This window comes from Clostridium beijerinckii HUN142 (assembly GCF_000621745.1).
Lineage (GTDB): Bacteria > Bacillota > Clostridia > Clostridiales > Clostridiaceae > Clostridium > Clostridium beijerinckii_A.
In genome coordinates this window covers 138219-195889 of record NZ_KK211336.1, presented here as the reverse complement: position 1 = coordinate 195889, position 57671 = coordinate 138219, and the positions used below count along the sequence as shown (strand labels likewise).

The window sequence follows — 57671 nt, the reverse complement described above, 5'->3', positions numbered from 1 at the left end:
AATTACATATCTGATATGCAATTTCTGTAGGAAACACTTGGCACCCTCTTATTATTATAGGATTAAACCCTTCTCTCTCAACAGTTATATCATATAAACTGTAAGGTATTTGATTGCTATTAGGATTTAAGGAATATTCCAATGGTGGTGCTGGTAGTTCTATGATATTAGTTAATCCAACTACATTAGTAATTAGCTCAATATTTCTATCATTTCCTAAAGTAGATTGTCCTTTTACTGTTATTCTAGCTCTATCCAGTGGAATATAATCGTTTCCTCTGAAACATTGTACCTTCAAGCCACCTATTCTTGGTGTAGCACTTCCAGTGCTTGGTATCGTTCCAGTATTTGCTGGAGCACTTCCTGTAATGTTTCCTGAACCTAACGTAGCACCTCCAGTACTTGGTGTTGTGACATTCCCAGCAGAACTTCCTGTAGCACCTCCTGCACTTAAAGTGGCACCTCCAGCTGTATTTGGTATCATATTTTCGCCAGTACTACCCGTAACATTTCCACTACTTATATTCTCCATAACTTTCCTCTTTCTATTTTTTCAAGATATTATATTTAACAAATACAATATTTATTACTAAAAAATATATTTATGGTTAATAATTATTTACTGAAGGTGCATAATATCTATGTACTAGTAATATCTATGTACTCGTAATATCTTTTTTATAATGATTGACTTTCGGTATATATTAAAACAAATTTTAGGAGGTGTATTTTTAAATGATGACATACAAATTAGATGCAAAAAACGAACTTAAGCTAGAAAATGAAAAGAGGAGAAAAATATTACCGCCTGAACAAACCCTTATCAATCTTGATCTGCAGACTGGAGATGTAATGGCTGACATAGGCTGTGGCATTGGATATTTTACTATTCCTGCCTCTAAAATTGTAGGAAAAAACGGTAAGATATTGGCACTTGATATATCAACTGAAATGCTGCAAGATGTTGAATTAAAAGTAACTGAAAATAATATATCAAATGTCGAAATTATTTTAACAGAAGAAAATCACTTAAAATTAGAAAATAATTCAGTCACATTTGCTTTTGCAAGTAATATAATTCATGAAGTCAACGAAAAAGCGAAATTTTTAAATGAAATAAAAAGAATAATATGTCCTGAAGGGAAAATTGCTATCCTTGAATGGGAAAAAATTAATAGTGATTTTGGACCTCCCATTGAGCATAGGTTAGACAGGATGGATTTAATAAAACTATTAGATGAACTTAATTTTTCGACTATATCAACTATAGATATTGGTGAAGACTTTTACGGAATAATTGCTCAAAAATAAATTAATTCTTTATGTAAGAAAAGCACATATAAAATATAATTATCTTATATTTTATATGTGCTTTTCTTTATAAATTGTATTATCAAAAGAGCTCTTTTCTAAAGAACTTTTCGTATCTAGATTTCTAATCTAGCTCAATCGAATTAAATGGCTATACTCGTCCAAAATAGAATCTAATCGTTCACTTGCAACAATTACCTCAGGATCGAACAAATCAACTTTTTCCTTTATTATATTTAGAAGGTTTTGTTCCATCTTATAAATTTCACTATCTATTTTGTTTATAGAATCCATAATTAATTCTCCTTTATTTATTAATATGTTCAAGAAGCTTTTTTTATAATTTTATCATATAAACCAGTAGTATATGTTGCCAAAGTTGTTGCATAAGGAGGGTTTGCTTCTATGTTTCTACTGGTTTATTTTAATTTGTTTTGACAGTAATATATTAACCGTAATTAGTACTTATAATCTTTAAAAATATTAGAAAAAATAGTATTAATATAACATGTTTCCTATGTTTAGTTAATTTTCAATATAGTATTAAAGAAAAAATGAATTTCTGTCTTAAAAATAACTGATTATGAGTAGTCATTAATAAATTAAAACAATATATCCTGAAAACCTCTATTTTTACTAATTATAACTTGAATATATATTGTGATGTTTCATAAACTACTATTGATGTAAGATTTAAACTTATTAAATTGCACCCCCGGCCATTATTCTTCTCTTTTACCAGCCCCTTATTAAGTTAAGGGGCTATTTTTATTAAATTTAATATTTTTAAAATTATAGAATTGTTGTGCCTAATTTTGAATATTTTATTCATTTGAGGGCAAGCTATTTTTATATTAATTTTTGTGAAAAGGAGAATTTTAATGAACAAAATGCTATTTCAAACTCACAGAGAAAGAATTATATCATTTATTAAATTACTAAATAAAGATCTTGATTTAAATTTTACTGAAAAGGAAATTGAAGATGATAATTTTACAGATCTACCTAAAAAAAATAATGTTATACCATTCAAAAGAGTTGAGTGACTTTGATTAATCACTTAACTATAAAGAGACATTAGTATATAAGCTCTAAATAATATAATTAATTATTTAGAAAAATACTTAGTTTATATTGCCTGATAGTTTAAGATAGACTTCGATGACTTAAACTTTCAGAACATATATATTGCAATTGAGGTTCTACATTTTATCTTAATTGAGCTTTGGCTTACTAGAATTTTAAATGTACGTTTATTATTGCAGCATATATATACTGAATCTATATTTATTGAAGTAGTCCAAAATATCTAAATATAATAAGCAAAAAAAGAGTGTCAATTGTTGTTTGTTATATGTAAAAAAATTTAACAACATAATACTCACTCTTTTTTAATGTATTAAAGAAATATTTTATTACGATAATCTTCTGAACATTTCATTTCCTTTAATCTCTCTATTACTAAATTGTCCTCCCAAAAATGCATTGGGAACACTCTGTCTGTATCAGTATTCTTCATAAAATAATCAAATCCTAAATAAAACTGTTCTCCTTGCCTAGGGTCTAAAACTACAAATGCAGCATCAAAATGCCTATTCTTGATTTTATCAATTTCTTCTTCAAATCGTTCTCTTGCACTTTCATTATCCCTTTGATCTCTTCCATTCCACCACCATAGATTAAGATCTCCAGCATGATAAATTGTTTTATTCTCTGCTGTTACAATAAATGCTACTCCCTCATCTGTGGAATTTAAGGTCTCTATTTTTAAATCTGATATTTCAAAAGTTCTATTACTATCAATAAATTCTATTTTTTCATAAACCTCATCATCAACGCCATGAGTGTTAAAAAATTTTCGGCCAAATTTCTTCTTGATATCTTTTGAAAAAATATACACTACATTTGGATATTTGTTTAATAACTGAAAAATAGATATATTAAAATGGTCATGGTGATTATGACTTGAAAACACATATATTGTTTTTTCTGGATCAAAATCTGGAATCTTACCTTTAAAATAATCAAATATTAAGACCACTTTATCGAGTTCAACTGAAAAACAACTATGTTCAATATATGTAATATTCATTTGCATCATCCTTTTTTATAAATTTTATTCTCTATCAAAACGTAACTTTCTAATCTTAAATAATTCCTGTCATAACAACCACAAATATCAAAAATAAAACTGCTAACCCTGTGATCAATATCTTTACTTCTAACATTGAATAAAGTATTTTAATAAACTCTCCTTGTGTGAATTTAGTAGCTGTATTCACTTTTTCCTTATTATTGATGTAAAGAAATATGAGTACTACAATAATAAAAACTGCTATTAATAGGTACCATTTTGATACTTCATTATATCTGCCCCAGTTTGCTCCAAGAGCTCTCCCCAAGGATATAAATGTAGTAGTCCATATTAGTGCACCTAAATATGCACTAACTGCAAACTTCTTATATGGTACCTTAGTAATACCTGAGAAATAGCCTGTAATATGCCTTATACCTGGAATAAAATATGCTATAATCAACAACATACTGCCATATTTCTGATACCATATTGAAATCTTATCTAACCTATTCTTATTTAGATGAATATAACAACCATACTTCTCAATTAATCTTGTTCCTAACACTCTACCAATGAAATATGATATGGTAATACCTATTATAGCCCCACTTGTAGCCGTTATAATACTGATCAGATAACTCATTTTATTCATATAAACAACATATCCGCAATAAGTCATTAGTGCCTCACCAGGCAAAGGAAATGCTATTAATTCTAACAATAAACTTATCAATACTGTTATATATCCGTAATGATTAAACAATTCTATTACATAATCCAATAATCTCACTTCCACAGATTAATAATTTTCAGCATATCTTCTAATCATAAATCTTACTTTAATTCTTTATATATTATTAAAAAGTCGTTGGCTTGTCTGGAATCAATACAGTTATTATATTACTAATTATAACCTGTTTTCATTTGTTTTGTATAGTTTAATCAACTAGCATATATACCTAAAAAGCAATACTTATTCTCACTTTTAATACTTGTTTTACTGCCAAATTTCAAAATTAGTTAACACTTATAAATTAGATCAATTTTTTCTAGAACAAAATCGTAGGCGACTGTGGAAAGAGAATAAAAAATTATAAAAAGCCAACAGAACAAATATAACAATGTTATATTTGTTCTGCCAGCTTTTTAACCGCAAGGGGATAGTATCTATGGTATTACGAAGAAATGGCTTTCTATTATTCTAAATTACTAATTACTTTAACCCTTGTTCATAGCTTTCAATCATGTGTTTTACCATGTTTCCGCCAACATATCCATTTTGTCTTGAAGATAGGTTTCCCTTATCTTGATTTTCGTAATCATGTAATCCAACTTCTGAAGCAACCTCAGCTTTTAATCTGTTTAACCCTTGTTTTGCTTCTGGTATTAATGTTCTGTTTCTTCCACTATTATTTGATGACATATACATCTACCTCCCTTAATTAATATTTTGTTTTACAGTAATATATTAACCAGTATGATAAATTATAATCTATAAAAATATTAACAAAAATAGTACAGATAGCTTGTATTAGATAACTTTAGATAAGCTTATGTTTTACTTTGAATCCTTTACCATCATTTATGATATTTATTCCCAAAATATCGGTGAATTGTTTAAGACTTTTCATATTATTTATAAATTTAACATTTCCTTTAGCAATCAATTTTTTAATTACTTCTATTATGTCTTTTTTTTCAGCAGAACTTAGTTCCATAGAATTACTTAGGCACTCTCTATTAATATAAGTTAAAGTAGTCCATGCCTGTTCCTCTGATATACTGTTTATATCCATTAACACCCATGTAAAATCTTTTCTTCTACTATTTTCAGGATATGCAGCTTTAAAAAATTCTATAAAATGATTTATTGGCTTTGGATCTTTTTCTTTAACATACTTTCCAAGCTGTGATTTCAGATTATTCTTTAAATACATTATTGTATTTGGTTTTATAGAATCCTTTAAACCATCAATATGAGCGTAGATATAATTGTATGTATCTGTAATCTGTTCATCGCTTGCATTTCCCTTTTTTAATATCCTCGTCATATCAATGTATTCTAGTATACTTTTTTTAGAGTTAAGTTCTTTGTTATATAAGTTTTCCCAAATTTCATGTGCATTTAGTCCTTCAAATTTATAATTAACTAATGTTTCATCTTTATCCATATACAATCCCTTCTCTTTTAAATATTTTAACTTTTATATCTTAACATAGTTTCTACAAGTTATTCAAAATAACATTATTATAATACAGTATCTATTGCCAAATTCCTATAGAAGAGATTTTATATATGAAAAAATACTCAATATAAAATATATATAAATATTTTATATTGAGTATTTAAATTCCTATTATTAATCATTCTTTATTAATTAAGTTGTAGATACATCTAAATTGTCATATGCACGATTTAGCGTATATCCTCTTCCCCCAACTTCCCTAACGTCTGATACTGTTATAAAAGCGCTATAATCAATTTTATTAACAATATTTTTTACTTTTTGCAGCTTTTCAGCTGGAATAACTGTGCTGATAGCTTTAGCTTCAACTTTTGAGTATCCTTTTTCTGCATGCAATAAAGTTACTCCTGTATCTGCCTCTGAGATAATAGCCTTTTTTATTTCATCGTAATGATCGCTCATAATAACTACTTGTATCATTTCTTTTCCAAAAGTTAGAGTCTTATTCAACACAAAATAAGTTAAAAATACAACAACCAGGCCATACAATACATTAGTAACACTTGAAAATGTAATTTGCAAAGTTAAAATGCATAAATCAATTACATTTAAAGTGATATGAACTGGAGTATTAAATTTTTTATTTATTATAATTCCTATAATATCAATTCCACCAGATGATGCATTTGCTTTTAATATAAGTCCTGCCCCTATTCCTATTAAACATCCTGCAAGAACACATGATAATAATATATCATTGCAATAATGATGCAGATTTTCATTCTTTTCAAAAAAGTCCAAAAGAATAGGAAATAAAAATGTAGACACTAAAGTAGACAAAGCAAATTTCTTTCCTAAAAAAAATAATGCCGATAAAAATAATACAATGCTTATAATGTACACAACTATTGTCAAGCTTGCCCCAGTAAAATGATTTATCACTCTTCCTAATCCTGTAACTCCACCAACAATAATATTATTCTCTAATATTAATGTGCTAATAGCAAAAGCTATTAATATATTTCCTAGAAGAATGTAAATCAAACTATTGATTTTTCCTTTCATATTATCACCCCAAGACACAGAATACCATAATACTTGAAACAAGAATGTAATCTATGTTACAATCTCATAAAAGAAGGTGAAAAATTTGGATAAAATAAAAATTCCAGAAGAATTATATTATTATTTTGAAAAAGTTGGAAAATCATTAGCATACCATAAGAATGATATTATTTATATGCAGGATGACAACGCAACCCATTTATACTTAATAAAAAATGGTCGAGTAAGAGTATATTCTTCTTCAAAAGATGGCAGTGAAATTACAATAGAAATAGTTGAAAAAGGCAGAATATTTGGAGAATCTTCTTTCATTCAAAGTTCAAAACAGCCTACTACAGTAAGTGCAGTTAATGATGTTGAATTGATTTCTTGTTCATTAGAAGATCTATATCCTTACCTAACACAATCAAAAGAATTAATGATTCTTCTTTTTCAGTTGCTTTCAAATACATGTAATCACCTTTCAAGTCTGCTTAACCAAGCTTACTTTTATAACCGCTATGAAAAAGTAGCCAATTTTTTGTTGCAGCAGACAGCCGTTCCTAATAAAGATAAAAACATAAGTGAAGACTGTATTCCCTATTCTCATGAAGAAATCGCTTCTTGCATTGGTCTAAATAGAGTTACAACTACTAAGATATTAAACTACTTCAGCAAACTTGGATATATTAAACTAAAGTATAAAAAAGTAATAATACTAGAAAGGGAAGCTTTAATTAAATATGTAGAGTAAAAGGCTAGAATTATCTTAAAAATAGGCTATGCTTTAATATAATGTTGAAATATAGCCTATAAAAATTATAAGTGAGATTTCCCACCTACAATACTTAATATATATGAAAATTATGAAATATTTATATATATGTCTTTAAAGTGTAATTTTAAATATTTTTCCTTTCCTATGAAATAAATTATTATCACTATAACTTGAATATTCTCCTACTTCTACACCCAAACGATTATACATAGAAAATACCTTGGGATGACTTGATTTTAAATAAATTGCTTTATAATGTTTAGATTTATAATATTGTATTATGTTCTTCAACCACATTTCTCCATTTCCTCTGCCTTCTTGGGCTATATGAAAATAGTTGAATATCAAAATGTCTTTATCCTCTTCGTTTATATGTATAGGTTCTTTAAAAAACATCTTATAATCAAGAATGCCACCACTAACAAGAGCAACACCTAAACATTTTTCGTCTTTCTTCATAATATGAAAGTCCATATTTATATTTTCATTGCTTTTTACATTCTCAATTAATTTACAACAATGATAAACTTCATTATAATCATCCCACTCATTTTCTGCTTTAAACAGTAAATTTTGTATTATTGGTGCAAGATATTCGCTTTTAAATTCACTTGAAACTCCAAAATTAATACCATTAGTTTTACTAATAATCTTCATTAACGAACCTCCTTTTTTAATAATGCTCTTAATTAATTGCTATTGCTTACTTGATTTTAGTTTTTTTATAATACTTATTGTAACATAATTTACAAAATACCACATATGCTATACATACATTGGCTTTCTATTTTTTTCTTAACTTGTTTCCTCTTTTACGAGAGCGTCTTAGCATATTAGAGGGTTTTGTGCCTTTAAAACTTTCAGCAAAGAATACTTCATCTGCTTCAATAACACCATCAACGTATCCCTTACCTAAAAATGTGCTTATACAATCAAGAAGATAATATCTTGATTAGTAACAATTGAAGATTTGCTATGGACAATTTGAGAGTGGAATTTCCTTTAGAATCCTCCCTTGTTATTTTAAAGTATACTATTTCAAATCTACCATGAAGCAAAAAAAGAATGTAGTAGATTTGTTGTACACAAATCTAGCTACATACCCGAATATTATGGTATATAGATTCTTTCATAATTACAAAACAATGAAAATCTAAATTGCTATACAGTAAATGTATAACATCTACTCCTTTGTCACGCTCGCAAATGTCTCATTCCACTCTTCGATCTCTATCCTTTTATACAAATTGTCATTCACATAAATTGTTACTTCATCATGATTCGAATCTTCTATCTCTTCCTCAATAAAAAACGGCATCACTATAGGAATGCAATACTCCCCTTCTTCTTCAGGCTTACGACCCATTTTAATAAAAAGTTCTGCTACACCTGGATCTTTTATATGCACAATATTGCCTGGATACGTACCAACTATTTTAACTTCATCGCATGGCGTTGGCATCTCACCTGTCACAAATATATAAATTATCCCGTCTCTTCTATATGCAGTAGCTTTTTCTAATGCTCTCATCATTGTTCTGTATGGACTTATATCAAACATATCCTTCTCCAAAGAATTTATTAATAATTTATATTATGAATATAAATCTTAATAGGTACTTATCATGAATATTTCTTAATAAAATACCACAACATTCATGAGTGTTGTGGTATTAAAAAATATTTAAATGTTATCTAAATCATTAAAATATCTGCTCATTTTGCTCATAGCTAATTTCTTTGAAGCTCCTGATTTTCGCCACTCTTCAACCTGTTCCATGGCTTCATCAGGATTCTTTCCTAAGCCAACAAGTACACCTGATAATATAAATTCTTGATACAAGTGCTCAGAGTTAATCCCTTCTCTTGATTCTGTTAAAGCGCGATTAACTAGTGGAGCAATATAGCTAACCCAATCATCTGGAGTAAGATCATTTGTGTTATCTATATTTTCTGTAACAACTGTATCTTCTTGCCTCATTAAGCTTCTATTCATAGATGAATTATTTCCAATACTATTTAATGTAAATAGATAATTGTATTTTGAAGCATGTTTTAATTCGTCTGTAATTATATCAAATAATACATCCCTGTAAACTCCTTCAGGAAGTCCTCTCCTAATAGCTCTATATCTTTCTACTGCTGCTAACTCTCCAAATAAAGCTTTTTTAATACCTTCTAAATATGATTCAGGGACTTCAAAATTTTCTTCTTCACCCTCCATTGTAGCATCCATATCACCTGTAAAATCTTCATAGATCCCTCTAAACAACATATTATGTCTGCGTTCATCATCTCTAATAGATGATATTATTTCTTTCTCTTCATTTGTTGGCGCTTCACTAATAAGATAATCATAAAACAATTCATCTTCTCTTTCTCCTTGAATTGCTTTTTTTGCCCCCTGAATTGCTATCTGTAACTGATCATCATTGTTCATCTGATCATTATTACTCATTTGATTATTATTGTCTTCCATAAAATATTATTGATTCTCCTACAAATAATTAACTCACTTTCATTGTATTAATTTATAATTCATTTGTGCATTATAGATTAATAATTACATACCTATGCCAATAATATAAATTATCTCAATTCATAACTTACATTGCTATACATATAATACTATAACAACTATTTCAGCAAAAAATGTATAAATTCATTTTGAAACATCTTATGCTCATATTATTTGAGTAATTATCATACTAATTAACTATAAACTATTTGCAAGTAGGTACGATAATGACATTTATAGATAATCTGAGTCCGGAAGATTTATTGATTTTAACAAATGCATTTGCCATTTCATTTTCAAAAGATAAAACTGCTGATGAAATAAACGTACTTGGAAATTTCATTGTAGGGATAGGATGCTTAATGTTAACAATTGCATCTCAACAGCAATACTTAACTATTTTACAAGAAGCCAGAAACGCTAATGCTACACAAAACAACAACCGCGATAATAATAATAATAATAATAATAATAATAATGCAGCTGCTGACGATATTACTATAGGATAAAAAATCAGGCATACATTAATCTAAGATTAGTACGCCTGATACATAAGCTGCTGTGCTATCCAATTACAAAATTCAAATTAACTCTCTGTTTCTGTAAAATCATCTACTGGGAATATTATTCCACCTTTATGCCTAGCAATTGTTTGAACTTCACTAACTATTAAGCTATGGTCTAGCATTTTATAACATCTTTCCAAATCATTATTTTTGATAATATCCGAGAATTCAATAAATTCATTAACCATACGGTGCTCATAATTATTTTCATTTACTTCTGAGCTAGTTCCATCATTCATAAGTAATTCAAATCTCTTACAGACATTGGCTGGAGTGTCTTGATATATGCAGCCTTTATCCCCTTGAATATTATTTGCAATAGGTGCTTTACAATCTTTTGCACCAACACAAACACATTTAAATTTTCCATAGTCTAAGATTAATACTCCTGATGTATCTATTCCTCTCTCAATGTTTGGATAGTACTCAACATTTTCAGGTTTTCCAAACAAACCTACTACATAATGAATATTATAAATATTTAAATCCATTAATGCCCCACCAGAGAATTTAGGATCAAAAGCTGGTAATACATTTCCCTCTTTAAAGCTGTCATATCTGCTAGAGTATTGGGAATAATTGCACTGAACAATCTTTATATTCCCTAAAGTCGGAAGTAGCTCTTTTATCTTTTTATAGTTTGGAAAATATTGATTAGTTATAGCCTCAAATAAGAATAATTTCTTTTTCCTAGCTAAATCATTTAAAATTAATGATTCCTTATATGTTGATGTAAATGGCTTTTCAACTATAACATTTTTATCAGCGTCTAATGCTTTTTTAGCAAATTCAAAATGTAAGTTATTAGGTACACCGATATAAATTACATCTAAATCACTATTTAGTAATTCATCATAATCACAAAAAACCTTTTTAATTCCATACTTATCTTTTAATTCATTCAACGTATCTTCACTTCTTGGAGTTCCGCAAATAGCCTCTAATTCTACATTTTCTAAAAGATGGCTAATTGAAAGAAAATCTTTTACTATCATTCCAGCTCCAACAATTCCTAATTTCATATTAATTCCTCCCTTTTACTATTGATATCTCTTTAGTAACCTTATCAGTAAATACTAAAATATGCTTAACTAAATTCAATTTTCTTTTTAGTTTTTGCTTATTTACTAAAATATATTTTCCCTAATAATTGACTCAAATTCTTTTATTTATTAGATATCATAGTTACTTTTAATAGCATTATAACCTATAAAATTAATTTAATCATCCCAAACCAAACCAATTAATAAAATTCAAAGTTATTATTCTTATTATAATAGTATTTGAAGTAGTTCCTTTAACGAATGTATTTCATAGTTTGGATCTATTGATGATTCATTTACTGTTCCCTCCTTGCAAAGCCAACAAGTGTCAATTCCAGCGATATTTCCTCCCTTAATATCTGATGTGATGGAATCTCCAATAATTAAGGTTTCTGCCTCATTGAACCCTTTAATATGATCCTTGACGTAGTTAAAAAATTCAATTGCTGGCTTATTAGCGCCTATATCTTCTGATATAAAACAGTCTTTAAAGTATTGTGAAATTCCAGCACCATTTATCCTTGAATACTGTGTCTTCGCAATTCCATTAGTAATAATATATAAAGTATACTTTTCATGCAGTTTACTTAAAACCTCATGGACATCTGGCATTAACTGCACTCCTTGATTTAAATACGATCTATAGGTCTTCTCCCACTCTCCACCATCTATACTTCTTCCATACTTGGACATTAACTTAGAGAATCTTGTATTTAATACTTCATCTACTTTAATCTTACCGAGTTCAATATCAGCCCACATGCCTTGATTCATTTTTTTATAAACTTCATACAATTCTTCTGAATATATTTCACCCTTATCTCTAATTAAACTCTTAAACGATTCTTCTTCATTTGCATCGAAATCAAGTAATGTATTATCAACATCAAATAACAACGTATCGTATTTCATTTCATGCCTCTCCCTTCCATTTTATAGATATCCAACTCTAAAACTAGATTTATGTAGTAACTTACCGAAATCATAAATATTTTGTTCCGAAAAGCTATGAAAATATTGCTGAAGCTTCTAAGTAGCAGGTTGTATCCAGTTTAGCATGCTCCAACTTTCAGTTTGACAAGCTAAACTGGAACAACCTACAGCTAAGAACCTTTAACAGCTCATTTTCAAATGTTTTCTTCACAAATATATTTATGATTTCTAGTGAAGATACAAACTTAACGTATTAGCAACTTTGTAAATATGTTCATCTATATGGATAAACAATATATAACTTAGACTTATACAATAATTACCCGAAAGTATAAATCAAATTTTCAATGATGAATCCTTTATAGATAAACCAATTATAATCTATACTTGGGTCAATTGAAATTACTTAGTAACGAAGTGAGTCGACTTTCCTTCTCTATTTATATAGCTTAACTATTTTCAATCATTTTATTAAGCTCTATTTGCATCCATGAAAGATTATTATCTAATCTCTACTAAATTCACACTCATCTTACTAATTTCAAATATAAAAATAATGCCAAAAAATATCGCAATATTATTCTTGTTTGTTTACATATATGGTAATATAATACATTTAAATGCAAATACATTGCAACAAGGAGATTTATATGAAAACGAAAATAGAAATAATACTAGGATTCTTACAGTCTGGAAAAACTAACTTTATAAATTCTATGATTAAAAATTGCGATTTACAAAATGAAACTATTGTTGTTATCCAAGATGAATTTGGACAAAGCAAAATAAAGAATGAATTTACAAATTCAAATGGAAATATGAATATTATAAACATTGAAAATACTTCTAATGAAGAAATTAATGAAAAGTATATAAACAAAATTTTAGAAATATATTCTCCCCATAGAATATTTATTGAAGTTAATGGTATGAAAAATTCTAACTCTATAATCAATCTGTTCAATAATAAAAATTTAAGAAAGCTATGCAGAATTGACGATATCGTAACCTTGATTGATACGAAAAAGTTCTTCATTTATTTCAGAAATATGAAAAGCATGTTAAGTACTCAGATTTATAATAGCAAGACAATAATATTAAACAATATAAATAATATCGACAAAAAAGATTTCTTAAATATTCAGAATCAAATAAAAAGAATTAATGAAACTGCCAACTTATTAGAGCATGCGCCTTCATTAAATATTAAAGAAATACATCAAGATGAATATAGAGAAATTAGTAGTCATAGTTTTTCTGCAATTAAAACTATGTTTTATATGAGCCTTCTAATATTGTCATTTACGTGTTTTGCTGCATTATCTATTACTGATAGTAATGGGTATTTATTCTATGTGGACAAGTTTAAAAATTTTTATACTGTATTCATTAGCATATTAATTCAAGGTATACCATTTATCTTAGTTGGAAGTTTTGTATCAGCTATAATACAAATTTGTATCCCAAAGGATACATTTATCAAATTTTTTCCAAGAAATATATTTTTGTCATGTGTTATTGCAGCTCTTGCGGGCTTACTCTTCCCAATATGTGATTGTGGAACTATTCCTGTTGTTAAGGGACTTATAAAGAAAAAAGTTCCTATAGCTGCTAGTATTACTTTCATGTTATCTGCCCCAATAGTAAATCCAATAGCTATAATTTCAACAGTATATGCCTTTCAAGGTATGAAGGCGGTTGTAATTTATAGGGTTGTTGCAGGCATAATAATCTCTATTCTAGTTGGTTTAATTATGCATTTTATAACTAGGAAAGATGATGATATATTAAGTATTGATAATGATGGATTAAGTTGCGAGTGCGGTTTTTGTAATGATGACTATGATTATTCAAGAAATAAATTTGAAAAAATCAGGGCAGTATTTATTCACACTGGCGATGAGTTTTTTAATATAGGGAAGTTCATGATCATTGGTACATTTTTATCCAGCATTTTTCAAAATATAATATCTGCCGGTACCAACATTCCAATTTTGAGTGGTAATATAAGCCCTCTAATTGCAATGATATTATTGTCTTTTATACTTTCAGTTTGTTCAACCTCAGATGCATTCATTGCTAAGGGATTTTTAAAACAATTCTCAGTTAACTCTGTAATGGGCTTTTTAGTTGTTGGCCCTATGCTTGATATAAAAAATACAATTATGATTTTTGGAAACTTTAAAAGAAAATTTGCCATAAAACTAATATTTTTTATTGTTGTAGTATCATTTAGTATTCTTATTAACCTTAGATTATAGATATCCAAATTTGAAATTATCTCTATGTGTGGCAAAACCAAAATTAGATACGAATTTGTTACAACGGACTAATGAAATTTTCGCTGGATAGTTCTAAGTGCAAAGTTGAACCCATTTCTGCATGCTCCAAAAGCAAGTTTAGGACAAGCAGAAAATGGAACAACCTTCAACTAAGAACCATCACAACTCAATTTCAAATGCCGCTTTCACAAACATGTATCTAATTTCTTGTATAATTCACAAAGATTAAGGTATAGGTATATATTTTGGTTTGAGTATCTATATATAACCACCAATGAATTCATGATTCTATGGATTATATTAATTCGCAATGAAAAGAATTCTAGTAATAATAGCATATATTCAATAGAAGTTGTGTACAGATCATTGACCTAGATTCAATAGATTTATAAAAGATGTGTCCAAATTATTAGTCTAAGTCCAAGAATATAAGAATATAAGAATATAAGAATATAAGAATATAAGAATATGGCAATTTTAGAATATCAACTTATCTTAGGCAATATATTTTATCTTAAGATACTCTTTAATTTGATATGGAGATGAAAATATGAAAAAAATTAATGCGGAAGTAGTTGCAAAAATATTAATACTATTAGGATTTTCAATATTCTATTTAAAAATTATTGTAAGTAATGAAATTCTCACATATGTACATCCAAGAATTATACCTTTTGCAATCTTTGGAATGATTTCAATGTTCATAATTACCTTATTTTTGATTTCAGATGTCTTTTATAATAATAGAAAAAAATTTAAAATTAAGAATCATTTTATTTTCATTTTTCCTCTGATTATGATACTTTTTATGCAAAGTAGTAGCGCAAATTCTGCCACTAAAAGCATTGATGCAAATGGAAAGCTTAACGAATCATCATCTACTAACAGCTCTTCCAATAATTCAAATAACAGCTTGCCTTCCCTTAACTCAACATATGAATTGTATAGTGGAAAATCCGAAAGTGATGGGCAAGGTCAAGTAGATAAGATTCAGCTAAATATTGTGAATAATATTATAGAAGTAAACATTAATAACTTTGTATCTTCTCTTGATGAGATTTTAGGAAACCCTAAAAAATATGAAGGCAAGGAAATAGAAATTTCAGGATTTGTATATAGAGATAAAGATTTAAAAGAAAATCAATTTATAATTGCACGATTTATGATGGTGTGTTGTGCTGCTGACCTTCAGGTTGCAGGAATTGAATGTTCTAGCAGTGATTCAAGTTCATATGATACTGGTACGTGGGTAAAAATAAAAGGCAAAATTAAAATTAATGCTTCTGAAGATGGAATAGACCCAGTTATAGCTGTTGAAACTATAGAAAAAGATCCCACTCCTGACACTTCTTATGTTTATCCATTTTAAAATATATGCTAATATAATTTTCAATCAACATAATTTCTATTAAAAAAATTATAATGAGTATAAAATAATAATAACCTAACGTAGAAAGTTAGGTTATTATTATTTTATATCTCTAAAACATTGATGTCACATTTCCAGTAAATTTATCTACATAATACCATCCGCCAGTTGTCACATATTCTCCTGTTGTATCATAGCAATGAATTACGTAAGAATTAGATTCATCATGATCATATTCAACTTTACTTGGAACATATTTTCCATTCGCTAGAAGATAATCTTTCACTTTCTCTACAGCTTCAATCGTTGAAATCTGAGTATTAGTGTTATTTATAGTGATATTTGAATTAAGCAGTGTTGTAATTCCTTGTTTTATTTTATATACATTTCCATTAGAAGAATCATAGTAATATTCACTAGTCTTGTTTCCTACTTGATCTTCTGCAGAAAATTTATATAAACTCTTATCACTTAATCCTATTTGATTAATGAATCCTTTATTCTCATATTTAATAGTTCCAGAATCATTATAAATATTAATTATATCATACATAACCTGAATATCATTTGGAACAACAGTAGTAGTCTTAGATTCTTCCCAAGCTCCACTATCATTTAGATAATACCATTTATTATTATCATTAATCCAGCCTGTTTCCATTGTTCCATTACTATCAAAATAATACCAGTTGCCATCAATTTTATCCCATCCAACTGAGTAAGCTTCTCCTTTAGTAAATTGCCATCCTTGACTGCTTTGTTTCCAATATGCATTAGCCATAGTAGAATTAGTAATTTGTATTGACAGGATAGTTAAGATTACTAAGGACAACTTTTTCACTTTATTCATTGCCATTCCTCCCTACACATATTACTATTACACCTTTTACCATGTGATGTCAATAATGCTAGTAGAATATAATAACTCTTAAAAAAGGAAAATACACGGATATCTGTTTCACATATTATATTTTCTTACCTTTTTTAAAACTTGTACTCAGATTTAGCTTTATAGATAAACAATTTAAGAATTTCATTTATACTTTGCAATAAATACTATACTAGAAAGCAGAAACATTTTTATGCAACAAGCATTGAAAATGAGCTGTTAAAAGCCCTTAATTGTAGGTTGTCCCACTAATGCTTGTCACAATGAAATTAAGAACAAGCATTAGTGGTGAAGTCTGCAATTTAGTGCTTTCAGCGAAATTTTCATAGTCCTGTGAAATAACAATGTTTCCCCTTTCTGTGGATTATTACATAAGTCTAAGTTATATATTGTTTATCTATAATTTCCAGAGAAAAAAGCAAAGCACTAAGAATCTTCTTAGTGCTTTACTTTTATTTATTATAGTCCTTGTTCATAGCTTTCTATCATTCTTTTTACCATTTCTCCACCAACGCTACCGTTTTGTCTTGAAGAAAGGTTTCCTTTATCCATGCTTTCATAATTGCTTAATCCAACTTCTGAAGCAACCTCTGTTTTTAATCTGTTTAATCCTTGTTTTGCCTCTGGTACTAATGTTCTGTTTCTTCCACTATTGTTTGAAGCCATATGAATCTACCTCCCTTAATTTTTTAATTTTGTTTGGCAGTAATATCTTAACCACTATCACAAAATATAATCTATAAAAATATTAACAGAAGTAGTACAGAAAGCTTGTATTAGTTAATTTTAGATATTCCTCCTTAAACTATAACCTCATATTTATTTTTAATAAGTGCTTTCATAGCATTATCCACATCTTTTTCCTTAACAAGGATATAATCAGTATCATAAGTTGAAATCGCAAATATGCTTATACCACTTTTCGCTAAAATCGTACTAATTGATGAAAGAATTCCTACTAATGAAAAATCCAACTGACCTTCAACCTTTAAAATTCTCCATTCTTTTTCGCATTTAACTTCATTAGGTATATCTTTTTCAAGGCATACTATTGATAATTCATCACATGTCTTTGTTATAGAAAAAAAATCACTGTTTTTTATCCATTCAGGAATTGATTCCTTTTTATTTAATCTGCACACTCCATATTTCTCTTTTAATAATATAATAGTTAATATCTTCTCCGACATATCTTACTTTCATCCTTTCTTCCATTTTCTAAACATCTTATTTCACACAAATTTATATCTCAAAATAAATAAAAAGAATAAAAAAAGCCAATAGAAATATTATTAGAATATCTCTCAGGCTTCTATCTTTTCATAAACACAACTAACTTTGCGTTTCCTCTAAACCTGTCAGTTGCATCTAACTTTTGGATCCTAAAAAAGCAATTAGGCCTTGATTATTACATGTTAAAATTATACTTATATTTTAACATAATGCAAAATTTAGCTCAATATCACATATTATTATATATATTAACTTCGCAAATTTACATTTATGAATTATACTAAGTTATGCTTAAAATACGTAAAATCTATTGCAATCTGCATTTTCTATTTAAACAAGGTTATATTAAATCCCTTATGATTACAATATTATTATTAATTATTTAGGTAATATCGAAATTGGAAATGCATGATTTTTTATTCTATATGAAAGATCAACTTTAGTATTGTCGTCTATTTCACTCATTTTATAGGTCCATACTCTTGTATTTTCATCAGCATCTTCTTCTGCATTGCATCCTATAATATTTCCTGGTACTTCAACCTCATTAATGAATTTTATATTTTTAATATAATTGTATACTTTTTCGTCATTCGTATTGTTTTGAATTAGGTTATCTATTGCTGATTTATTAAATTTTACATCGATTGTATATATATCCTCTTTTCCTTTTCTTCTTTTTAAATTCGTCATTGTTGCTAATCCACTTGAATTTATTTTTTCCTCTAGTTCTTTAATATCTTTAAACTCATACGTAATTTCTTCAATATTCATGTTATTTTCAAAATATTTATTAAAATTATATCCATTTTCTTTAGCCCATTCATGATCAATTACATCATTTTTTAATTTTGTTGATATAAAGTCGTCATATACAACTTGCAATTTTACTACGCCGGATCCATTTTCATTTATTACAGTGGAACTTCTTAAATCTATATCTCTACATCCAAGTAATATAATACCTAAGATTAATATAAGTGAATTAAAAATTGCTCTTTTCATTTTACTCATTAGTTTTCCTCCTAGATGCACATTTTTCTATACTACTATGGTACCCAAAGATAAATTGTATATGCATAGCCGCATCAATCTCGCTTACAAAAACCAACATTCTAAAACCATCCCCCTAAGTCTTTATCTTGAGAGCTCCTATTAATTGCAGTAGTAATTTTTACTAAGTGTGCACCTAAAAATATTGCTTGAATTAGATTACTTTTAAAAATACTAAAGGGTAGTGAACGAACAAAAATCGCAAACTACCCTTCATAAACTATTTTGTATGTATGAACTTTTCATAGCTCTCTATTTTATCCTCTCTGTTGGTATTTCTTATCCAATTATTGTATTCTAAAATAACTTTTTCTACTGTTGTTAAATCTAGCTTATTATTTCTTTTTCTCTTCATTTCTGCATACATATTAATTTTAATTATATTTCCCATTTCATTGCCCTCCTTTCTATATGATATAACTTTGATATTAATTTTGTGTGTACAAAAGTATTAAGAAATAGTTAAAATTTAATTATATCTTTTAACGTAAATAATTTTGAAACCGCTTTTTCTATAAAAATTTCTACAATATAAAATTTGGGCATAAGATAAATTCCTATACCCTAAAATTCTATTAATAACTTTCATAACTTTTTTCTTAAGTTAACTTAACTTTGTAGCATGTCCATTCTCATCAAAGTGATATCCGTATATATCTATATTGGTAATTAACTCACCAGTAGAATAAGTTAGATAATCGTATCCATCTACATTAAACCATCCAGTAACCATAGCCCCATCTGTTCCAAAGTAATACCAGTTACCATTTATTTTCTGCCATCCTGTCTTCATTGATCCATCACTAGGGTCTCCAAGGTAATACCACTTATTATTTTTTAATAACCATCCTGATTTCATTGATCCATCATCTGAATTTCCTAGGTAATACCAATAATCTCCACTTAGCTTCCAATCATAAAGCATCCAGCCTTCACTATCAAATAAATACCACTTTCCATTTATTTTTTCCCATCCATTCTTAGTATAACTTCCATCATTGTGCCTATACCACCACTTATTATCCTTTATAATCCATTGTCCTGGTTTAGTAACATTGCTTATTAAAACTCCATCAGTAAATGAATTTATGTCACAATCTTCACTTACACCTCTTATCCTTCCAGTTTCAGTATATTGATGACCTACCCTATTGGTAAAGAAATTTGACGGCAAATTCCAAGGATCATTGTTATAGTTAGCCTCCCAGAAAGGCATATCCTGTATAATTGATTTTGCATTAGTAAGATAACTTATAAAACTTGTATAGCTATAAATACCTAATGGAATAGACGTTAGCTGGCCAAATGCTATAACAAATCTTGTAACATAATCTCCAAGTCCGCTAAAGTTAGTTTCTACATCCATCATAGGCACTAGATCCCAATTATAATCCTTTATCTTATTATAAAAATTTTGGGCCTGTGCTTCCGGAGTACTTGTACCAACTAAGAAATGATATGCTCCCACCTTTAAGTTATTATTTTTACACCCACTATAAAACAATTCCATTTTGCTATCTATAAATGTTGCCCCTTCTGTTGCTTTCAAATAAACATACTGCACTCCATCTCTTGCAACAGCTCCAAAATCTATATTTCCATTGTTATTTGACACATCTATACCTTTTATATACCCCATAATTCATACTCCCTTTCAATTTTCATATTTATAAAGAGTAACCCCCTCAAGGGCTACTCTTAAATATTCAGTTACTATTGTCTTATTAACTTATTGCCTTTATTTATTTTCTTTAGAATTCGAAGCTTGGACAGTTTCTGCTGTATCATTTGTAGTTTGGTCGCTTAAGCCTGGTGTACTAGTATCAACTATAATTCCTAGCATTGTTAGAATTGTTAAAATAGTATTAACTATTTCCGCATAATTATTAGGGATTATATTTAACCCTAACTGTTGCACTAATAATGCTATAGCACTTGCCATTGCAACCCAAAAAGCTTTATTTTTTAATCTTGCCTGAAGATTAATACCTAACATCCCTATCTTCACCTCTCTTCTTTTATATATACATAATATGAATTAGAACTATTAATGGCGACTTAAAATTAAACTGACGTTACAAATTCTGTCTGATAATTTTTATTAATTAATCTCCAAAAATTTTTAAACTCATATTATATTTCAGTGCTTCTTAAAATATATATGTTTTAAAATTCGTTATAACTGCCATTTCTACAATGAATTTTAAATTTTGAGCGGAAAGGTAGTTTTAGTTCTTATTAAAGTCGTTTATTCATATAAGTGGTAATATAATAGAGAGTTTAAATAAAAATAGAGACAATATTTTGCTATACACGGAAATATCATCCCCATTTTCAATCATATTATTTTTGCAATTCTTCATTTTCAGACATACACTAGATCTCTACCACAATTTGTTTTATAATATACACTCGATGCTGGTTATTGTTGCATTTCCCGTAAGCGGCTTATAAATCATAACTTTTGAAATTCCTTGACCATTGTGTGCTGCAACCCTTGACTTGCAGATAAAGCAATAATTTGTTCCATTTACACTCTGAGTAGCTAAAATTTTAGGCTCGTACTCAACGCCAATTAATTCATTTAGTGCTGTCTTAAGTACCTTTATATCCTCATCTGTTATGTTATTGTGAACTTTCCATCCTCTTGATATTCTCATAAAATTCTCCTCTCATTAATATCCCCTTAAAATTTAGAAAACGATTATATAACATTCGATTTACTATAGCATATTCATATTACTGGAATTATTTCACCAATTTGCGAAAGAAAATTTACAAATACAATACATTTAATCAAAAAATAAAGATTTAAAGACTCAATTGCAATACATATACTGTTAATTGAATTATTTATCTTATTATGAATAATAAAAAAGAAGTGATCCAAATATTATGAAACACTTCTTCTTATTATAATTTAATTATTTTCTATTTAATTAATCAAAAACTCTCTAATGCTGCAAATTTATCTTTCTTATAACATCTTTCATAGTTTGAGCTCCATACTTATTAATAAGATCTTTAACTATTGCTCTATGAAATTCTTTTATGGTTCTTTCCTTTAATTGATTATCACAAATAGAATTATAATCCATTTCATTCTTCATGTTCTTCTCTCCTTTTAGCTTATATTCATAATGTGCATAATAAATACTATTTTATACATACTTTATTTAAAAATATTTCATGAACACTATGAAATGCGCTTTGAAGTTAAAAGGAGAGCTTTAATAGCTATTATCTGTAAAAATCTCTTTTCTAAAATATAAACTGCTTTCTATAAATCTTTTCCATTAGTAGAAATGACCTCTTTGTACCAGAAAAAGCTCTTTTTCTTACTACGCTTTAATGTACCTTTGCCTTCATTATCTTTATCAACATAAATAAAACCATATCTTTTTTTCATTTCTCCTGTGGATGCGCTTACAAGATCTATACATCCCCATGGAGTATATCCAATAAGATCAACCCCATCAATATTAATTGCATCTCTCATAGCTTTGATATGTTCCCTTAAATAATCAATACGATAATTATCTTCTACATATCCATTTTCATCTGTAGTATCAACAGCTCCTAATCCATTTTCAACTACAAATAATGGCTTTTGATAACGATCACACAAAGAATTTAAAGTAATTCTAAGTCCAAGAGGATCAATCTGCCACCCCCACTCACTTGCTTTTAAGTATGGATTTTTTAGCGTAGCAAATACATTACCTTCTGTTTGTGCATTTATTTCTGGATCAGCACTAGTTAATCTTGATGCATAATAGCTGAAAGAAATGAAATCAACCGTATTATTTTTTAATAATTTTTCATCCTCTTGTTCCACTTTTAGTTTTATATTCATTCTTTCAAACATCTTCTTTGCATAGTTTGGGTATTTCCCACGAGATTGAACATCAATAAAGAAATAGTTTTCCCTATCCTTCTCCACAGCTTTCCATACATCTTCTGGAGCACAAGTATTTGCATACGTATTACCAGCTGCAAGCATACAACCAACTTTAAAATCTGGATTTATCTTGTGTGCTATTTCAGTAGCTTTTGCACTTGCAACTAATTGATGATGTGCTGCTTGGTACTTTATAGCTTCTTCATTTTCTCCTTCTTCAAAAACTAATCCTGCACCAATGAAAGGCAGATGTAGTAGCATATTTATTTCATTAAAAGTAAGCCAATACTTCACTTTGTCTTTATAACGTTCAAAAATCACTTCACATAATCTTTCATAATAATCTATCATTTTGCGACTTCTCCATGAACCAATTGTCTCTACAAGATGCATTGGTACATCAAAGTGAGTTATAGTAACTAAAGGCTCTATACCATATTTATGGCACTCATCAAAAACATTATCATAAAATTTTAATCCTTCCTCATTTGGCATTTTATCGTCCCCATTTGGAAATATTCGTGCCCAAGATAAAGATAGACGGAAAGTCTTAAAACCCATTTCAGCAAATAATGCTATATCTTCTTTATAGTTATGATAAAAATCTATTGCTTCATGACTTGGATAATAGTGTTCTTCATCGCATTTCATCATTTTCATCTTTCCAAGCATCACTGGAAATCTGTCTTTACCTGCTGGAATTACATCAACTGTAGATAAACCTTTATTACCTTCTAAGTATCCGCCTTCGCACTGATTCGCTGCTGTAGCTCCGCCCCATAAAAATCCTTTTGGGAATCCCTTTATTTCTGAATTATCATTCATCTTATTGTATCCTCCATATGTTTAAAAATATTATAAAAATAAAACTTCTTTTCGTTGTGACAATAACTGTACTAGTTTTGTGATACAGTAATAGTCTGAGATACCGTAATAGGTTTCATTCCTGTTTGAGATTTAGTTTCTTTATTTAATTGCTGGTCAGAGAGCCATTCCATAAGCGTTGTTACTTTTCCATTTATTATTGCTGAACATTGGTTATTATATACATATATCCATGACCAATGACCCATATATTCATATGGTGTTCCATCTGCTTTTTTGTATAGGCCTGTAGTATCAATTACATTATCAAAAAATGAAAAATGAACATTTGTATCACCGGCTTGCACTAAACGATTATAAGTTGGAACTACATTATCAGCTGTAACTACTGTTGTATCTGTTTTAGCTGCTGTAAACCAAATTGGCACTTTCTTAAACGCCTCAATATCTTTATCAGTAATCAATGTATCCTTTAGCGCCTCACAAGTTGGGAATGCTGCTGCAAAATAATCAGTATAATCACGTATCATAAGCATTGTCATATAGCCACCATTAGAGTCTCCACCTATATAAATTCTGTTTGTGTCAATATTACTATTCTTTGAGACATAATCTTTAATTAATGACATAAGAGCTTTTTCATACTTTGAGCTTCCATCTCCAAAACCAGTAAATCCATCCATCCAAAAAGTTGGTGCCTGAGGCGCTAAAATATATGCACCGTTAAAATATGCTTGCATGTCTTTTGATGCAAAATTTACAGCTTTATTTCCTGATATAGGTAAAAGTCCATCTGTTCCGCCTTCACCAATACCATGTAACCAAATAATTAGTGGCTTTTTACTATAATCATTTTCTGGTGTATAGCTTGCATATTTTAGAGTAACGTTATCATAAGTTGCATTTCCAATTTTAAAATCATCAACAAGCTTTTTAGTTCCACCCGCAAATTTATTTATAACTAAACCAGAAATTTTGGCTGAATCCGTAATGATATCATTCTTCTGCTTAATTGTAAAATCACAATTAACCCAGCCATTGAGATTCGTAGTTAAATTATAGTTAATCGGCGAAGTTAAAGATACATCAGGTCCAACTTCCAAATCAAAAGTAATATAATTTCCTTTGCTTTGAATATTTCCAATATCATCAGAAACATATGCGTTTTTAATCTTGCAATTTCCTTCTGCTTCTCCTAATATAGGTGAATTTGCCCTATTCTCAGTCCTTAATACATGCACTTCGAATGTATCCTTAGTAATTGCTGATTGCGGTATAGCTTGACCTAAATCAACAATTATTTTTGTGATTGCAGGTCCCCAATCAAATACCTCTGTAGTAGTACGATAAGATGGTTCCTGAGTCTTATTATTATCAGCTGCAAAAGCACCAACATGAGGTGTACTTATCATAGTTACTGCCATAATAACTGACATAATGATTTTTCCATGCTTACTAATTATTTTTTTCATTTAACTCCCCCCTGATTTATCATATTTTAATATACTGGGTATTACATTTATTATAAACTAATCCCCAGTATATTTTAAATTATTCTCCAATATCTTATATCATTACTGTTAGTAGCTCTTCTTTATAATCAATAATCTTTCTATCAGTTTCAATAACATCTAAATAACTATCTGAATTAGTAATTACTACTGGTGTTATTAAAGAATACCCTTCTTTCTCTATAGCATTAATATCAAACTCCAGTAGTACCTGTCCTGCTTTTACTGTATCTCCTTGTTTCGCTTTAGGGTAAAAGTATTTTCCTTCGAGCTGCACAGTATCCATGCCCACATGAATTAATATTTCTGCACCGTTAGCACTTGTGATTCCTAGTGCATGACCTGTTGGGAAAAATGTTGTCAAAACTCCATCTACAGGAGCAAGTATTTTACCTTCCTTTGGCTCTATCGCAATGCCTTTTCCGAGTGCACCTTTTGAAAATGCTTCATCTTTTACTTCTGATAAAGGTTTAACTTCACCTTTTAATGGACTTACTAAGATTTCTTGTCTAACTAAAGGTTGTACTGTGTTTAAATCGTTCTTACTTTTACCTGAATCCGTATTATCTTCAAGTTTTGTAAATAACATTAGTATAAATCCTAATAAAAATGCTACTACAATACCAATTACTGAACCACAGAATCCTTTATCTATTCCTTCCGGACCAATATTACTTGCTAACCCAAAGATGCCTAATCCGCCTACTATATAAACTTTAGTTCCCATAAATCCCATAACAGCACCACCAATTGCTCCTCCTACACAACTCAATATAAAAGGTTTTTTACGTGGTAATGTAATACCATAAATAGCTGGTTCTGTGACACCAAAAATTCCTGAAATAAAGGCTGGTACGCATAGAGATTTTAACTTAGGATTTTTTGTTTTAAGTAAAACAGCTCCAACTACACCAGTTTGAGCAAATGAAGCTGCAAATACAAGTGCTAGAATTGTATCATAATGTAATGTTGCTATATTATTTATTGCTATTGGAATAAATCCCCAATGTAATCCAAAGATAACAAATACTTGCCAGAAAGCTCCCATGAATAAACCTGCAATAACTGGACTCAAACCATAAATAGCAAGTGTTAAGGCACCTAGTAATTTACCTGCCCAAGTTGCAATAGGCCCAATAACTATAAAAGTTAGCGGAACTACTACTAATAATGTGCAAAAAGGAACTAAGAACATTTTAACTACATCTGGTATTATCTTCTTAAATCCACTTTCAATTTTAGCACCTACGTATGTAGCTATAATAATTGGAATAACGCTTGATGTATAGCTCATAAGTATTACTGGAATTCCTAAAAAAGTTATATATATTGGTGATTCAATTAATGTGCCTGCAAATAAAGTATATAATGGTTGTGCTGGCGGTGCAGTTAATCCTGCTAGTGATGGGTAAACAAGTGCTGCACCTATTGCCATGCCAATAAAATGATTACCTTTGAATTTTTTAGCAGCCGTATAACCTAAAAAGATTGGAAAGAAATTAAATAAACAATCTCCTACTGCATTTAAAATCTGATAAGTTCCATCAGTAGTACTAAACATATGCAATGCCACAAATAATGCATTAAATCCTTTTATCATCCCGGTTGCAGCTAATACTCCTAAAAGCGGAGTAAATACTCCTGAAATAGTATCTATAAACTTATTAAATAATCCTGTTTTTTCCTCAGAAGCATCTTCAGAAGCTCCAGCTTGAAATCCACCTATTGCAACAACATCAGCAAAAACGTCTGGAACATGATTGCCAATAACCACTTGATATTGTCCCCCGCTCTTTACAACAGTAACGACCCCATCCATATTTTTTAATACCTCAGTATTTGCTTTACTTTCGTCTTTCAGCTTAAAACGTAATCGAGTAATACAGTGCGTTAAGCTATTAACGTTTTCTTTACCACCGACATTCTTTATAATGTCTTTTGCTAATTGTTCATATTTCATAATAATTCTCCTTTTCATATATCTTTATAACAAAATCGCAAGCGACTTTGGAGCTGAAGATTTTTTTACGCATCTGCCTTTTCGAACGCATGTGAGAAAAATTTGGCAGGCGGATAAGATTTCTTTTTTATTCTTTTTAAAATACCCAAACTATCCAAGCAACCTTTTTTAAGTTATACCCTCAAGGAGTACCTCGTTCACAGATTTTACTGGAATATAAATTCCTAAAGAATAAAAAACGAGACCAGATATGGATAGACATATCTTTTCTATCCATATTTGGTCTCGCCTGCTTTACCAGTAACAATCCAATACTTTTTATTCTTTAATTTATCTTTGAGTCACACGTTGGATGTGTATAGTTAAATATAGTTGCTCTTCATCAGATAATTCTTTTTCTAAATACTTCTGTATTTTCAACATACACTCATATGCTTTTTTATATTTGGTTTTAACTTGCTTTAATAAAAAATCATCCTCTTCCTTTTCCATCTTTTCGTTTTTACTTAATCGTTGAAAAAAGAATCTTAAATGTGTAACAAACCTCTCATAATTAAGAGATTTTTCATTAAGTGCAATGTTGTAAGTGTACTTAATTATATTTAATATATCCTGTATCATTTTTGTTTGATGAGCAATGTCTTCGACTTTGTTGCTCGAATTATTAGTCTGAGCATTTATTAAATGAAGAGCTATATTTCCCGCCTCATCTTCTGGTAATTTTTTATTAGTCTCACTCTGGATTAAGTCTAATGCCTTTAATCCAATTTCAAATTCTTTAGGATAAAACTTTTTAATCTCCCAGATTAATGCATTTGGACGATTTAATCCTTCATCAAATAATTTTAATGCATAACTAATATGATCAGTTAAAGTAATATATATATAATCATTTAGTTCAACACTTAGCATATTCTTGGCGTATTCAATAATATCATAACATAGTGATACATGTTCAGTAGGAATATCTTCTAATAATAATTTAAATTTCTCTGAGGCATCTTTTTGTTTTAGTATAAAAGTTTTTTCGATTAGATTTTCATCTACTTGATCTCCTACACTTTTTTTAAAGCCAACTCCACGCCCCATAATAACAATCTCTTGCTTACTGGAGTCTTTGGCTAAAATAGCATTATTATTAAATATCTTTTTTATTATCATTCCTATCCCCCAATCAAAGTTTATGATAAATTAGAATATAAAAACCCCAATTAATCAAAAGAGACTAAGTAATATCTCTTCTCATTAATTAAGGTTTCGCCTGATCTAGTCAGTAACAATCCTAATATTTTGTAATCGTTTATCTATGTTTTTATAATAACTTCTTTACTATTAAATGTCAAGAATTTTGTTATTATTTTCATAAGAAAAATTATAGGCAACTGTTAAGTTGAAGATTTTTTAGCCTATATCTTTTAAGTGCACGTAAAAGAATCTAGCAAATAATATATTTTCTTTTTTATTCTCTCTCAAAGCATAGACTTTTGAATCATTTTTTCATAATTTATATTCATAAGTGGAACACTATCCACAAATTTAGCTTGAATATAAATTCCTAGAGAATAAAAAAGCCAGTAGAACATTTAATATTAAATGTTCTACTGGCTTACTTAACCGCAAATTGAGATTTACAGCTTTTTAAAGAAAACTTTTTCTACGTTCTTAGTTCTTAATTACTTTAAACCTTGTTCGTAGCTTTCAATCATGTGTTTAACCATGTATCCACCAACGCTTCCGTTTTGTCTTGAAGAAAGGTTTCCTTTATCTTGATTTTCATAGTCTTGTAATCCAATTTCTGAAGCAACCTCAGTTTTTAATCTGTTTAATCCTTGCTTTGCTTCTGGTATTAATGTTCTGTTTCTTCCACTATTGTTTGAAGACATATATATCTACCTCCCTTAAATTAATATAAATTTTGCTTGGCAGTAATATATTAACCATTATGATAAATTATAATCTATAAAAATATTAACAAAAGTAGCATCATAAATTATAATTAGAAAAAACTTTCAATATCTTGTACTAAAATTCATAAAAAAAGTAGTAATCTATGATTACTACTTTTTCATGTATTATAAATTATACAGCCTTGTCTGAATCTTCTTCATTACTTTCATTTTGGAGTGTACTATGTTTTCTTCCGTAAACAAAATATACTACCAAACCTATAACAAGCCATACTAGAAATCCAATCCAAGTTATTAATTTCAATCCGCATAATAAAACTATACAGCATATTATAGATATTAATGGAGTAAATGGTACTCCTGGAGTTTTAAAGATTCTCTTAAAATCTGGCATAGTTTTTCTAAGTACTATAACTGCAAGAGATACAGAAATGAAACTTAATAATGTTCCTGTACTCAAAAATTCTACAATAATATCTAATGGTAAAAATCCTGCTATTATTGCTGCTATAGTTCCAGTTATCATAGTTGAAATGTGTGGAGTCTTATGAGTAGGATGTACTTTTGAAAATAATTTTGGTAAAAGTCCATCTCTTGACATAACCATAAATACTCTAACTTGGCCATAAAGTACAACCATCATAGTAGAAACCATTCCAAGTATTGCTCCAGTTCCAACTAATGCTGCTCCCCAGTTTATGCCAACCCTAGCTAAAGCTCCTGGTACTGCATTTTCTGAAATTATTTCATTATAAGGTACCATTCCAGTAAGCACAACTGCAACCGAAACATAAAGCAAAGTAACTGCTATTAAACAAATTATAAGTCCAATTGGAATGTCTTTTTTAGGATTTTCAGCTTCTTCTGCTGCTGTAGATATTGCATCAAATCCTATAAACGAGAAGAATATAGTCGCCGTTGCTGCAAAAATCCCCTTAAATCCAAATGGTACAAAAGGTTGATAGTTAGATGGATTTATATGTGATACTCCAAGAACTATAAATACAATAATTATAGTTATCTTTATTCCTACAATTAAATTGTTAACTCTAGCGCTTTCCTTCATACCATAATATAATATGTAAGTTATTACTGCAATTATTAATACAGCTGGTAGGTCTACTATTCCGCCTTTACTTGGTGACGATGTCAAAGCTTGCGGAAGTGTTACACCTACTGATTTTAATATTCCAATAAAGGTTCCTGACCATCCTGATGCAACTGCACTACATGCAACTAAATATTCAGCAGTAAGGCACCATCCAATTATCATAGCTACTATTTCACCAAATACTATGTATGAATAAGAGTATGTACTTCCCGCAACTGGAAACATAGTTGAAAGTTCACAGTAACATAATGCACAAAGGCCAGCTACTATACCTGCTAATATAAAAGAAATAATTACAGCTGGTCCTGCCAAATGTGCTCCTGTTCCTGTTGCAACAAATATACCTACCCCAACTACTGCACCAATACCAAAGGCAGCTATGTCTTTTGCTTTAAGATTTTTCTTTAAAGCCGTCTTTTGTGCCCCTTCCAGCATTTTCTCTAACGATTTTTTCTTAAAAATATTCATATGGGTCCTCCTATTTACTTAATCCATTCGTCAAAAATCTCTTAATAACTATATACATCTATCTAATATATTAAATATTTATCCAGAAATTTTAAAAGGTACAACAAACCAATTAATATATTATCATATTTTTATAATATTCGGCAAGACATTAACACATTAATAATTTCAATAATTTATATATTTTTTAATTTTGCCTTTAAACATGAATACTTTTTAATATAATGTTATACAAATTTCCAATACAAGGAAAATTTTCACAAGCTAATGGCAAAAATCCAACAAGAATTGCTACACTATTTTTAGGTTATGTTTCTAAATAAATTTAAACCTAGAATATTCAACATTATTTTAAGCAAATATCAGAATAAATATTAGTAATAAATGAAGAAATTTAAAAAAACTTTCAGGCGAATAAGATTTCTTTTTTATTCTTTATTAAAATACAAAAACTAGTCAATCAACCTTTTTTAAGTTATCCACAGATTTTATTAGAATATAAATTCCTAAAGAATAAAAAAATGCCAATCTTAGATCTCTTATCATTACTCTAAAACGATAAGAGACATAAGATCGGCACTCTAAAATAACGTTATTATAAAATTTTATTCTGCTATAAGGTACGCCATTAATTCTTCCCTTGTAAATCTTTTAGGTTCTTTAAATTGATTTAAAGTTAATGCTCTATAATAAACCTCAGCTACTTTTTCAACATATCTTCCTTTAGATAATACCTCTTCTATATCCTTGCTTACAACGACTACGCCATTACTTTCTAATAAGCATGCATCGCTTGTACTCAATCTTTCTATCAAATCTTTTGCTGGATCATTAGTTCCTACTTTTTTATAATTTGCTAAATATATATATCCTCCATAATTTGCAGCATCATAAGTTACTGGAGCAATTACTTTATTCGCTACTGCAAAAGTAGTTGCATAAACAGGATGAATATGCATAAACGCTTTTATATCTTTTTTGGCCTTATATATGTCAAGATGCATTTGCATCTCATTATTTGGTTCAATTCCATCCATTCCTTCAATTTTATTTCCATTTAAGTCTACAACACAAACATGTTCCTGACGTAAATCTTCTATTTTAATTTTTGAAGGTGTTATAACTACATAACCAGAACTTTCGTCTTTAATACTAAAACTTCCTATTTTCTCCATGCATAAGTTATATTTTTCTGCATCTTTTACAATTTTTATAAGTTTAATTTTTAAATTTTCTAACATACTTACACTCTCCTTCACCATAATACTCACTTAATTTAATCCCATTACTTTATCTTCAAATATTCTAGCATCCATTAATTTAAGATCTTTATCTACTATTGGTGCAAAATCCATTGCCGCTAATATATCTTTTTCAAGATCTACTCCAGGTGCAATTTCAGTCAAATGTAATCCATCCTCTTTTAATTCAAATACAGCCCTTTCTGTTATATACATAACAGGTTGTTTTAACTTAATTGCACGATTTCCACTAAAAGTAATCTGCTGAACAGAATCTACAAATTTTTTATTTGATCCATCATTTATAATTTTTAATTTTCCATCTTCTATCTTTATATCTAATCCTTTAGCCGTAAAAGTTCCACAGAAGACTACTTTCTTTGAGCTTTGAGTAATGTTTATAAATCCACCACAGCCTGGAACCTTTGGTCCAAATTTACTTACATTTATATTTCCGTGCTTGTCTACTTCTGCAAGGCCTAAAAATGCTATATCCAATCCACCTCCATCGTAAAAATCAAATTGTGTTGGTTGATCATACATACATTCTGGATTTATTGATGCCCCAAATTTATTTCCACCTTGAGGAATCCCTCCTATCGCTCCTGGTTCTACAGTTAATGTAAAGTAATCACATATTCCTTCTTCATTTGCAACATTTGAAATTGCTTCTGGCATTCCAATTCCAATATTCACAACTTGCCCTTTCACTAATTCCATTGCAGCTCTTCTTCCAATGATTTTTCTTTCATCTAATTTTAATGGTTCTAATCCGTCGACTACCATATTTGCTTCTCCAGTTAGTGAAGGATCATAACTGTATCCTAATATTTGAGCTTGATCTTCTTTGTCTTCTGCTTCAACTATATAGTCAACATATATTCTAGGTATTTTAACTGCTCTTGGATCTAATGTTCCAAATTTCACAATCTTCTCAACTTGAACTACTACAGTCCCTCCGCAATTTTTAACTGCTTGCGCTATACATGCAGCCTCAGAATAAGTAGCTTCATGTTCCATTGTAATATTTCCTTTTTCATCAGCATATGTTCCTCTAATAAAAGCTATATCTATGTTAGGACATTTATATATTAAATTTTCTTCACCTAATATATCTATTACTTGGACTATATCCTCCTCAGTTATCGAATTTGCTTTTCCGCCCTCTACTCTAGGGTCTACAAAAGTATTTAATCCAACCTTAGTTATTGTACCAGTCTTATTACTTGCTTTATCTCTAAACATATGGCACATAACTCCCTGCGGTAAATTATACGCATATGTTTTATTATCTCTAATTAATGCTCCTATCTTAGGTGCTAAGCCAAAGTGCCCCCCTATAACCCTACTTACTAGACCTTCATGCGCTAAATGATTTAATCCTTTACTTGCTCTATCACCTGATGCTGCTGCAAACATTAAAGTTAGATTTCTTGGGCTATTTTCTTCTAAAAATTTTTTTTCCAAATTTTTAACCAATGCTTCTGGAACTCCTAATAATGCAAAACCTGATGTTGCTAAAACGTCATTGTCTTTTACTAAATCTGTTGCTTGCTTAGAATTAATTATTTTTACCATAAATATCATCTCCTGAAAAATATAATAGCCTTTGTTATTTTTTTATCAATTCCTTTTAACCTTATTTTAATAGCTTGTCTATTTTTTGTCAATCTAATTTTCTGACAATTCAGAATTATTTTTTAATACATTATTACTTAAAAATCCGTTTTTTTATTATTGACGTATTGATATCGCTAACACCTCCATATTTTTGCTATATTTTTCAAGAAAATTAAAAATATAAAATTAAATCAGGTTATTTATTATCTTATTATACTTATACTTTATGAAAGCAACCTCATTTTGGTTATTACATATTGATATTTTTTTAACTATTTTTGAATTTATTATTGATTAACAAATAACAACATTATATTCCACATATCTTTTTAACATGCTCTTTAATAGGATTATTTAACTGCTAAGTAATAATTAAACATTCTTAAAACAATAACTCCTTTGATTATCTACAAATCAAAGGAGTTATCTTAGCATTATAAAATATAGAACTTATACTGTTTTCTCTTTTGTTATATTATGGCTTATAATCGGCAATATATGTTATATATTAATTTGCTATATTATTCATATTTTCCCTATATGGCTCTAAATGAACAATTACATCAGCATTATTACTAAATTCTTTTCTTAAAGCGTCTTGAATTTCATGAGTTAATTTGTGTGACTCTTCAAGACTCATTTTTGAATCTGCTAAAACATGCATATCTATATGCATATCTTCAATAGTCCCACGGCTTCTTATTTTATGAACTCCTTTTACATTTTTCTGAGACATTGTAATTTTTTTTATAAGCCCAGCTTCTACAACCATGCCATCAACTAAAATATCACTAGCTGACTTGAATATTTCATAAGCAGAATGAAATATGAATATAGAAACTACAACTGAAGCGAAACTATCTACAAGTGGCGATACTCCCAATTTTATTGCGGTAATAGCTATTATTACACCTATAGTTACAAATACATCGCTTTTTGTATGCATTGAATCAGAAATAAGAATTGCACTATTTAAATCCACTCCCTTTTTATATTCATATTTTGTAACAAATATATTAATACATAACGTAACAAGCATTACAATTAAACTGCTTGCTGTAATTTCAGGCCTGATTGGATGCATAAATTTATTAACCCCATCAATCATAATCTTCCCACCTATAAAAACTAGCATTCCAACAATAAATAATCCTGTAAGTGTTTCATACTTTTTATGGCCATAAGGATGTCCTTCATCAATTGGCTTAGCTGCTATTCCTACCCCAATAAGTCCAATAATATTAGATGATCCATCTGTTATTGAATGAAATCCATCTGCCACTATACTCGAACTATTTACAAAAGTACCAATTATTATTTTTATAAAAGCTATTATTATATTTGCAAACATAATAATCCAAAGCACTTTTTTTATCTCTTTAAAATTATCCTTCTTCAAAATTACACCTACTTTTAATTAATAAAATTTAAGTAACTATAATAAAATTACTGATAAATGTAATTCTAAATTATTAAAGTACCATGATTTTCTTCCTTTACTACTATCTAAAAGATTTATTTAACACCCTTCTTTATCAATTATTTTAATAATAGTTTGCTTATTAATTATCAATTGGTAATATATTTTATATTTCTATAGTATGTTATTGTTCTATATATGTTAATGTATACGGAAATATATCAAGTGCTTATTATTATCAGTTGAAAATACATTGTAATTGATATATTATATAATTCATATTCTGCTAGTTTAATACTATATAAAAAAGGTGAAAACAAAAAGGACTCGAACCACATTTTCCGAATCCTCTATAATATTAAAATCACTATTTTCTAAAATTTTTATTTTTAATAAACCCAATAGACTCTATACGTGTAAACTCGTACATAAAAATTAAGATTATTTTTAATATTCTAAAAAATAATCTACTAAATATTAATTATGAAAAGCAATTTAATAAGTTTTCTATAGAACTACATTTGCTGTAATTAATTATATTCACCTATAAATTTTTATACTTTACTTGATAATTCATTTCTAATTTTCTCTAGATGTTTTGGGTAATCTTGAATTACAATATCAGCTTTTATTCCAATTTTCTCTAATGCTCCCAATGAAGATTGCACTTTATCCCAGAATTCTTCTATAGCTCTATTAACATGATTTTTCACTACAGCAGTCTCAAATTCATCATTTTCCTTTTCAACTTTTCTCAATTGATTCATTAGTGTTATTTCATCAGAATCTATATTTTTGAGTTCCACGCACAATGTATTTTTTAATCCAAGTACACAAAAATCTTCATCTAATCCACATTCGCCTTTACTAGAAACATATGAAATTTCTTTAATTATTTTTCTTCCTGTATATCCAATTGAATCTTCATATTCTTGAAATATTAGTATATCTCTAACATTAAAATCTCCATTATCCTTTACTAATTCAAAGGTCTTACTTCCCTCTCTTATCACTTTATAATTCTTAGGTGTTATTTTCAGCTCATGTATCATTAAATCATCTTCTTTCTATAGCATATTTTATTTAAAAATTTATAATTTACACAAAAACAATATCCTCTCCATATAGTTATTGTTTCAAAAAATAATTCTACTATTCTTAATATAAATTTTAAAATTATATAATTTTCAATTAATAAAACTTATCACTTGTAAATATACAGTATCTAAATATAATAACAAAAGCATCTAATATTTATAAATATCAGACGCTCTTTTATATAATATATCCCATAGTAAGACGTAAATGCTGGTATTTTATGAAACATGTAAAACGCCATCTCTCTTCATTTATGTTCTAACTATATTAATTATTTTTTTCGATAAATTCATCTATTAATTTTCTCGCAAGAGTAAACTTTTTAGGTATATTCGGAAAATTGTCTTTTGAAAACCACTGCGCATCAACTATCTCTTTTCCATCTACCTTTATTTCTCCAGATTCATATTCTGCCAAAAATCCAACCATTAATGAATTAGGAAATGACCAAGGAGAACTTTTATAATACTTAATATTCTTAACCTTTATTCCAACTTCTTCAAAAACTTCTCTTTTAACTGTACTTTCTAGATCTTCTCCAGCCTCTACAAAGCCTGCAATTAAACTATACATATTGTTCTTAAAACCTCCATTATGGGCAAGAAGTATTTGATCTCCTTTCATGACAGCAACTATTATAGCAGGGCATATTACAGGATACATTACATTATTGCAGCTCGGACAAATTTTAGCCATTTCATCTTTTTTATTTTCTGTTCTAGATCCACATTTTCCACAAAATCTATGTGTCTTATCCCAATTTAATATTTGATTAGCCCTTCCTGCTGCTAAAAACAATTCTTCCTCTAATGATGGCCCTATTTCATGTAATGATATTAACTCAAAATTATTTTCCAATTCAATTTCTGAGCAAGCCTCTATTGCGAAGCAAAATTTATCTTCAATCTCTCCTAAGAGGAATTCTTTCTCATATTTAACTCCCAATCTCATAATTTCATCAAAAATAGGAATACTTAATAATTCCCCATTTTTCTTAACTAATAGGTTCCCTTTAAATATCAAAAAGCATAAATCTTCAGGCCTACTTTTTTTCATTATATTAGATAATATATTAAAACCATTTTCCATCTTAATTAATTCCTTTCAAAATACCTTACTATCCTAGATTAATATTTATTGTAAAGTAATAGTAAATAATTTTTATTATAACACTTAATTTCAATTAAAGTAAGCATATGCATTTAATCTATATCAACTAAAACAACCTATCGTCAGAGCAATTACTTTCCTAATTATAAGTTAAAATAAGTGTAATCATTTAACCATTCTTACTGGTCTAACAATCACACTTATACAGTCCCAACATAACTTATATATTTTATAATGGCAATAAAAATATCCTTATCAATATGCAAAGAGGAGTTCATTGTAGGACTCCCCTTAATAAACAAACTATTATTTTATATAATAACTCTTGGCTTGATGTTAGTGTTTTTTACAACAATGTTGTTTATGGTGAGATTTGCGACATTTAAAGCAACATTTATTTTTCTTCATATACTCTATAAGCTCGCGTTTTGCTCTTTCATAACCTTCTTTGCTGCCTTTTTTATACCCTTGATATTGTCCTTTTTCAAAACCTTCTTTAAAAACTTTTTCCATCATTTTTGGAATATAATCTTCATCTTTATCAAAGTCACACTCTTCTCTTTTGCCTAAGTCCCACTCTTCTTTTTCACAGAAGTCATATTCTTCTTTTTTGTCATATTCGCAGTCTTCTTTTTCGCTAAATTCATATTCTTCTTTTCCAAAGAAATCAAACTCATCTTCTAGGTCATCAAAATCAAAGTCAAGCTCGTTTTCAAAATAATAACCGTATTCTTCTTTATTATCTTTGTAATCCATTTTTTTCTCTCCTTTGTAATTTCCATAAAATTGGTTGATTTAGAAAAGTTCTATTTTTCATAGTTTTAAATTTATTAATTGCTATTATAAAATTTGATAAGCTTTTTTTAATAGAACTTTATTAAAGTTAACAATCACTTAGTATTATATTATGCTGAATTATAATATTTGTTATCAATTATAGTAGAAATATTACAATTTATACTAATTTGATTTCTAACAGTTAAAATAATAAAATTTATTTAGAAATTGTATATTTTTCTGTACTTAGTCAATAATACTATTGAAAACATAATAACCCGACCTAAATTTTGAAATAGAGATAATACTTTAGAATGCACTAAATATTATCTCTATTTTTTATTTTAAATTCATAGTAGTAAACTAATATTTGATATATAAGATTCTTTTTATATAAATTTTTAAAAAATAATGTATATTTTCATACCACTCTGTCAATAATTTCAAAGGAAAGCATTATTACTCAACCACACTTAAAAATAGAGATAGTATTATTTAATCAATAATACTATCTCTATTTTGCTATATTTCTCTAAATTGGTTCTTTAATTCTATTTTTCTAATAATTCTTTAAATACCTTATTGTGTTCTATATCTTTGCTTAGAGATTGAATAACTCTTATAATCTGCTGTTCATCTATCTTATCTTTGGAATTCATAGCAATTCCTATAATATAGGCTTTTATTATTTTATAACTATTAATAAGAATTTTAATACTTTCCATAAGGTCTTCTCCTTTGTTAAAAGGAATTAAATCTTTAAAAATCTGATTTACTAAGTAGTTCTCTAGAATATATGAATACTCATCTATCTCATTAAAATATCTAGGATTCTCTTCTAAATATCTGCGTAAGTCATTTTTATCTAAAATCCCATCTTTGTATTCATTAACACATTGCCTAAGTCTCATCCCCCTTATATTATGCAACAGATCAGCTCCAGCAATATCCATATAAAAATCATTGCTTTCCGTAAAATTAATTCCTTTTAAAGACTCATAATCTATGTGTTCATTATTAAAATCATCTAACAGCTTCTCTATTCCGTCAAAATCATTTAATTTATGTAAAATCTGAATTTTCCCATAAAAATTCTTAAGAATATTTAATCTTTCCTCTATTGAATAATCTCTTAGCTGAATAATATTTATAGATACTACTCTTATATCCCAAAAATATTGAAAAAGACTTTCTGTTCCCTCAAATGCCTCGCTATCTATAATTCTTCTTATCTCAACATTATCTTCGTCTATTTCCTCTTGACTCTCTACAAACTCCATTTTATCTTTATTCAAGAGTGCTTTTGTACATATTTCAATACAAGAAGGTAATCCACTTTTTTCATAAATATTATCAACGATATTAAATACCCTAGGATAACTTTTGCAAGTTATACAAAGATTCTTTTCTCCAAAACCTCCATGTATATCACAAAGCATATTGCAATTTAGAAATGGACATTTGTTACCATCTTTTAGTGTCATAAAACCATTATTAAAAAAATCATGTTCAGCCTCATTTTCAAAAAACTTTCCTTCCAGTAATTTTTTAAGCTCTCCAGTACTATTCGTGTAATTACTATAAGTATCTTCGTCTATATTTATATCCCATCCTGCGCAACACGTATCAATGCAACTCGAGTTTATACATTTAAAGTCTTCCATATATTTAGGTAAAAAAACATTTATTTTCATTTACTAGCTCCAATCTTCTTACGTCCATAAGAGTCATTTATCATATTCTAATATAAGCTTGCTTATGTATTTTCTTTATTTAGATATATATCTTCAATAAATTTACAGCTAAATCTACCAGCATAAATAAGTTTATACAATGCTATTATCGCAAATTTAATTTCATTATATCATACTTAATTCTTCAAATATGCAGGTTATAGATTCAATTGTGCATTTAAATATATAAGACATGCTCTTTTTAATATTCATGCAGTAAAATTTAAATCACACTCTATTATGCATAAAGTGTGATAATAAAACATCTATAATATATATTTTAGAAATTATTTAATAGTAAGCTTCTTTAGTATTGGTGCTTAAATCTAGCAATCTTTATCTTTAGGCACATTAGTAGGATCTTCAACTAAAGTAGTAAAATAATAATCATGATAATGTCCATCTGCACAAGCTGTTTTACCTTTCACTAAATGAATATGCTTTCCATCTGGGAGGTAAATAGCAGGACCTGTTGTATCACAAATGCCATGGAAGTGATCTCCAAAAGTATCTGTACGCTCTTCTATTTTGTGAACGTGGGAGTTACCACATTCTATCGCAGGACCAGTCATACCAGCAATTCGATGATTATGTCTCACACACTCATCATCTTTTGCATAATCTGTACTTGATAAAAATTCATGATTATGATTTTTTATTCTATAGCTAATATCTACATAGTTACAGTTATCTTCATTTTTATCCTTTTGGTTATTTTTATAACCACAACTGCATCTCCCTTTATTATTATAATTGTATCTCACCGTAAGCTCCTCCTCTGTTATTAAAATATATATAACATTTTATGTTTACTCGCATATTTGTGTGATTACTTAATGATTCTCCTAATTTTCACTAAATGCTTATAATAAATATACTATCTTCAATATATTTAATTTCCATAAACTTTTTATAATTTAACGAGGTAACTGTCAGCAATATTTTTAATGCGATACTATTAAAATTAAAATTTCTATAAAATAAAGCCGGCTTCGCAGACTGTGTATTTCTTATACTTTTAAAAATAATCTACAAAATTGACTTGATCATAATTTCCTAAAGAATAAAAAAGGCGGCATTGTACACTACAACGCCGTCTTTATAAAATGAAGAATCTTTTATCAAATCACATTTATAATATCATAATATTTTAAATTAGTAACTATTTTTCATAACACAAATTTAGACAAAATATACTAAATCCTTTTAAAGACTGTAGTTTGAATGAGTAATAATCAAATAAAGATGCAGCCAAGTAATGACTGCATCCAAATGGTTAAACTTGAGAGAGAGTTATTTAGGATTTGAATATATTGTGTATTTATATAATAGCACATTATCTTTAAATAGTCTATATCAATTAATAATCTTTATTGATTAATAATCTAAAATTCAAAAAAATAAAGGTAAATTAAATTAACCAATTTAATTTACCTTTAATGGATTCTACTGAGCTTGTAAAAATTCCTCATAGCTCTCTATTCTATCCTCTCTGTTATTCTTCTTTAGCCAGTTATTATAAGTCAAAATAGTTTCTTCTAACTTGTTTATCTTCATCACTTTTCCAGTCTTTTTCTTTTTTTCAGCATATATATTGATCTTCATCAAGTTGCCCATAACAAATCCCCTTCCTTGAATTTTATTTATTAATTTCTCTTTTCTTAAATATATATTACCACATTATTATAAAATATTCCATACTATTTAATAATAATTATTTGTTATTTTTTTATCATTATTAAGTTTATTACATCTACTTCTGTTTAATACCATAAATAATAAATAAAATACTTTAAAAATTATATTTATATATAATTGCGCAGCTCGTGAACAGATTAAAAACAAATCTATTCTATGTCTTCAATTCTAATCAATTGAGGAGTATTACTCTCAGAAACTCTAACATGTATTTTAGCTATTTTCATTTTCAAATTCTTTATTATTACCTTTACTTTACATATAAAATAATAATCTTCTTTACCATTAGTAATTATCGCTATAGGACTAAATCTCCATCCATTTATTCCATCTAATGCACTATTTAATATTATTTTTTCCTCTGTAGAAATTTCACTTCTGATTTCCATTCTCTTATTTTCTTTTAACATGCCCGCAAACACCTTCTTCAGTAAATATATTATTACTGATTTTTGTCAGTTATTAATCAATTATATAAAGCTTTTCTTAATATAATATTACAAAAAAATAAACATGGTAGATTATACAAAATAAAAGAGGCAGATTAAACTTCACATCTAACCTACCCCTTAGCAATTATTGTGCTCGTAAGAATTCTTCATAATTCTCTATTTTATCCTCTCTATGTGTAACCTTTAACCAATCATTATATTTTAATATATTTTCTTCTAAAACTCTTAGTTTAATTTTATTACTTTTTTTCTTCTTTAGCTCTGAATACATAATTATTTTAATTATATTTCCCATTTATTCCACCTCCTTCTATACTTATAATACAATCTTATTATATAAATTTAGGTACTAAAAATTTCAGGATATGAAATTTTTTCTCACACCCTAAAATTAATTATTTCTCCCTATGCCTATTTATAATATCTCTTCAATAGTTAATAATCTTATGCTATTATCCTTTTCAGTTTTAATATATATTTTTGCTATCTTCATTTGCATATTTTTTGCTTTCACTTTGCATATAAAATAATAATCACCTTTGCAATTTATTATTACAAAGATAGGAATAAACCTCCATCCCGTTATTCCGTTTAATGCTTTTCTTAAGATCTTTTTATCTTTAGTCGTAATTGTATTCCTAATCTCTAAATCTACATCATTTGTTAGCATACTATTATCCTTTCTAATAAAATACGCTTATCAGTTTTTATCTTTTATCGAGATAACTCTAAATCATAATCCTTACATCTACTTTGTAAACAATAAATTTTATTGTCCTATTCTACATAATATGAATAAAAGTCAATAAAGGTAACTAACATAACCCATAATCATTAGCATTCTTTATTTTAAACTTTATTTCTTTTAACTTTAAGGCAAAAAATTAGCTAACCACAATTTCTTGGTCAGCCAAAATATTAACTTTAATATACTACTTCATCAATAAATATAGTTAGATTATTAACTAAATCAATATATTTTATATTATCATTTTCTTTAAATGCAACTATGGGTCTTGTTGGCATATTTATATTTTGTTTAATAACCATAGCTTCTAACCCATTACTCAACTTTACAGTCAGACCATTAGGGTAACAATAAATTGACCCTACAAAATCCTTATATATATCCTTGCTGAACCTTTGCTGCCCCATTGCTGCTAATACTTCAATTGCATGGTGCGGTAAGATAGAATCATCAGAATCTAATATATTAATATATTCATTACAAATAGATACAATCTTTGCAAATTCATATATCTTGTCCCCTTTTAATTTTTCAGGATAACCGCTGCCATCCTCGTTTTCATGATGTGAGCGTATGCAAGTACATAATGTTGCTGAAAAATAGTTGTTACTTTTTACTAATTTGTACCCTTCAATAGTATGATCTTGCCCATTAGAAAGTAGTTTACCTATATCATGTAATATAGCTCCAATTCCTAATTTCAGAATTTTCTCCTGACTATATTTTTTCTTGTAACCAATTATTATTGATAATAATGCTACATTCAAAGAGTGAGTACATAATTCAAGCTCTTTATCATTTTTAGCTAAGTTATTATATAAATAGGCATTTTCTGAAATATTTATATTTTCAATTATTTCTTCAACTATTTTTATTACTGGTTGTTCCGGAACATATCTCTTCCTTTTGCATTCATCAAATACATTTTTCAATTCCTTGATTGCTTTTAATCTCAATGGAGCATCATATATTTCTTGTAAAGTAACATCATTTATACCATCGTCTATATACACCGTATTTATACCTATTTTTTTTATTTGCTCAATATTTCTTTCATTAATTTTTGCACCTTTATTTAAATATATCATTCCCGATTGCGTGTAAATAGGAACCGCCAATTCTTTGTCTATTGCTTTTTCATTTAATATAACTAACCTCATATGGTTTTCTCCCCTTCATAAATATTTTATTGGTCGATTTTTTTACTTTATCCATCATAGTCTTAATAAATTATTTTATTCCATATGTGAAGAATATGTTAAGTTTTGTTAAAGGTTTATTGATAAAATCTCATCTACACATTTTTTATTTTTTAATCTAATTGTTGAAAATAGTCGTAATACAATTACGTTTTTTTGTCAATACTTTAGATAAGTGAGGTGTTAGTTTATGATTATCTTATTAAGTCTAATATTTTTAATCTTTATTGGAATAAATATATTTTGGAGTTCTGCAAAAAACAAAAATATAGATGACTATATGCAGGACATGCAGAAACAGCTGCAAGATGAATTAAAAATAATAAAGTAGCAATAAGATTTAATGTTGCTATTTTAAATCACAAAAATAAAATGCAGTCATTATGTTATAAATATGACTGCATTTTTATCTATTAATTATGAGGGGTTAAGGTAAAGGGGATTTGAATATCTTTTGTATGTTTATATATTAGCACATTATCATAAAACAATCAATACTAATTGATAACTTTTATCAATTAATTATAAATAAATTAGCTTACATACTATTCATTTCAACAATTTTTAAATTTATCTGCAGAACTTACTTTATGATGATTACCTAAATAATAAATATAAGCAGCCGTTGGATATTTCCTAACTGCTGCTTTTTATAAATTATGAAAAAAGGTTTAACCATTTAAAGTATTAATAATTTTTTATACTTCTAACTAATACATATCTAGCAAATTTACTTGCTGTAAAATTTTTATACTATCTCTTCTATCGCCAATAATCTAGGCTTATTTCCATCTTGAACTTTAATATATATCCTAGCCATAGTCATTTGCAAATTCTCTATTATTGTTTTTACTTTACAAATAAAATAATAATCTTCTATTCCATTACTTACTACAGCTATTGGATTAAAACTCCATCCTTTTATTCCGCCTATCGCCTTTTCCAATATTCTCTTATCCCTTTTTGTAACTTTATTTCTGATTTCTAACTCTTTATCCTCTTTAATTTCTAGGCTCTCAATTTCTTTTTTCATGATATAAACACCCTTTCTAATAACTATATTAACACTGATTTTTGTCAGTCGTTTGTCAAAGTTATTAACCTTTTGTAAACATCATATTACAAAAAAATTAATTATGTAGAGTTAGTAAGGAATACTTTTATTTATCTGATTTCATATCATCAAAGGATGAAACTGTTCTTCTTGGTATAGGAAAATATAGCTCTTGTGTATCTTCTGTAATTGTTTTAAACTCATATCCTTTTGATTTATAATATTCTATTATCTCTGGTAATGCTTCACAAGTATTATTATTCATATCAGTACAATGTAAAAGCAATATTACTTTTGATAATTTATCGCTTCCTTTTATTGCTTTCCTATATAAATTATACGGCGAAAGCTTTGGATTTAAACCATCTGTATTATCCATATTCCAATCGTATACTTTAAAGTTGTTATCATGTAATTTCTTTAAACATCTATTATTTAAATGTTTGCTGCTCCCACCTGGAAACCTTATTATATTTGGTGAAATTCCAATAACATTATTTATTTGAATACGGCATGCAAGCATTTCTTGTATAAATTTATCTTCACTACAGTAAATTTTATTAAATTTATGAGTATATGTATGAAGACCTATACTGTTTCCCTCGTCGTAAATTCTTTTTACCACTCCTTCTCTTCCTTCAATCTGGCTTCCTATAAGAAAAAAAGTTCCTTTAACATCCTTCTCCTTCAAAATATCTAGAACACGATCTGTAACTTTATAGCTAGGACCATCATCAAAAGTCAAATAAATCACCTTTTTCATATCATGTGAAACTTTTTTATCTAAATCAGGATTTTCACTGGTTGTTTCATTAGATGATACTGGAATGGCACTTACGTTTTTAACGCATATAAATATAATAAAAAGACCACTTAATAAAAATAAAAAAAAATTTATTTTATTTTTCAATTTCTCACCCTCCTTCTATAATCCATTTTAAAATTATAGTTCTCAACACTTCTTATAATTTACATATTTATTTTTTTTATTTGTGGTAATTTTGAACATCTGCCTTATTGTTTAAGTATCTGAATTTAAATTAATTATCCTTATATATAAGCATAGAAAATAAGCTAATAAATATACTCTCAAAACATTGTATATTACATTAACTTATTATTTTATACTAATTATTTATATTTTTAAAAATTCAATAAACTTATAATTCTTTTATGTACCACACATCACAAGCATAATGTTCAGTTTCAACTAAAGGTTTTTCTAATCTAATAAATTCATTCTTTTCGTAGAATCTTTTTGCCGCTTCCATATTGTCAAAAGTCTCTAAATAACATTTCTTATAATGTTCTTTTGCAAATTCTAAGGAAAGATTTAATAATTTCTTTGCAACTCCTGAACCTCTTACCTCTTTTAAAGAATACATTTTTTGCAATTCACATACATCTTCAATCCCTGACAATGGACCTATTCCACAACCTGCTACTATTTTCTCATTTTCTTCAACTACCCAATATTTAGATTTTTCACCGCTATAAACTTGGTAAAAGCATCCCAGATTAGGATCAGACCAAGCACAACCAGGTTTATTAGCCCCAAATTCTATCAAACAAGTTCTTATTAACGATTCCACTTGTTCATTATCTTTTTCCTGTATTTCTCTTATTATCATAAAGCTTTCCCCCATTACTTAAATACTAGTTTAATTTTTATATAATAGGATACAATAAAACTGCTTATTTATCAATATTAATTAAGTATACTCCATTTAATATGAGCATTAAAATGTCAATATTCCTCTATTATTTCTCCAAAATATATTGTGTGTTTCGCCTCATTATCTCCATAAATCATTGTATTATCTACTTTTTCCAAATCTATTTCTTGCTTAAATAATACTTTACACTCGTAATATCTATTACATCCTTCAATAATCGGACTATCTATGGATTTAGCTTGTACAAACTTAATGTCCGCTTCAATTTCCTTATTTACATCTCTTCCAGAATTATGTCCACAGATCTTCAATGCTTTTTCTTTAATTTTATTGTAAGGTATGCTTACTGTAAAAGTATTATTTTTATCTATAAATTCTTTTGTATATCTAACATTACTAACTATTACAACAAATATTGGTTTCCTAATCATATATCCTATGCAGCCCCAACTAATTGTCATAGTATTAAAATTGCTTTTATCTCCCGACGTTAAAAACGCTCCTGAAACTTTCATATTGTCTATAATATTCTCCATGTCAAAAGAAAAACTGTTCTTCATCCCTGCTATTTTACTCCCTTTCATAACATTCTACTGAATTAAGTATTTTATTTACCGCTTTATTATATTTTTTTATTCTTTCATGATCCTTTTGGGACGGATTTGCAATCCTTGATATATTCATATTGTCTTTTAAATCAGCCAATTTTATCTCACAAGCTAATTTATTAGTAGTTATTCTTTCTATAAATTCATCATATGTTTCATTATGCCGTCTTGTTAAAGCATCCAGTGCAGATAGTATTTCTTCTGAAAAGCCTTCATTTTTTAAATAATCTATTGTAATATCAGTATCCTCTATTACATCATGTAGAACAGCACATATCATTTCTTCTTGGCTTCTCTTTGAAAGCATTAATCTAAGAGGATGAAGAATATATGGTTTACCACCTTTATCCACCTGACCTTCATGAGCTCTTGCCGCTATACATATAGCTTTTTCTAACACCTCTTCACCTCCTTTTACTAGTCAAATTATATTTTCAGTAAGTTTAAAATATTCTTGTGAACTTATAATCGAGTCAATTCTATGGACATTGTACCTTTTGAGAACATAACCTCTAAAAGCATCATAAACAAACAATATCGGAAATAGATTTTATTCTACATTCACCGCAAAAAAACTGCTATAAAATTAATATCCAAAGCAGTTTTTTATACTGTAATACTCTATAAAAGAATCCCATTTATTTTTAAAATTAAAATATCATTTCATAATATCTCTTTATATTTGATTCCAATTCTAACAAATCCAAATTTCTTCCTACTCTTATGCTTTCCTTCCCTTCTACATAAAGCAAAAAGATTGGGACAGAAAACACATTATATTTTGCTGCTAAATCTAAATGCTTTTCTGCATTTACTTCTCCACTCTTAATTTCAGGAAATCTTTTCAAAATATCTTCAATCTTAGTTTTAATGACTTCACATGCTCCACAAGCTTCTCCTGTAAAATATATCGCGCTCATTCTTTTGTTTTTTATTAAATCTAATAGTTCCTTATCATTATTCAAATTGACCAACTTAATTTACCTCACTATATTGCTCTTCTATCATCATATTTAATGTCATAACCTTATCTTCACCTAATATTTGATTTGCGGCATTATTTAAATATTTATCTTCTGTTACTAATATAAGACTATCATCTGAATGACATGCATATAAAAGTAACAAATCATTCTGTGATAATTTATTTATACTATTTAAATATATATTACCACTTTTAGAATACTTTATATTTAATTTTGATGAAAATTCTTCGAGATTACTCTTATTTATTTCTATAATTGAAAATAGCAATTTACAGAATCTTTCTGATAGTACTTGTTGACCTTTGTATTCTTTCCTTTCCTTGACAACAAGCTCTTCACTCACTTCTTTTATAATTATTATTTTCTCATCTTCTATGAGTTTATTAATAATCGAAGGATACTGTTTCCAGAGTCCTATTACAACATTAGTATCCAATAAATACTTGTTCATAATTATCCCTCCCGCAATTGCTATATTATTATCCTTAATCTATTTATATATTTATTATACTCCGTATTATTTTTTTATTAATTATTATAATCTTAGTTTTCTCATCTATCGTAAATTCATTCTTTTAATTATATAAGTTTTTCCCTCATACATATAAAGAGCTTTAGACATAATTTTTATTGTTTTATTTTTATTGTATTCTCCTCACCTACTTACATGTGACTCTTGCAAAATAGTAATTTTCAAGTGGCAAACCTATTAGTAATATAGCCCCAAATAATAAATAAAGTCGTGCATATTAACTACATGCACGACTTTATTTGTTAAATTTCAATCAGTATATTTTATAGACTTAAGTCTTCTCCATTGGTCGAAATAACTTTTTTATAATACAATTGACGTAATTATCAAATAACTACATCTTAAAATCAAATATTATTTGTTTCTTTGAATTTTATATGATTAATTTATTAAAAACTATTAATATAAAATTAACTCATATAATTTTTTACGTTATCCTTTGTTACTTTTTCAAATGGAACCCATATATGTTTACCATCTTGTGCTAAATTTTCTATATTAGATAACTTACCATTTGATCCTAGTTGAATAGCTGCCTGCACTGCATTTTTACTTTGGTCTTTCGCAGATTGATAAACAGTAAATTGTAAACCTCCATCTATAACGGACTTACATCCATCTGATGTGGCATCAATTCCTGCAATCGGAATTAAAGATGTACTGATTTTATTTTCTTTAAAAGAATCCATTACTCCCATTGCCATTTCATCATTATTAGCAATTACACAATCAAATTCTCTACCTGTAGACAAAAATACATCAAACATCTCCTTCGCTTTTTCTCTACTCCAATCTGCATTATCCTCAAAAACGTAATCGGCATTTATTCCTTTTTCCTTGAACGTTTCTTTTACCGCCTTCGTACGTCCTTTAGTAGCTGCATGGTTTTTCTCGCCCTTTAATAAAACCACTTTAATATTATTTTTATTTTTCAAATAATCTGCAATATATTCAGCTTGATATTGCCCTGCCACCTTTTCATCTGAAGCCACATAAATGTACTTATCTTTTTCTAGTAACTCTTCACTTGGACTACTATTCATAAATACTATCGGAAGATTTCCTGCCGCTTTTTTAAGTTGTAGCCCTGTAGTTGAATCCACTGGAGTGCATAGTATAACATCATATCCACCAGAAACTGCCTCTTTCATATGAGACACTTGCGTTTCTATAGAACCTGCCGCATCTTTAATAACCAAATCGACTTTTTCACTATCAGCAAAGTCTTTTGCACTTTTTGCTAGCATGCTACGAAATTCATCTGATGCATCTGAAATTGATAATAGAATTTTTACGTTTTTCTTTGTCGAAGAACTACTCTTTGAGCTGCACCCTGATACCATAACAAACATCATAATTATAGTTAATAATATAGATAGTTTCTTCTTCATACTATATATTTCCCCCTTAAAACTCATTATGTAATAATCATAAAGTCTAATAGAACAAAATTGCAGGTGACTGTTAAACCTTCTGAATCAGCCTTTTTCATAATTTATTACCCACAAGTGGCACAATATCCACAGATTTTACTCTAATATAAATTCCTAGAGAATAAAAAATACTTATATTTTAAACATTTGAATCTGTTTGCTAAGTTCATCAGATGTATTTGCTAAAGTTTCTGCATCATTAGCCACTTTTTCACTATTTTTAGTAATATTATTTGACTGATCAACCATGACTTCTGAAGTTGCTAAAATTTCCTCTGAACTTGCTGCTTGCTCCTCTGCTATGGCGGCTACAGTTGTTGCGACATCATCTAAATGTCCAACTTTTTCAATCATTTCTTGAATTAGATCATTTGCTGAATTAATTTTATTGAAAATATTATCAAATGTATCAACTGTTCCACTTATTAAATAACTACTTTCGTTAATATATTCTGCGCTATCATGTGATTGCTTTACAGTATCTGAAACAAGTTTGTTAATTTCATTTACAATAGATGAAATATTTTTAACAGATTCAGAACTTGTATTAGCCAATTTGCCTATTTCACTTGCTACAACAGCAAAGCCTTTTCCTGCATCTCCAGCCCTAGCTGCTTCTATTGATGCATTAAGCGATAAAAGATTGGTCTGTTCTGCAATACTTCCAATAACATTTATAATATTAGTTATTTCACTTGAAGATTTTCCAACATTATTTATAGCTTGTTCAAGTGATCCTATTGAAGTCCTTATATTTTCCATAGCTGCGCTTACTTTTTCCATATCTTTCATACCTTTTTCTGAGATACTAATAGTTTCCTTCATTTTATCATTCACATTATTACCATCATCTCTAGTATTAGAAACGACATTAGCTAAAGTTGTTGTATTTTCAGCTATTTCACCTACCGAACTTGATAACTGATCTACTGTTAGGTTTAAATTCTGCATAGACTCAGATTGAAGCTTAGATGAATCATATAATTCTTTAGAGATTCTTATACCTCCTTCGGATTGTTCACTCATTTTATTTGATACTATACTAATATTATTTATCATGTTTCTCATTACTGTTATAAAGTCTTTTACACTTTTCAGCATAATTGAAATTTCATCATTTCCCTTTACTTCCACATCAACTGTAAAATCTCCATTAGTCATGGATACAATTGTATCAGTAAGTTTCCTAATCGGTTTTATAACTATTTGTACAACTCTTTCCACTAGAGCTGCTAAAATAACAATAGAGATGATACCTATTAAAATCATAAAAGTACGAAGCTTTATAAGTTCTGATAAAATAGATTTTGTTGGTACATATGATACAAGAATCCAATTGGTTCCCTCTACTTCTTTAAAAACAACCCTGTTATCATCTAACTCGCATGAATTGTAATCTTTATTTTCAATTTTTCCTGAAACATCTGTAAAAAATTTATCATTGCTGGAATCAAGTTTAGTGGAAATTAATGCACTATCTCTATTAGCTACTATTGTTTTATCATTGCTGTCTATCAAGAGAGCTTCTGCATCATGCATATCAATCATTGAATTTACAATTATTGACACCTTATCCAATGAAAGATCTACAGAAAAAATCTTTATTTTTCCAGATTTATCATTTAATATTGCCGAAGCACTAACAACATTCTTACCAAATTCATTCTTATATGGTGATCCAAATGCCATATTAACGCGAGTAAGTCCCTCTTTATACCACACTGAATTAAGTACATCTTTATCTGATTTATTAGATTTTTCTGCTTTAAATAGCTTTCCACTATCATCACCTATGTAAAATCCATCCTTACAATTATCACTGTATCCATAATATTTATTTAGTAAGTCTTTTAATTGTTTTTCGTTTAAATTCGCAACTTCTAGTGAATCTTTTAAAGTGCTAAATGATGACAAGTTTTCATTTAACAATGATTCAATTTGATCAACCTGTTTCTTACTTGAAGTTTCTAACAAATCATTAGCTGAGTTGGTTATTATATTTTTAGACTTATTGTAGGAAATAAAAATAAGCAATGAAATTACTATTGCCAACATTGGAATAATAATTCCAAGCAGTTTTGTTTTAATTGAAACCTTATACTTAGTTTCCCCTTTTTTCATAAGCATCCCCCTTTTAGGCACTATAGATTATAATAGCATTTCCCCTATACCTATAATACAATTTTTCTCCCTTTATGTATACATTCTTCTACAATATTTCATATTTTTCCTTTATTTTTTCATAGTTCTATATTTAAAGCGAACTTTTATTTTAAAAAATTGCAGATGAAAATATCTTCATCTGCAATTTTTAACTAAATTATTTTTATGTATTTATACTTTCTGGTATAATGCCCTAATTGCATACATTGCTAAAAAAGCTAATCCGATTCCGAATGAAACTCCAGTAAATAGTCTTCTAATATTAGTTGATTTCTTAATCTTAAATAATTGTAGCAAACCATCACAAATCATAATTAAAATTGATATTCCACATATATTTAAACTAATCTTTACTTTGATTATAAATAAAATCACCGCAATTATATAACCTAAATAAATTCCAGTACACCTTGCGCACACTGGAAATTGAAATCCTCTAAAACTAAAACTCCTATCATACATTTGATGGCAGCCGCTAAGTGCGCCAAATTTCATAAGAAATATCCATATCTTTGTTTTTTTATCAATTGCATTATTTAAATCTTGCGCCACAATCTGCACACATCCTATATGTATTTGTCCTAGTTTCAGTTTCTCCCATGCCAAGCATTCCACATAGCAATCCAATAGGGCCAAAACATATATATCCTAAGCAACCTTTTCCCGCACCAAAACCTTTTGTAGTTTCAGTAATATCACTTACTACTTTGACATTTAAACTCCCACACTTAGGACATCCAACATTTACACTATTCATCCTTTATATCCCCCATAACAATAAGACTACCATAATTATACTACCGAGCAATATTACATTGCAATAATTCTCCAAATTCTAATTCCATTCATAAAAAGCTCTTTTAAAAAGTTAAGAACAAGTCATTTTTAAAGAAATCATTTATATATTTTCCTTGCTACGATAACCTCTAATGTGACTTTTGAACTTTTAATTCTGACTTTATAGTTTTCTGTAATAAATTACAAATTTCACTTGACACTATTTTACATATTCACGATAAGGCATACGTAAAATTCTATTATCATCAAATTTATATTTTGTACCTTCTAGAGGATCTTTTCCCTTAACTAAATTCATACCTACAGAATATATGGCTTGAGCTTCAGCGCCGGCATCTTGAATAACTGTTCCAGTCATAAATCCCTTATCCACTAATTCCATAGCTTCTGGAATTGCATCAATCCCAACAACCAAAATATTTTTATTTTTATCTCCCTTATTATATCCATATTTCTGAAGCGCTTTAACGGCTCCTATCGCCATAGCATCATTATTCGCAATAATTGCTTCAACATTATTACCGTATCTTAAGAACAATGAGTCAATACTAGCCCTAGCACATTCTTCATCCCAATTACAGTTTTGTATTGCAAGTTCCTGGGTTCTTATTCCTGCATCATTAATTGTTGAAATAGAATATCTTGTTCTATCAATAGTACCAGGATGGTCAATTTTTCCCTGAAGCATAATATATTGAAGTATATTATCTTTATTTTTATCTATAACACTCTTATTGGCATTCCATGAATTAACTATAATCTTACCTTCTAGAATTCCAGATTGTTCAGTATCAGTTCCAAGAAAAACAATATTCTTGTAAGGAGTAATAAAATTTAATATATCTTTATTAGGTGTTCCATCCAAAATTAATGGAATATTATTTTTTTCAATTTTATTAATCACATCACTTATAGTATCAACCTTAGTATCAACCAGATTTACTACAAATAAATCAAACTGTTTATCAATAGCTTCATAAATACTTTCATTCTGTATAACCTGATTTCCCTTTCCATCAAAGAAAGAGAATTCAACCTTGCCTTTATTTTCTTTCTGAATAGCATCTAGGTTCTTTCTAACCTCAATGTTATATTGATCATCTTCTCTGGATTGAAACACAGCTATTTTCACTGGAACTATTGAAGTTTCATTTGAATTAATTGATAAACTTTTTGGAATACTGCCTACTAGCATAGTGATTATTATAAAAGAAATTGCATTAATTATAAATATCTTTTTAAATACACTCATTTCAAGACCCTCCTATATTGGTTATACTCATAGATTGTCTTTTAATAAGAGTTTTATTCTGCATGAAAAATATTCTTACTGAATTATAAGTTTTTAAAGAATAAAAAAATTAATGACCACAATTTTGTGGTCATTAACGTTCAGCTTTATGACAATTCAAAAGCTCCTGTATATAATTGATAATACTTACCTTTTTCTTTTATTAAATCATCGTGATTTCCTCTTTCAATAATTCTGCCTTGGTCTAATACCATAATTACATCAGAGTTTTTAATTGTTGAAAGTCTATGAGCAATTACAAAAACTGTTCTTCCTTTCATAAGCTTATCCATTCCTTCTTGAACGATTCTTTCTGTTCTTGTATCGATGCTTGAAGTTGCTTCGTCCAAGATTAAAACTGGCGGATCTGCTATTGCAGCTCTAGCAATTGTTAATAGCTGCCTTTGACCTTGTGAAAGACTGCCTCCATCTCCTGTGAGTACTGTATCATAACCATTTGGAAGATGTCTTATAAATGTATCTGCATTTGCAAGTTTTGCTGCTGCAACTACCTCTTCATCTGTAGCATCTAATTTACCATATCTAATATTATCTGCTACCGTTCCAGTGAAAAGATGTGCATCTTGAAGCACTATTCCAAGAGATCTCCTTAGGTCGTCCTTTTTAATCTTATTGATATTAATACCATCATATCTTATCTTTCCATCTTGAATATCATAGAAACGGTTGATTAAATTAGTAATAGTGGTTTTACCTGCTCCTGTAGCACCTACAAAAGCTATTTTTTGTCCTGGTTTAGCATAGAGCTTTATATTATGCAAGATTATTTTTTCATCATTATATCCAAAGTCAACATCATCAAATACTACTTCGCCGAGAAGCTTTGTATAAGTAATAGTTCCATTTTCATGAGGATGCTTCCAAGCCCAAATTCCAGTACGCTCTTTGCACTCTTCTAATTCACCATTTTCATCTTCCTTAGCATTTACCAAAGTAACATACCCTTCATCTGTTTCTTTCTTTTCATCAAGAAGCTTGAATATACGTTCCGCTCCTGCTAGTGCCATAATAACAAAATTGAATTGTTGAGCCATTTGATTAATTGTTTGACTGAAGTTTCTTGTTAATTGCAAAAATGCCGCAAGTCCACCAAGGGTAAATCCGCCAAAGGCGCTAATAGCTAGAACTGATCCAAAGATAGCAACAGCTACATAATTTATATATCCAATGTTACCCATAATAGGCATCAAGACATTAGCATATTTATTTGCATTATTTGCACTATTAAAGAGCATATCATTTAATCTATCAAAGTTATTTTTTGCTTCTTCTTCATGACAAAAGACTTTTACAACCTTTTGTCCTTCCATCATTTCTTCTATATATCCATTTACTGCCCCTATATCTTTTTGTTGAAGACCAAAATACTTTCCACTCTTTGCACCAATAATTTTAGTAACTCTAAACATTAATAATATAATTATAACTTCAACACCTGTTAATGGAATGCTTAAATACATCATTGAAGCGAATATACTTACAACAGTTATAATAGCTGATAATAATTGCGGTATCCCTTGACTTATCATTTGCCTTAAAGCATCTGTATCATTTGTATATAAACTCATCAAATCTCCATGAGCATGTGTATCGAAGAATTTTATTGGTAAACTTTCCATATGAGTAAACATATCATCTCTTATTTTTTTTAGAGACCCTTGTGAGATTACAATCATTATACGGCTATATATATAAGTTGATATAACTCCAACATAATAAATTACTGCCATGGTAATTATCATTTTAAGAAGCGGCCCAAAATCTGATTCTGGTTTATTTAAGAGTGGTGTTATATAATCATCAATTAAATTTCTTAAAAATAATGTTCCAATAACATTAGCAAGAGAACTTATAATAATAGTTACTAATACCATGAAAAACAAAAACTTATATTCCTTAAGTATATACGCTAATAATCTTTTTAGTATTTTCAAAGAATCTTTATTAGCTTTTACAGGAGCACGTCCACCACGTCCCATCATTCTAGGAGGTCTATTGCTAGCATTATCTTTACTCATTGTCGCTCGCCCCTTTCATTTGAGATTCGTAAACTTCACTATATATTTCATTTGATTTTAGTAATTCTTCATGAGTTCCAAATCCATCTATTTTTCCATCATTTAATACAACAATTTTATCTGCATCTTGAACTGAAGAAATACGCTGAGCAATAATTATCTTTGTAGTATTTGGTATTGTTTCTTTAAATGCTTTCCTAATTAAAGCATCAGTTTTAGTATCTACTGCACTTGTTGAATCATCTAAAATTAATATTTTAGGCTTCTTAAGTAGTGCCCTTGCAATACATAATCTTTGCTTTTGCCCCCCAGATACATTTGTTCCGCCTTGTTCTATGAAAGTGTCATACTTATTTGGAAGACTTTCTATAAATTCATCTGCTTGTGCTTGTTTACATGCATCTATTAACTCTTCATCAGAGGCATCTTTATTTCCCCATCTTAAATTCTCTTTTATTGTTCCAGAAAATAAAACATTCTTTTGTAATACCATAGAAACCTCATCTCTAAGTGTTTCTATATCATATTTTCGAACATCAACTCCTCCGACCTCAACACTACCATTTGTAGCATCATACAATCTTGGAATAAGCTGAACAAGAGTAGTTTTCGAACTTCCTGTACCTCCTATAATTCCAATAGTCTCACCAGAATTAATTTTCAAATTGATATTTTCTAAAACGAGGTTGTCCTTATTTTTATTATAGGAAAAGCCAACATTATTAAAAGTTATAGATCCATCTTTTACTTCATAAACTGGATTTTCATCATTTGCCAAATCACTTTTTTCATTTAAAACTTCTGTAATTCTTTCAGCTGATGATTTAGACATAATTACCATTACAAATACCATCGAAAGGAACATTAAACTCATTAATATATTAAGAGTATAAGTAAATAAACTCATCAATTCTCCAGTTGACATAGTATTTGAAACAATCATTTTTGCACCAAGCCAAGATAAAAGCAAAATACATGTATAAACTGTAAATTGCATTGCTGGAGCATTAACTATGATCAGTTTTTCAGC

The 57671-nt window shown here is 28.5% G+C and carries 61 protein-coding genes and 1 pseudogene (2 of these 62 cut by a window edge); 7 read left to right on the top strand and 55 right to left on the bottom strand.

The genetic code is table 11. From position 1 onward, the window contains the following. A protein-coding gene (locus tag T483_RS0122190) for a peptidoglycan-binding domain-containing protein (protein WP_242841909.1) crosses the window boundary here: on the bottom strand, positions 1 to 532 show its start. The gene continues 1025 nt to the left of window position 1, outside the view; only the first 532 of its 1557 coding nucleotides appear in the window; its start codon is at positions 530 to 532; the stop codon falls past the left edge of the window. Between the two features lie 203 nt (positions 533 to 735). Here T483_RS0122190 and T483_RS0122185 point away from each other — a divergent pair, with 203 nt between their 5' ends. Next, complete coding sequence (locus T483_RS0122185; RefSeq protein ID WP_080697121.1) at positions 736 to 1311, top strand: class I SAM-dependent methyltransferase; 576 nt, start codon at positions 736 to 738, stop codon at positions 1309 to 1311. Between the two features lie 129 nt (positions 1312 to 1440). Here the strand turns inward: T483_RS0122185 and T483_RS0122180 are convergent, their stop codons facing one another. Then, positions 1441 to 1605, bottom strand: coding sequence for a Spo0E family sporulation regulatory protein-aspartic acid phosphatase (locus T483_RS0122180; protein ID WP_026888800.1), 165 nt, complete (start codon positions 1603 to 1605; stop codon positions 1441 to 1443). A 587-nt stretch (positions 1606 to 2192) separates the two neighbouring features. Here T483_RS0122180 and T483_RS31235 point away from each other — a divergent pair. After that, a complete protein-coding gene (locus T483_RS31235) occupies positions 2193 to 2357 on the top strand; it encodes a hypothetical protein (protein ID WP_155268530.1) in 165 nt (54 codons plus the stop codon). A 353-nt stretch (positions 2358 to 2710) separates the two neighbouring features. Here T483_RS31235 and T483_RS0122170 read toward each other — a convergent pair whose 3' ends face one another. The 5 genes from T483_RS0122170 to T483_RS0122150 all read right to left on the bottom strand — a co-directional run bounded on the left by T483_RS0122170 (position 2711) and on the right by T483_RS0122150 (position 6639). Then, positions 2711 to 3403: an MBL fold metallo-hydrolase gene (locus T483_RS0122170; RefSeq protein WP_026888799.1), complete on the bottom strand. Its 693-nt coding sequence runs from the start codon at positions 3401 to 3403 to the stop codon at positions 2711 to 2713. 55 nt (positions 3404 to 3458) lie between these two features. After that, a complete protein-coding gene (locus tag T483_RS0122165) occupies positions 3459 to 4178 on the bottom strand; it encodes a DedA family protein (RefSeq protein WP_242841923.1) in 720 nt (239 codons plus the stop codon). A 423-nt stretch (positions 4179 to 4601) separates the two neighbouring features. Beyond that, the gene (locus T483_RS0122160; RefSeq protein ID WP_026888797.1) at positions 4602 to 4811 is read right to left on the bottom strand and encodes an alpha/beta-type small acid-soluble spore protein; all 210 of its coding nucleotides are present in this window, start codon (positions 4809 to 4811) and stop codon (positions 4602 to 4604) included. A gap of 118 nt (positions 4812 to 4929) precedes the next feature. Beyond that, on the bottom strand, positions 4930 to 5559 hold the full coding sequence (locus tag T483_RS31760; RefSeq protein WP_026888796.1) for a hypothetical protein: 630 nt from the start codon (positions 5557 to 5559) through the stop codon (positions 4930 to 4932). 207 nt (positions 5560 to 5766) lie between these two features. Next, positions 5767 to 6639, bottom strand: coding sequence for a YitT family protein (locus tag T483_RS0122150; protein WP_026888795.1), 873 nt, complete (start codon positions 6637 to 6639; stop codon positions 5767 to 5769). Positions 6640 to 6724: 85 nt separating this feature from the next. Here T483_RS0122150 and T483_RS0122145 point away from each other — a divergent pair, with 85 nt between their 5' ends. Then, positions 6725 to 7372, top strand: a complete 648-nt coding sequence (locus T483_RS0122145; protein WP_026888794.1) for a Crp/Fnr family transcriptional regulator — start codon at positions 6725 to 6727, stop codon at positions 7370 to 7372. Between the two features lie 135 nt (positions 7373 to 7507). On the opposite strand, the gene T483_RS0122140 is transcribed toward T483_RS0122145, so the two are convergent. The 4 genes and pseudogenes from T483_RS0122140 to T483_RS0122130 all read right to left on the bottom strand — a co-directional run bounded on the left by T483_RS0122140 (position 7508) and on the right by T483_RS0122130 (position 9875). Next, positions 7508 to 8053 (bottom strand): hypothetical protein, encoded by a 546-nt coding sequence (locus T483_RS0122140; protein WP_026888793.1) that lies wholly within the window; start codon positions 8051 to 8053, stop codon positions 7508 to 7510. Positions 8054 to 8186: 133 nt separating this feature from the next. Further along, a pseudogene (locus T483_RS31230) lies at positions 8187 to 8345 on the bottom strand (IS1595 family transposase); the annotation flags it as partial. 234 nt (positions 8346 to 8579) lie between these two features. After that, entirely contained in the window at positions 8580 to 8957 is a 378-nt protein-coding gene (locus T483_RS0122135) for a hypothetical protein (protein ID WP_026888792.1), read from the bottom strand. Between the two features lie 123 nt (positions 8958 to 9080). Beyond that, a complete protein-coding gene (locus tag T483_RS0122130) occupies positions 9081 to 9875 on the bottom strand; it encodes a ferritin-like domain-containing protein (protein ID WP_026888791.1) in 795 nt (264 codons plus the stop codon). 248 nt (positions 9876 to 10123) lie between these two features. On the opposite strand from T483_RS0122130, the gene T483_RS0122125 reads away from it, so the two are divergent. After that, positions 10124 to 10423 carry a hypothetical protein gene (locus tag T483_RS0122125; protein WP_242841908.1) on the top strand — a complete coding sequence of 100 codons (300 nt, stop codon included), beginning with the start codon at positions 10124 to 10126 and terminating at the stop codon, positions 10421 to 10423. Positions 10424 to 10500: 77 nt separating this feature from the next. Here T483_RS0122125 and T483_RS0122120 read toward each other — a convergent pair whose 3' ends face one another. Both T483_RS0122120 and T483_RS0122115 read right to left on the bottom strand, forming a co-directional pair. Beyond that, positions 10501 to 11502 (bottom strand): Gfo/Idh/MocA family protein, encoded by a 1002-nt coding sequence (locus T483_RS0122120; protein ID WP_026888789.1) that lies wholly within the window; start codon positions 11500 to 11502, stop codon positions 10501 to 10503. Between the two features lie 249 nt (positions 11503 to 11751). Beyond that, complete coding sequence (locus T483_RS0122115; protein WP_026888788.1) at positions 11752 to 12435, bottom strand: YjjG family noncanonical pyrimidine nucleotidase; 684 nt, start codon at positions 12433 to 12435, stop codon at positions 11752 to 11754. 671 nt (positions 12436 to 13106) lie between these two features. Here T483_RS0122115 and T483_RS0122110 point away from each other — a divergent pair. Together T483_RS0122110 and T483_RS0122105 are read left to right on the top strand one after the other, a co-directional pair. Further along, positions 13107 to 14717 (top strand): permease, encoded by a 1611-nt coding sequence (locus tag T483_RS0122110; RefSeq protein ID WP_026888787.1) that lies wholly within the window; start codon positions 13107 to 13109, stop codon positions 14715 to 14717. 571 nt (positions 14718 to 15288) lie between these two features. After that, entirely contained in the window at positions 15289 to 16107 is an 819-nt protein-coding gene (locus T483_RS0122105) for a TIGR03943 family putative permease subunit (protein ID WP_026888786.1), read from the top strand. A gap of 112 nt (positions 16108 to 16219) precedes the next feature. On the opposite strand, the gene T483_RS0122100 is transcribed toward T483_RS0122105, so the two are convergent. The 28 genes from T483_RS0122100 to T483_RS0121960 form a co-directional block, all read right to left on the bottom strand. Next, complete coding sequence (locus T483_RS0122100) at positions 16220 to 16957, bottom strand: cell wall-binding protein (protein WP_026888785.1); 738 nt, start codon at positions 16955 to 16957, stop codon at positions 16220 to 16222. 498 nt (positions 16958 to 17455) lie between these two features. After that, positions 17456 to 17662: an alpha/beta-type small acid-soluble spore protein gene (locus T483_RS0122095; protein WP_012059444.1), complete on the bottom strand. Its 207-nt coding sequence runs from the start codon at positions 17660 to 17662 to the stop codon at positions 17456 to 17458. 134 nt (positions 17663 to 17796) lie between these two features. Then, a complete protein-coding gene (locus tag T483_RS0122090) occupies positions 17797 to 18186 on the bottom strand; it encodes an ACT domain-containing protein (protein WP_026888784.1) in 390 nt (129 codons plus the stop codon). A 421-nt stretch (positions 18187 to 18607) separates the two neighbouring features. Next, positions 18608 to 19243, bottom strand: a complete 636-nt coding sequence (locus T483_RS0122085) for a hypothetical protein (RefSeq protein WP_026888783.1) — start codon at positions 19241 to 19243, stop codon at positions 18608 to 18610. A 259-nt stretch (positions 19244 to 19502) separates the two neighbouring features. Beyond that, positions 19503 to 19673, bottom strand: a complete 171-nt coding sequence (locus T483_RS31755; protein ID WP_196244912.1) for a hypothetical protein — start codon at positions 19671 to 19673, stop codon at positions 19503 to 19505. A 213-nt stretch (positions 19674 to 19886) separates the two neighbouring features. After that, a complete protein-coding gene (locus T483_RS0122070) occupies positions 19887 to 20921 on the bottom strand; it encodes a GH25 family lysozyme (RefSeq protein WP_026888782.1) in 1035 nt (344 codons plus the stop codon). A gap of 99 nt (positions 20922 to 21020) precedes the next feature. Beyond that, positions 21021 to 21278 carry a phage holin gene (locus tag T483_RS0122065; protein WP_026888781.1) on the bottom strand — a complete coding sequence of 86 codons (258 nt, stop codon included), beginning with the start codon at positions 21276 to 21278 and terminating at the stop codon, positions 21021 to 21023. A 403-nt stretch (positions 21279 to 21681) separates the two neighbouring features. Next, positions 21682 to 21942: a hypothetical protein gene (locus tag T483_RS0122060; protein WP_035790495.1), complete on the bottom strand. Its 261-nt coding sequence runs from the start codon at positions 21940 to 21942 to the stop codon at positions 21682 to 21684. Between the two features lie 294 nt (positions 21943 to 22236). Next, complete coding sequence (locus tag T483_RS31750; protein ID WP_196244911.1) at positions 22237 to 22392, bottom strand: hypothetical protein; 156 nt, start codon at positions 22390 to 22392, stop codon at positions 22237 to 22239. Positions 22393 to 22562: 170 nt separating this feature from the next. After that, positions 22563 to 24008, bottom strand: coding sequence for a 6-phospho-beta-glucosidase (locus T483_RS0122050; protein WP_026888779.1), 1446 nt, complete (start codon positions 24006 to 24008; stop codon positions 22563 to 22565). Between the two features lie 71 nt (positions 24009 to 24079). Further along, complete coding sequence (locus T483_RS0122045; protein WP_026888778.1) at positions 24080 to 25480, bottom strand: prolyl oligopeptidase family serine peptidase; 1401 nt, start codon at positions 25478 to 25480, stop codon at positions 24080 to 24082. A 94-nt stretch (positions 25481 to 25574) separates the two neighbouring features. Further along, positions 25575 to 27479 (bottom strand): beta-glucoside-specific PTS transporter subunit IIABC, encoded by a 1905-nt coding sequence (locus tag T483_RS0122040; protein WP_026888777.1) that lies wholly within the window; start codon positions 27477 to 27479, stop codon positions 25575 to 25577. 330 nt (positions 27480 to 27809) lie between these two features. Next, a complete protein-coding gene (gene licT, locus T483_RS0122035) occupies positions 27810 to 28640 on the bottom strand; it encodes a BglG family transcription antiterminator LicT (protein WP_026888776.1) in 831 nt (276 codons plus the stop codon). 512 nt (positions 28641 to 29152) lie between these two features. After that, positions 29153 to 29362 carry an alpha/beta-type small acid-soluble spore protein gene (locus T483_RS0122030; RefSeq protein WP_012059455.1) on the bottom strand — a complete coding sequence of 70 codons (210 nt, stop codon included), beginning with the start codon at positions 29360 to 29362 and terminating at the stop codon, positions 29153 to 29155. Between the two features lie 196 nt (positions 29363 to 29558). Next, complete coding sequence (locus tag T483_RS0122025) at positions 29559 to 30965, bottom strand: amino acid permease (protein WP_026888775.1); 1407 nt, start codon at positions 30963 to 30965, stop codon at positions 29559 to 29561. Between the two features lie 605 nt (positions 30966 to 31570). Continuing rightward, positions 31571 to 32206 carry a class II aldolase/adducin family protein gene (locus T483_RS0122020; RefSeq protein WP_026888774.1) on the bottom strand — a complete coding sequence of 212 codons (636 nt, stop codon included), beginning with the start codon at positions 32204 to 32206 and terminating at the stop codon, positions 31571 to 31573. A gap of 30 nt (positions 32207 to 32236) precedes the next feature. Continuing rightward, the gene (locus T483_RS0122015) at positions 32237 to 33784 is read right to left on the bottom strand and encodes an acyl CoA:acetate/3-ketoacid CoA transferase (protein ID WP_026888773.1); all 1548 of its coding nucleotides are present in this window, start codon (positions 33782 to 33784) and stop codon (positions 32237 to 32239) included. Between the two features lie 550 nt (positions 33785 to 34334). Beyond that, positions 34335 to 35225 carry a cation diffusion facilitator family transporter gene (locus T483_RS0122010; protein ID WP_026888772.1) on the bottom strand — a complete coding sequence of 297 codons (891 nt, stop codon included), beginning with the start codon at positions 35223 to 35225 and terminating at the stop codon, positions 34335 to 34337. A 575-nt stretch (positions 35226 to 35800) separates the two neighbouring features. Then, positions 35801 to 36298 (bottom strand): DUF3850 domain-containing protein, encoded by a 498-nt coding sequence (locus tag T483_RS0122005; RefSeq protein ID WP_026888771.1) that lies wholly within the window; start codon positions 36296 to 36298, stop codon positions 35801 to 35803. Between the two features lie 313 nt (positions 36299 to 36611). Next, positions 36612 to 37433 (bottom strand): NAD(+) diphosphatase, encoded by an 822-nt coding sequence (gene nudC / locus T483_RS0122000; RefSeq protein ID WP_026888770.1) that lies wholly within the window; start codon positions 37431 to 37433, stop codon positions 36612 to 36614. A 357-nt stretch (positions 37434 to 37790) separates the two neighbouring features. Next, positions 37791 to 38210, bottom strand: coding sequence for a hypothetical protein (locus tag T483_RS0121995; protein WP_026888769.1), 420 nt, complete (start codon positions 38208 to 38210; stop codon positions 37791 to 37793). Between the two features lie 572 nt (positions 38211 to 38782). Beyond that, positions 38783 to 39925, bottom strand: coding sequence for a flagellin lysine-N-methylase (fliB, locus tag T483_RS0121990; RefSeq protein ID WP_026888768.1), 1143 nt, complete (start codon positions 39923 to 39925; stop codon positions 38783 to 38785). 365 nt (positions 39926 to 40290) lie between these two features. Next, positions 40291 to 40728, bottom strand: coding sequence for a YmaF family protein (locus T483_RS0121985; RefSeq protein WP_026888767.1), 438 nt, complete (start codon positions 40726 to 40728; stop codon positions 40291 to 40293). Between the two features lie 682 nt (positions 40729 to 41410). After that, positions 41411 to 41581, bottom strand: coding sequence for a hypothetical protein (locus T483_RS31745; protein WP_196244910.1), 171 nt, complete (start codon positions 41579 to 41581; stop codon positions 41411 to 41413). Positions 41582 to 41811: 230 nt separating this feature from the next. Continuing rightward, a complete protein-coding gene (locus tag T483_RS0121975; protein WP_026888766.1) occupies positions 41812 to 42072 on the bottom strand; it encodes a hypothetical protein in 261 nt (86 codons plus the stop codon). Between the two features lie 166 nt (positions 42073 to 42238). Continuing rightward, positions 42239 to 42409 (bottom strand): hypothetical protein, encoded by a 171-nt coding sequence (locus T483_RS31740; protein ID WP_196244909.1) that lies wholly within the window; start codon positions 42407 to 42409, stop codon positions 42239 to 42241. A gap of 120 nt (positions 42410 to 42529) precedes the next feature. Further along, the gene (locus T483_RS0121965; protein WP_026888765.1) at positions 42530 to 42784 is read right to left on the bottom strand and encodes a hypothetical protein; all 255 of its coding nucleotides are present in this window, start codon (positions 42782 to 42784) and stop codon (positions 42530 to 42532) included. A gap of 254 nt (positions 42785 to 43038) precedes the next feature. Further along, positions 43039 to 44022 carry an HD-GYP domain-containing protein gene (locus T483_RS0121960; protein ID WP_026888764.1) on the bottom strand — a complete coding sequence of 328 codons (984 nt, stop codon included), beginning with the start codon at positions 44020 to 44022 and terminating at the stop codon, positions 43039 to 43041. A gap of 229 nt (positions 44023 to 44251) precedes the next feature. Here T483_RS0121960 and T483_RS31225 point away from each other — a divergent pair, with 229 nt between their 5' ends. After that, on the top strand, positions 44252 to 44392 hold the full coding sequence (locus tag T483_RS31225; RefSeq protein ID WP_155268529.1) for a hypothetical protein: 141 nt from the start codon (positions 44252 to 44254) through the stop codon (positions 44390 to 44392). 417 nt (positions 44393 to 44809) lie between these two features. On the opposite strand, the gene T483_RS0121950 is transcribed toward T483_RS31225, so the two are convergent. The 14 genes from T483_RS0121950 to T483_RS0121885 form a co-directional block, all read right to left on the bottom strand. After that, entirely contained in the window at positions 44810 to 45094 is a 285-nt protein-coding gene (locus tag T483_RS0121950) for a hypothetical protein (protein WP_035790492.1), read from the bottom strand. A gap of 127 nt (positions 45095 to 45221) precedes the next feature. Continuing rightward, positions 45222 to 46025: a polysaccharide deacetylase family protein gene (locus T483_RS0121945; RefSeq protein WP_026888762.1), complete on the bottom strand. Its 804-nt coding sequence runs from the start codon at positions 46023 to 46025 to the stop codon at positions 45222 to 45224. Positions 46026 to 46275: 250 nt separating this feature from the next. Beyond that, a complete protein-coding gene (locus tag T483_RS0121940; protein ID WP_026888761.1) occupies positions 46276 to 46746 on the bottom strand; it encodes a GNAT family N-acetyltransferase in 471 nt (156 codons plus the stop codon). Positions 46747 to 46862: 116 nt separating this feature from the next. Further along, positions 46863 to 47375: a flavin reductase gene (locus T483_RS0121935; protein WP_242841907.1), complete on the bottom strand. Its 513-nt coding sequence runs from the start codon at positions 47373 to 47375 to the stop codon at positions 46863 to 46865. Continuing rightward, the gene (locus T483_RS0121930) at positions 47362 to 47799 is read right to left on the bottom strand and encodes an HD domain-containing protein (RefSeq protein ID WP_026888759.1); all 438 of its coding nucleotides are present in this window, start codon (positions 47797 to 47799) and stop codon (positions 47362 to 47364) included. Before T483_RS0121930 ends, T483_RS0121935 begins: the two co-directional genes overlap by 14 nt. A 250-nt stretch (positions 47800 to 48049) precedes the next feature. Next, positions 48050 to 48373, bottom strand: a complete 324-nt coding sequence (locus T483_RS0121925) for a thioredoxin family protein (protein WP_026888758.1) — start codon at positions 48371 to 48373, stop codon at positions 48050 to 48052. 1 nt (position 48374) lies between these two features. Then, on the bottom strand, positions 48375 to 48836 hold the full coding sequence (locus T483_RS0121920) for a DUF4411 family protein (RefSeq protein ID WP_026888757.1): 462 nt from the start codon (positions 48834 to 48836) through the stop codon (positions 48375 to 48377). A 491-nt stretch (positions 48837 to 49327) separates the two neighbouring features. Next, positions 49328 to 50308, bottom strand: a complete 981-nt coding sequence (locus tag T483_RS0121915) for a substrate-binding domain-containing protein (RefSeq protein ID WP_026888756.1) — start codon at positions 50306 to 50308, stop codon at positions 49328 to 49330. A gap of 174 nt (positions 50309 to 50482) precedes the next feature. Next, positions 50483 to 52471 (bottom strand): methyl-accepting chemotaxis protein, encoded by a 1989-nt coding sequence (locus T483_RS0121910; protein WP_026888755.1) that lies wholly within the window; start codon positions 52469 to 52471, stop codon positions 50483 to 50485. 213 nt (positions 52472 to 52684) lie between these two features. Beyond that, complete coding sequence (locus tag T483_RS0121905; RefSeq protein WP_347460374.1) at positions 52685 to 53065, bottom strand: DUF2085 domain-containing protein; 381 nt, start codon at positions 53063 to 53065, stop codon at positions 52685 to 52687. Beyond that, positions 53046 to 53270: a hypothetical protein gene (locus T483_RS0121900; protein ID WP_026888753.1), complete on the bottom strand. Its 225-nt coding sequence runs from the start codon at positions 53268 to 53270 to the stop codon at positions 53046 to 53048. Before T483_RS0121900 ends, T483_RS0121905 begins: the two co-directional genes overlap by 20 nt. Positions 53271 to 53510: 240 nt before the next feature. After that, positions 53511 to 54563: a galactose ABC transporter substrate-binding protein gene (locus T483_RS0121895; RefSeq protein WP_026888752.1), complete on the bottom strand. Its 1053-nt coding sequence runs from the start codon at positions 54561 to 54563 to the stop codon at positions 53511 to 53513. A gap of 146 nt (positions 54564 to 54709) precedes the next feature. Next, a complete protein-coding gene (locus T483_RS0121890) occupies positions 54710 to 56602 on the bottom strand; it encodes an ABC transporter ATP-binding protein (RefSeq protein WP_051560539.1) in 1893 nt (630 codons plus the stop codon). 31 nt (positions 56603 to 56633) lie between these two features. Further along, positions 56634 to 57671, bottom strand: the 3' portion of a protein-coding gene (locus T483_RS0121885) for an ABC transporter ATP-binding protein (RefSeq protein WP_012059478.1). 696 nt of this gene lie beyond the right edge of the window; 1038 of the gene's 1734 nt are visible here — the last part of the coding sequence; its start codon lies beyond the right edge, outside the window; it ends in the stop codon at positions 56634 to 56636.

What these genes read in the sequence shown, in the direction of transcription:
- T483_RS0122185 (WP_080697121.1), top strand. Translation starts at nt 736, where the DNA reads ATGATGACATACAAATTAGATGCAAAAAACGAACTTAAGCTAGAAAAT.
- T483_RS0122180 (WP_026888800.1), bottom strand. Translation starts at nt 1,605, where the DNA reads ATGGATTCTATAAACAAAATAGATAGTGAAATTTATAAGATGGAACAA.
- T483_RS31235 (WP_155268530.1), top strand. Translation starts at nt 2,193, where the DNA reads ATGAACAAAATGCTATTTCAAACTCACAGAGAAAGAATTATATCATTT.
- T483_RS0122170 (WP_026888799.1), bottom strand. Translation starts at nt 3,403, where the DNA reads ATGAATATTACATATATTGAACATAGTTGTTTTTCAGTTGAACTCGAT.
- T483_RS0122160 (WP_026888797.1), bottom strand. Translation starts at nt 4,811, where the DNA reads ATGTCATCAAATAATAGTGGAAGAAACAGAACATTAATACCAGAAGCA.
- T483_RS31760 (WP_026888796.1), bottom strand. Translation starts at nt 5,559, where the DNA reads ATGGATAAAGATGAAACATTAGTTAATTATAAATTTGAAGGACTAAAT.
- T483_RS0122150 (WP_026888795.1), bottom strand. Translation starts at nt 6,639, where the DNA reads ATGAAAGGAAAAATCAATAGTTTGATTTACATTCTTCTAGGAAATATA.
- T483_RS0122140 (WP_026888793.1), bottom strand. Translation starts at nt 8,053, where the DNA reads ATGAAGATTATTAGTAAAACTAATGGTATTAATTTTGGAGTTTCAAGT.
- T483_RS0122135 (WP_026888792.1), bottom strand. Translation starts at nt 8,957, where the DNA reads ATGTTTGATATAAGTCCATACAGAACAATGATGAGAGCATTAGAAAAA.
- T483_RS0122130 (WP_026888791.1), bottom strand. Translation starts at nt 9,875, where the DNA reads ATGGAAGACAATAATAATCAAATGAGTAATAATGATCAGATGAACAAT.
- T483_RS0122120 (WP_026888789.1), bottom strand. Translation starts at nt 11,502, where the DNA reads ATGAAATTAGGAATTGTTGGAGCTGGAATGATAGTAAAAGATTTTCTT.
- T483_RS0122115 (WP_026888788.1), bottom strand. Translation starts at nt 12,435, where the DNA reads ATGAAATACGATACGTTGTTATTTGATGTTGATAATACATTACTTGAT.
- T483_RS0122110 (WP_026888787.1), top strand. Translation starts at nt 13,107, where the DNA reads ATGAAAACGAAAATAGAAATAATACTAGGATTCTTACAGTCTGGAAAA.
- T483_RS0122105 (WP_026888786.1), top strand. Translation starts at nt 15,289, where the DNA reads ATGAAAAAAATTAATGCGGAAGTAGTTGCAAAAATATTAATACTATTA.
- T483_RS0122100 (WP_026888785.1), bottom strand. Translation starts at nt 16,957, where the DNA reads ATGAATAAAGTGAAAAAGTTGTCCTTAGTAATCTTAACTATCCTGTCA.
- T483_RS0122095 (WP_012059444.1), bottom strand. Translation starts at nt 17,662, where the DNA reads ATGGCTTCAAACAATAGTGGAAGAAACAGAACATTAGTACCAGAGGCA.
- T483_RS0122090 (WP_026888784.1), bottom strand. Translation starts at nt 18,186, where the DNA reads ATGTCGGAGAAGATATTAACTATTATATTATTAAAAGAGAAATATGGA.
- T483_RS0122085 (WP_026888783.1), bottom strand. Translation starts at nt 19,243, where the DNA reads ATGAGTAAAATGAAAAGAGCAATTTTTAATTCACTTATATTAATCTTA.
- T483_RS31755 (WP_196244912.1), bottom strand. Translation starts at nt 19,673, where the DNA reads ATGGGAAATATAATTAAAATTAATATGTATGCAGAAATGAAGAGAAAA.
- T483_RS0122070 (WP_026888782.1), bottom strand. Translation starts at nt 20,921, where the DNA reads ATGGGGTATATAAAAGGTATAGATGTGTCAAATAACAATGGAAATATA.
- T483_RS0122065 (WP_026888781.1), bottom strand. Translation starts at nt 21,278, where the DNA reads ATGTTAGGTATTAATCTTCAGGCAAGATTAAAAAATAAAGCTTTTTGG.
- T483_RS0122060 (WP_035790495.1), bottom strand. Translation starts at nt 21,942, where the DNA reads ATGAGAATATCAAGAGGATGGAAAGTTCACAATAACATAACAGATGAG.
- T483_RS31750 (WP_196244911.1), bottom strand. Translation starts at nt 22,392, where the DNA reads ATGAAGAATGAAATGGATTATAATTCTATTTGTGATAATCAATTAAAG.
- T483_RS0122050 (WP_026888779.1), bottom strand. Translation starts at nt 24,008, where the DNA reads ATGAATGATAATTCAGAAATAAAGGGATTCCCAAAAGGATTTTTATGG.
- T483_RS0122045 (WP_026888778.1), bottom strand. Translation starts at nt 25,480, where the DNA reads ATGAAAAAAATAATTAGTAAGCATGGAAAAATCATTATGTCAGTTATT.
- T483_RS0122040 (WP_026888777.1), bottom strand. Translation starts at nt 27,479, where the DNA reads ATGAAATATGAACAATTAGCAAAAGACATTATAAAGAATGTCGGTGGT.
- licT (WP_026888776.1), bottom strand. Translation starts at nt 28,640, where the DNA reads ATGATAATAAAAAAGATATTTAATAATAATGCTATTTTAGCCAAAGAC.
- T483_RS0122030 (WP_012059455.1), bottom strand. Translation starts at nt 29,362, where the DNA reads ATGTCTTCAAACAATAGTGGAAGAAACAGAACATTAATACCAGAAGCA.
- T483_RS0122025 (WP_026888775.1), bottom strand. Translation starts at nt 30,965, where the DNA reads ATGAATATTTTTAAGAAAAAATCGTTAGAGAAAATGCTGGAAGGGGCA.
- T483_RS0122020 (WP_026888774.1), bottom strand. Translation starts at nt 32,206, where the DNA reads ATGTTAGAAAATTTAAAAATTAAACTTATAAAAATTGTAAAAGATGCA.
- T483_RS0122015 (WP_026888773.1), bottom strand. Translation starts at nt 33,784, where the DNA reads ATGGTAAAAATAATTAATTCTAAGCAAGCAACAGATTTAGTAAAAGAC.
- T483_RS0122005 (WP_026888771.1), bottom strand. Translation starts at nt 36,298, where the DNA reads ATGATACATGAGCTGAAAATAACACCTAAGAATTATAAAGTGATAAGA.
- nudC (WP_026888770.1), bottom strand. Translation starts at nt 37,433, where the DNA reads ATGGAAAATGGTTTTAATATATTATCTAATATAATGAAAAAAAGTAGG.
- T483_RS0121995 (WP_026888769.1), bottom strand. Translation starts at nt 38,210, where the DNA reads ATGGATTACAAAGATAATAAAGAAGAATACGGTTATTATTTTGAAAAC.
- fliB (WP_026888768.1), bottom strand. Translation starts at nt 39,925, where the DNA reads ATGAAAATAAATGTTTTTTTACCTAAATATATGGAAGACTTTAAATGT.
- T483_RS31745 (WP_196244910.1), bottom strand. Translation starts at nt 41,581, where the DNA reads ATGGGCAACTTGATGAAGATCAATATATATGCTGAAAAAAAGAAAAAG.
- T483_RS0121975 (WP_026888766.1), bottom strand. Translation starts at nt 42,072, where the DNA reads ATGTTAAAAGAAAATAAGAGAATGGAAATCAGAAGTGAAATTTCTACA.
- T483_RS31740 (WP_196244909.1), bottom strand. Translation starts at nt 42,409, where the DNA reads ATGGGAAATATAATTAAAATAATTATGTATTCAGAGCTAAAGAAGAAA.
- T483_RS0121965 (WP_026888765.1), bottom strand. Translation starts at nt 42,784, where the DNA reads ATGCTAACAAATGATGTAGATTTAGAGATTAGGAATACAATTACGACT.
- T483_RS0121960 (WP_026888764.1), bottom strand. Translation starts at nt 44,022, where the DNA reads ATGAGGTTAGTTATATTAAATGAAAAAGCAATAGACAAAGAATTGGCG.
- T483_RS31225 (WP_155268529.1), top strand. Translation starts at nt 44,252, where the DNA reads ATGATTATCTTATTAAGTCTAATATTTTTAATCTTTATTGGAATAAAT.
- T483_RS0121950 (WP_035790492.1), bottom strand. Translation starts at nt 45,094, where the DNA reads ATGAAAAAAGAAATTGAGAGCCTAGAAATTAAAGAGGATAAAGAGTTA.
- T483_RS0121940 (WP_026888761.1), bottom strand. Translation starts at nt 46,746, where the DNA reads ATGATAATAAGAGAAATACAGGAAAAAGATAATGAACAAGTGGAATCG.
- T483_RS0121935 (WP_242841907.1), bottom strand. Translation starts at nt 47,375, where the DNA reads ATGAAAGGGAGTAAAATAGCAGGGATGAAGAACAGTTTTTCTTTTGAC.
- T483_RS0121920 (WP_026888757.1), bottom strand. Translation starts at nt 48,836, where the DNA reads ATGAACAAGTATTTATTGGATACTAATGTTGTAATAGGACTCTGGAAA.
- T483_RS0121915 (WP_026888756.1), bottom strand. Translation starts at nt 50,308, where the DNA reads ATGAAGAAGAAACTATCTATATTATTAACTATAATTATGATGTTTGTT.
- T483_RS0121910 (WP_026888755.1), bottom strand. Translation starts at nt 52,471, where the DNA reads ATGAAAAAAGGGGAAACTAAGTATAAGGTTTCAATTAAAACAAAACTG.
- T483_RS0121900 (WP_026888753.1), bottom strand. Translation starts at nt 53,270, where the DNA reads ATGAATAGTGTAAATGTTGGATGTCCTAAGTGTGGGAGTTTAAATGTC.
- T483_RS0121895 (WP_026888752.1), bottom strand. Translation starts at nt 54,563, where the DNA reads ATGAGTGTATTTAAAAAGATATTTATAATTAATGCAATTTCTTTTATA.
- T483_RS0121890 (WP_051560539.1), bottom strand. Translation starts at nt 56,602, where the DNA reads ATGGGACGTGGTGGACGTGCTCCTGTAAAAGCTAATAAAGATTCTTTG.